Here is a 55737-nt window from a genome sequence, read left to right on the forward strand (position 1 = left end):
CGCCGCAAGCATCCGGCTCTTACTGAGTGACGCACCTCTCGCGCGAGTCTGCGTCATTCGTAGGGGCACGCCGTCGCAAGAATGACCAAGCGATCAGCCTCGAAAGACGGTGCAAGAGCCGGGGAACTGCCCGCGCGTGTGGTCGTTAGCTTTGTAGCTCGGCGCGCCCCGGCAGGCCTGATCACCCTAGACCGGAGCCTAGAGGCTCCCACGCCGATGAAAGGCCTCGCCCACAGGCGGGGCCTTTCCTGTGGCTTCGAATCCTTGCGCGCGAAGGCGCGATTCCATGCGCGGCGAACTACTCGCCGCGCTGCGCATTGATGGCCATTGTTCTCGCCAGGGAAGCACAGTGCCCCGCTATTACTTCAATACCCGGGAAGGCGAGAGGTTCATCCCCCCATGGAGACGGCCTGGAGGTCAAGGATCTGGATGCCGACGAATATGAGGCCATGCTCACGGCAGCCGAGATCGCCCGCGACCGGCTGCCGAAGGGCGAGGCCCGTGACGTCTCGGTCGAGGTGAGGAACGAGCACCACCAGCCGGTGCTGACCGTCAGAATCTCGATGGAGGTCGAGCGGGTGGGTCCGCCGCCAGAGCCATCACGCGTAACCCGCTGAGGCTTGGCGTGGACCCGGAAGGCTCATGTCCGTTCTCGGCGGCTCCGTGCCGGGCGCGACCTGGTGGCCAGCGGTCCAGACACGAGCCGTCTTGGGCCCGTCGACCCGGGGCCGGGGCGGACCTCGACGCCGAACGTGGTGAGACCGGTCACACCTTGGTGTCGGCTACGGCGGCGCCGCGCTGCCCTGGGCTCCGGGCCGGGCCCGTGGTCGTGTCGCGGGAGGTTTGGCGCTCCAGTTCGGCGTTCAGCTCGGCCCCGAGCAGCACCGCAAAGGCCGTCAGGTAGGACCAGGTCAGGAGCAGCATGATGGTCCCGAGAAGGCCCAGAGTCTGGTTGTACGTGTGGAAGTGGGCGACGTAGAACGAGAACCCGGTCGAGCCGACGAGCCACAGGGCCGTCGCGACGATCGCGCCCGGGCTCACCCAGCGCCACTTGGCGGCGCGCCGGCACGGCGCGAAGCGGTAGAGCATCCCGAGCGCAACGATGCACAATCCGGCCAGCGCCGGCCAGCGCGCGAAAGTTGCCACGGTTTGCAGCGTGGAATTGAGCGACAGCCGGTCCAGAACCAGCGGGAGCACGGCCAAGAGGGCAAACGCCAGCAGCAGGAACATTCCCGCTGCCCCCGCGACGACCAGCGCGTGCCACCCCCGCCGGAGAGCGCTGCGGGTCTCGTCCTCGCGGTACGCGACATTGAGGGCAGCGATCAGGCCAGAGGCTCCCGACCAGGCGCCCCACAGTGCCGCGAGGATCGCGCCGCCGAGTCCGGCACCGAGCTGTGCCCGCGAGGTGAGCGCGATTGCCTGCATCTGATCGGCCAGGAAGGTGGTCGCGTTTGGGGGAACGAGGCCGCCCAGCATCTCGATCGGGCGATGCACCGCCTCGGGATCGGCGAGCAGGCCGAAGAGCGCCACCGGGACCGAGATGCCCGGGATGCCGGCGAAGATCGCGCAGAAGGCCACGCCCGCCGCTCGCAGCCGCATGCCGTCGCGGCGCAGGGCATGGGCCAGCCGGGTCAGGACGGCGAGCCAGCCCCGGTCGGTGATGTCGCCTGGGCGATCGGCTTCGCTGGCGGTCTCCGCCCGGGGCTTGGCCCTCGCTTCGGCCCCCCTCTCGTCCATCTCGGGTGGGCCTTCGCGAGCGTGCTTGCGGATGGCGTCCTTCCTCGATCCACCGCCGTCAGGTTAATCGCGTGTTGCCTGTCTTTGCGGACGATGTCGTCCCTGGTGTGCGTTCCGTCTCCACGACAGTACTCGTACTGCCGCTGCCTCCAGCGCCGGTCACGCCGGGGCGGCGCAGCCCCAGGCGGGCCGTGATGGTCGGCTCGACGGCGCCCAGGCGCCCCCCGAACCAAGCCGCCGCAGCGCCGAGGATCAGGCCGAGGGCGGCCAGCAGGGCCGCCCTGGACACGGCCCGTGCCGCAGCATCGGCCGCCTGGGTGGCCTGCTGCCGGGCCCGGTCGGCCGCCTGGCGATACTGCTGCTCGTATTGCTGCACCTGCGTGCGGGCCTGCTCGACCGGGATGTTCTGGGCCCGTGCCACGGCCTGGGCGGCGCGCTCACGCGCGTCTGCGGCCTGCTGCTCGTTGCCCGTCACGAGGGCCCGCACCGCGGCAACCGCCGCATCCCGCAGGGCGGCCGGATCGTTGCCGCTTGCCCCGCGGAGCGACTGCTCGATCGAGGAGAACGGGTCCGCGGCCCCGGCGAGGTTGGGGGCCGCCACCTGGGCCGCGGTCTGCGCCGTCGCGCCGACCGTCTGGGCGACGTTGCCCAGGGCGCTCGTCACGGTGCGGTAGGTACCGCCGAGAAGACCGCCCACCGTAGTGGTGAGGAGATAGAAGACCACGAGCGTGGTCAGGGCCCAGGCCGTGAGGCCATGCCAGCCGGCGGTGGACTCCTTCGGTTTGCCGGTGAGCCGCCCCGCGGCATAGCCGCACGCCAACGAGGCCAGGATGCCGGAGAGCATGAACCAGATCCCGGCGCCCATCGAGAATGACGTCGCAGACGGGTTACCGCCCGCCCCCGCGGCCGGATTGAGGGTCGCGGCCCCGAAGCCGATGCCGAGCAGGTTGAGGATGAGCTGGGTCACGAGCGCGACGACGACGCCGGCGAGCACCGCGGCCCAGGACACCCGGTTGAGCAGGATGGTGCGGGCATCCTCGGCCGGGGTGACGGGGCTCATGTGCGGCGCGTCGTGATCCCCGCGGTTGCGCGGGGTGTCGGGGTGATGGGTGTGGGTCATGGAAATGCTCCTGGGGCCCGGCCTAACCCCGGTGTGGGCAAAAGGTTCAGCAAAATATCCGATGGTTGATCCCAAAGTACATGTCTGCCGGAACCCGCGGAGTCCGTGCCCGTTTAGTCAATCCTTACTCGCGAGCACTGATGAGCAACCCGACACCGCAAAGGTTTCACCCGGGCGATCTTTCTGATCCGAGGGAGCCGCTGACGAGCCCCTCCGAGCCTCCTCCGGCACGGGAGGCGGAGTTCGCCACTCCGCCGTCCTAGTCGCCTCCCGTGCGGCCGAACCAGATGCTCCTGAGCGCGGCCGGCGCGACGAGCGTCAGGAAGCCGTTCGCGATGATCAGGAGCGGTGATGGACTACGGCGAGTATCCGGCGGTGTGCCTGCGACCACCTCGTGCGACACCGCAACCACGAAGAAGAAGGCGCTGAACAGCACGAGCAGTGATCCGGTCGTGATGTTCATCCACCCGGGCACGATGTTCGAGCCGTTTCCCGGCGCCGATGCCACTCGTGAGCGACCCGAGACCCGTGTGGCCCGGGCCGCCGGGCTAGCGCCGGATCGGATCGCTGATTCAGCGCCGGGGACTGCTCCAAAAAGCGGGCACACCACGAGGAACCACACACGTTTTGGACCGTTTTCTTGCTGCGATGCAGCAAAGTTGTTCGCTATCGCGAGATCCTCTTCCCAACGCCTGCACCGCCGCTGTCCAACGTTCTCCCGGTCCTGAATTCCCATCTCGTCGGATCGATTTTCTTCCGCCTGCTGCCGCGAGCCCAGGATCGGGGAGGCAGCGTCATCATGCCTTCAGTACTGCGTCCTACTCCAAACCTTACGAGGACACATGACGACCATCAGACAATTGATCCAGGCCGGTCCAGCCAAGGCCAATGAGCTCCTTGCCAAGCTCGCCGACACCTCGGATGGCGCGGTCAAGACACGCGAACGACTTCTCGGGGACCTCAAGACGGAGCTGGACCTTCTGGCCAAGCTCGAAGAGGAGCACTTGTTCCCGGTCCTCCGGAAGCACAAGGAAACGAAGGAGCTCGTGTCCGCGGCGCTCAATGACAACAGGCAGATCCGGAAGCTGGTCGCGGAACTCGAGCAAACCCCGAAGGACAGTGAGGACTTTGCAGCAAAGGTAGCCGAGCTCAGGAAGGTCTTCCAGCAGAGCGTGCATGACGAGAGGAACGAGCTGCTGCCGGCAGTTCTGAAGGCCCTCAGCGATGACGAGGCACAGGCGATCGTCGAGAACATCAAGGCCGGGAAGGCCGAGATCGAGGACGCCAAGCGATCGGAACTCGAACAGCGTCGCGCCGAGGTGAGAGACGAGCGCGAACAGGCCGCACAGGCTCTCGCCGATCAGGAGGAGGCCGCCGCGCGCGAGCAGAGGACCCGCGAGGTCGCCCGTCAGACCGCCGATGTGGTCTCGCGGAACGGTGCGATCGCGGTTGAGAACTCTCGCAAGATGGTCGAGAGCGCCGCGGACGGCATGCAGCGTCTCGCGACCGCCCCGCTGAGCACCGGTTCCACCTTCTGGGATTCCATGTTCAGTCTGTGGATGGCTCCGCTTGGTCGTACCGTGGCCCGGCCCGCAAATGGCGAGCTGTCCACCGAGCGGGAGGAAGTGATCCCGCTCGCGGAAGAGACCTTGCTTGTGGGCAAGCGCACGGTCGAGAGCGGCACGACGAGTGTCCGCCGCTATCTCGTCGAGACTCCTGTGGAGCAACAGGTGGTCCTGTATGATGAGAAGGTAATCGTCGAGCGGCGCAGGCCGGTGACCGACGCCAAGACCGGAGAGACCCTTACGGAGCTCACGGTCGAGATGACCGAGACCTCGGAGGTGCCGGTCGTCGGCAAGGGCGTGAAGGTGAGGGAAGAGGTCGTCGTCCGCCGGGAGCGCACGCGCCGCGTCGAGACCGTGCGCGACACCGTCCGTCGCGACGAGATCGAGATCAAGCACTCCGGCGAGAAGCGGCGTGCCCTCGCGTCCAGCCGGAAGTAGGACGCTGGAGTTCGACGCGGTTCGGACGGGACCACGCCGCGTGAGATCAGCCAAGTCCAGTCTGACGCTTCGGCTCATGACCGGGGTGTTTCACGAAGACCCCGGCTACGTCTGAGGACCCGGATCTCGCGACATGACCGGGGCCGGTGTTGCACGACACCATAGACGATGTTTATCCCGGATTGGGCCGGAGCCTGGTTACCTGCCCGAGCAGATCAAAGACTGCTCGGGCGGGTCTCCCCTTTCATGTGTGATACCGGTGTGCCGGATGGATCACATGGAGGGCCGGTCGGGCGGGATGCACCTTAAGGCAAGGCTTAACGGCGAGCTTCCCAAGGGCCGCATGAGCGTGCGGCAGTACCGACCGCACCAGGAGGAGCCGGCTCTGGGCTCGCCCGTTGATTCGATACCCGGCCCACTTCTACCCCCGCATGGCCGGGACCTTGTAGCACTCCTCTTCGGGGCGCTTTTTCTTGACCCTGTCAGGGATCTTGCTCACTTCGGCTCGATCGTTGGAATACCCGTCAAGCGCACCCGGCGGCGGAATCACGGGCGTGGTGGCGGGATCCGGGACAGGCCGACGAACCGCCATCTCGGGTGCGATGTTCACGGGCGAGCGGATGATGCCGACCGCGCCTGCCACGACCGGGCTCACGACGGCACAGGGCCCGGCAGACACCCGAGGCGCGCCAAGCGGACTCGTCCGGGCCCGCGGAGACCGAGCGGCTTCGGTCCTACCAGAAACTGATGATCCTCTCCCGTCGGGTCCGCGGGGCGGAACCCGGTGTGTTCATCCTCATTGATTCCTTCAGTCGGAGGAGAGAAACGATGGGCATCGACAAGGATCGCGTGGAAGGCTCCGCCAAGAACATGGGCGGGAAGCTCAAGGAGGGGCTTGGGAAAGCGACAGGTGACTCGAAGACCGAGGCGGAGGGCAAGGCCGACCAAGCTAAGGGCAAGGTCCAGAACGCCGTCGGTGGCATCAAGGACACCCTGAAGGGCAAGTAACGCCTGGCCGGAAGGCTGCGGCCCAGAACTTCACACCGCGGCACGAGCGATTGCATCATGGCTGGCAAGTCGGCGCGCCTGCCGTGCGCGTTCCAGATCGCGTCCGTTCCGTGTGGCGCCGGGGTTAGTCGCGCGTGTAGGTCTTGGGCAGGAGCTCCGCGAAAGTGCGGCGGATCCTGCCGTAGCACTCGCAGGCCGCTCCCTCGAGAGCGGCGCGGTCCGTCACGGTGATGACCCCTCGGGCCTGCCGGATCAGTCCCGCGACCTGGAGCTTGTGGGCGATGAGGCTCAGCGTCGAGCGCTGCACGCCCAGCAACTCGGCCAGGAATTCATGCGTGAGCGGCAAGGCATCGCCGTCGAGTCGGGCGTGCATGCTGAGGATCCAGCGGCAGCAGCGGGCCTCGGCACCATGAACCGCATTGCAGGCCACGCTCTGGAGGACCTGGGTCATCAGGGCTTCGTTGTAGTGCAGGAACAGACGCCGGATCTTGGGGCGGGTCGCGATCGCCTCGTGCATGCGGTCGATGTCGATCCGGGAGGCCGTGCCGGTGACCTGCACGAGGTAGCGCCCGAGCGAGCGGCGGGTGATCACCGCACTCACGAGGCCCATCAGGCCCTCGCGCCCGCCCACGGCCATCTCCGCGGAGCTGCCGTCCTCCATGAGCGTGACGAGCGAGATGACGGTGTCGTGCGGGAGGTAGGCGTGGCGAAGGGTGTCGCCCGTCTCGTAGAGAACCTGGCCCCGGTGCAGGGCTACGATCTCGAGGTGCGGCTCGAGGTGGGCGAAGTCGTCCGGGTTCAGGGCCGCGAGGAACCGGTTGGCCCGATGGTCCGCCGCCTTCGGGGTCTCGGGCATTACGGAATTGCGCTCCCTGGAGGCCGGGCGTTGGCGCGGGCCGCGGGAGTGGCTGGAGCATCAGCCTGGGTGTGGAGACCTGGCGCCTCGTGCCGCTCGCAACCGGAGCACCACCCGATGCACGTGAGGCCCCGGGAAGAGGCTGCCCGTTCGGACTCGCGGGTCATTCGCATGAAGACTGGTTCGTTCTCTCCAACGGGATGATCGGCATCGCTCGGTTCACGTCCTTCCTGGAGGTTTCGTCGCTGGACCCTTGATCGCCAGGGGCGATCGCTTCATGGGTCCGCTTGCGGGCACGGCAGGCGTCCGGCAGACGGTGCACCGGGTTACGCTGCGGCACTGGACAGACAGGCGACCCGAGTATCGGCTGGACCCCGGACCTTCCGTCTGGAAGCCGACACATCCGGCGCAAGAGCGATCTTGCGGAATTGCATGCTGCCGCGGGCCGGGTTCGAGGCCGGCGGCATGACGATGCTAGGAGGCCATTCGAGCCAAGCAGGAGGTGGGGCACGGCACCGGGGCTACGCCCCGGGCTGGCCGCGGTGCTGGCGCTACCCGAAGCCGTCGCCCTGGCTCGCGCGGACCAGGCGCAGCACCGCGTCACGGTCTCCTGCCTGCAAGGCCTGCAACGGCATCCGCCCTTTGAGCACGGTGTTGGGCGCCAGCAGGAAGTCGAGCGTGGCCCACGGACCCTCAGAGGCGAGGCCGCACGACCTCAGCGAGGCCGGAAACCACATCACCCACCTGAAACTGGCAGGCGGGGTAACGCCAGTCGCTGCCCTCCGGAATGGCGAGCAGGGTGCCGGCGCGCCGCTGCTCGTCGATGGCCTCGCGCGTGATCCCGAGCCGCCGCGCGGCCTTCTCATACGATAGGGCGCCTCCGGCCCGGCGCAGGAGCTCTTTGCGATGTTCCGCATTCCGGGCCAGCAGGGGCGCGAGCGGATCAAGATCAAAAACGGCCGACACAACAACCTCGGAGCGGCTCAGGCGGACAGCCTATCCGCTTGTCATCGTAACTGAAGAGGGCGCTTGGATCCGGGTAGGCATGCAGAGTGCTGTCAATTCCAGGGACAGCGCTGAGATCCGCCTTGACTCGTAGCCTGCCTGTTCCTCTTTTGTTCGCATGGGTGTAGAAACGGTGGGAGAGGCTTGTTCACTCGGCTGGCGGGTGCGCCTGCGCTGCTCCTTCGGGCCGCGCGATGCGATGAAGCGCATCCGGGAATGCGACTTCCGGTGCGGGCTCGACCTCCAGACGCTCGTCTGCACGCGCGGTGCCGCGATGCCGCTGTCTCTGCTGCCCGATCGCCTCAAATGCCCGCGGTGCGGCTCGCGCCGGGTCTCGCTGATCTACGAGCCGCCGTCCGAAAGGGCCCGCGCGATGGGATGAGGCGCTAGCCACCTGCGTAAGTGCGATCCCCTATGGAGGTGGCCAGGCAGGCTCACGCGGCTCAGCGATATCGCTCGGTAGGCTATCTTGCAGACAGGTTTCCGGCCACCTCCGACAACCTTAATCCCAAGCGCTGACCATAGCCTGCTCCGGACCCTCCAAGTCGGTAATGTTGTGGATGTCCTCCTGGGCTGCAATGAACTTCTCGGCTTCCAACGCAGCCATGCAGCCCATCCCTGCTGCTGTTACAGCCTGCCGGTAAACCTTGTCTCGGACATCACCCGCGGCAAAGACCCCGGGTACGTTTGTCGCCGTCGAGTCGGGCTTGGTGACGATGTAGCCGTCTGCATCCATCTGGACATGCCCCGCGAAGACTGACGTCGCCGGGGCATGGCCGATTGCGACGAAAACCCCATCGCAAGGAAGAATCGATTCATTCCCTGTCCTTACGTTCGTCGTGAGGACTTCAGTGACCCTTTTCGGATTCTGCTCGCCGCGAATCTCACTGACCACCGTGTCCCACAGGACGTCGATTCTCGGATTGCGGAAGAGCCGGTCTTGCATGACCTTCTCGGCGCGGAACTTCTCCCGCCGGTGGACGACGGTGACCTTCGCGGCATGGTTCGTAAGGTAGAGTGCATCTTCGACGGCCGTGTTGCCGCCCCCGATCACGACGACGCTTTTCCCCTTGAAAAATGCCCCATCGCAAACAGCGCACCCACTGACTCCGTACCCGAGGTATGCAGTTTCCGAAGGTATTCCCAGCCATTTCGCCTGAGCACCGGTCGCAATGATGACGGTATCGGCAACGAAGGAGTCACCTCCGTCCGATTTGCAAACAAAGGGCCTTTGGGAGAAATCGACCTCGGAGATTACGTCAAAGAACATGCGCGCGCCCGCGTGCTCGGCCTGCGCCTGCATTTTCTCCATCAAGTTGGGGCCCAATATCGACACCTCGCCAGGCCAGTTCTCGACATCGGTCGTGATCATGAGCTGGCCTCCGGGCTGAATCCCTTGGACAACGATCGGGGCAAGATTCGCGCGGGCCGCATAGACGGCTGCGGTGTAGCCAGCGGGTCCAGCACCAATGATGAGGGTCTTTGTTTGATGTGTCTTCGGCATGGAAGGGACCCCAGAGAGTAAGAGTTCGTGCTCAGGCAGCAATCAGAGTATCTCTCCGGGTGGGAGACCTGGCAGTAACCCCTTGATTCAAAACACACAGTATCCCCGGCAGGGGCGCATTCGACACGCCGTATCCCATGAAGGCCTGCTCGGAGGGGAGGCCGAGCCACCGCGCCTGCGCGCCGGTCGCGATGATGACCGTGTCCGCCAGATAGGTGTCACCTCCATCCGTCCGGCACACGAAGGGACGTTTCGAGAAATCGACCTCGGAGACGAGATCGAAGACCATGCGGGCTCCGGCATGCTCGGCCTGCGCCTGCATCTTGTCCATCAGATCCGGACCGAGAATCGATGTCTCACCCGGCCAGTTCTCGACATCGGTCGTGATCATGAGCTGACCACCCGGCTGCATCCCCTGGATCACGACCGGCTCGAGATTGGCCCGCGCCGCATAGACCGCAGCCGTATAGCCAGCAGGACCGGCCCCGATGATCAGCGTCTTCGTTCTATGGGTATTCGCCATGCTCGATCCATTGGAGGTCATTGCATCGGGATCCCGGTCCGGGAGTGCCGTTCCGGTTCGGGCTATCAGATCTCTGCCCTTGGAGCCGGCATCGGCAGCCCTAAGGAATGGCGATGCAGCGCAAGCCGTTCGGTGACGAACCGGGCCAAGGCCGGAGTCGTATCTAAGGGTTCGTAAGCCTGGCCTTCAAGCCGGCCCCGAAAAACATGCACAATTCCGCGCTCCGCGAGGGCTGCGTTGAAGGCGCTCAGCTTGGGATGCCTGCCGCTCGGCTCGAAGACCAGGATCGGTACGCCCGAGGCGGTGGCTTCGCCGGCCATGTTGAAGGAGTCCGCCGTCACGACCACAGCCTCGGCGAGAGCGAGCATCCCGACATAGGGATTGTCGCCCGAGCCGTCCCAAAGGAATGCGCCGTGCTCGGCCGCCAGCCCGACGAGCGCTTCCCGAAGGGCAACGGGCGTGCGTCGCGACACCGAGATCATGAGGCCGGCGCCCGATCGCGCAAGTTCCGCGAGATCTCTCGCGAAGCATGCGATATCCGTCGGGGTAAACCGGTGATGATGGCTGTCACCTCCCACCAGGACCGCCACCCGAGGAGTTGCGACGGCTGCGAGCCTCGGATCCGGATGCGCCCGCGCGGCGGCGAGCCGCGCTGCACTGACCCGGTGAGGCGGGGTCAAAGTCACGAGGACGTTGTCGCCGCGAAGCCTGTCGTGCGCGGGAACCCAGATTGCATCCGCGGTTCGCGAGCCGGTCCGTGGATCCTTCAGGAACACCGTGAAGGTCCGGCCCCTGGAAAGCCGTTTCACCGCCCGGAGATAGGGGACGGAGCGCCGTCCCGACGCGAACAGGAGATCGGGATAGGGAGGCGCGATAGGGCTGCCCTGCCGGCCGGGGGCCTCCGCGGGATCGATCGGTCCCCAGGGCATCAGCCAGGCAAATGACTTGCGGGGTTGCACGCGCCGGGTTTCGGCTGGCAGCCCGAGCGCCTCCGCGACCGCGAGACAGGGCAGTTCGTCGCCGGCTTTCCCATCGGTCAGCACCCAGGTCGTGAACGGTGACCGAGCCGGTGCGGCACGAGACTCGCTCAATGGTTCACACCCGATGCGCCGAGTCCGGCGGCTTGTAAGCATTGGGGCTGCAGTCTACTCAACTCGGGCATTCGTCGGAGGGGCTGTGCGCGCGCGTCTTGATTCCATAGACTGGGCCATCCTGAAAGAGCTTCAGGCGGACGGGAGCATCACGAATGTGGAGCTGGCCCGTCGGGTCGGGTTGTCGGCGCCCCCTTGTCTTCGGCGTGTGCGGGCTCTCGAAAGCGCCGGAATCATCAAATCCTACAGAGCGGTCCTGGACCCGAACGCGCTCGGATACGAGATCGTCTGCTTCGCGATGGTCCAGCTGGCGACGCAAGGCAAGGCCGAGCTCGCGTCCTTCAAGGACGAGATCCGGCGGTGGCCCGCCGTTCGAGAGTGCTGGACGCTCTCCGGGGACATCGACTTCATTCTCAAATGCGTCGCTGCCAATCTCGGCGACTTCCAGACCCTCGTCGCCGACCTGACGGCGCTCCCGAACGTGCGCAATGTGCGCACGGCTCTGACCCTCGATCTCGTCAAGGATGAGCCCCTCGTCCCGATCGAGGACGCGGAATTGCGGGAGAATACGGAGTAGGCGATTGTTGGGCTGGGGAGCGGGGCGGCACCGGATCACCGGTTCCCGCCCTTGATTGCCCGAGAATGATCCCGGCGGGAAACCGGTTTCGACCGCTCGTCGCGCGCTTCAGCTGAAGCTGACGCCGACCACCTCGTAGGACTTGCCGCCGCCCGGTGTCGAGACCTCGACCGTATCGCCAATGGTCTTGCCCAGGAGAGCTCGGGCGATGGGAGAGGCCACCGATACCCGGCCGGAGCGGACGTCGGATTCCGGCTCTCCGACGATCTGGTAGACCTTCTCCTCGTCGGTGTCCTCGTCGACGAGCTTCACCGTCGCGCCGAACTTGATCCGGTCGCCGGAGAGCTTGGCGATGTCGATGACCTCCGCGCGAGCGAGCAGGCTCTCGAGCTCGAGGATGCGGCCTTCGTTGAGGGCCTGCGACTCCTTGGCAGCGTGGTACTCAGCATTTTCGGACAGGTCGCCGTGCGAGCGGGCTTCCGAGATCGCCTGGATGATCCGCGGGCGTTCTACCTGCTGACGCTGCTTGAGCTCCTCCTCAAGTGCCGCGTAGCCCTTGACCGTCAGAGGAACCTTTTCCAATCGAACCTCCAAAAACATTACATGGGCGCCGTTTCCGGCGCCCTTGGCGTGATGACGAAAACTTCGATGAAGCTTCGCAGTTCCGGCTGAGCCGGGCCGCTCAGGAGAAGTAGTCCTGAAGGGCCCGGACCTCGAGATCATCGCTGGAATAGGCTCGGATGCCCTCCGCAGCGGCGACCGCTCCGGCAAGAGTGGTATAGTAGGGCACCTTATGCAAGAGGGCGGCCTGCCGGAGCGATTTCGAGTCCGAGAAGGCTCCCGCGCCCTCGGTCGTGTTGAAGACGAGCTGGATATCGCCGTTCTTGATGGCGTCCACCACGTGCGGGCGTCCTTCTAGCACCTTATTCACGCGGGTCGCCGCGACTCCGTTTTCCGCCAGGAAGCGTTGCGTTCCGCCGGTGGCCACGACGTTGAACCCGAATTCCACGAGAGTCTTCACGGGAGCCAGGATGCGCGGCTTGTCGCTGTCGCGGACCGACACGAAGACGGTCCCGGTCTTGGGGACCATGGTCCCGGAGCCGAGCTGGCTCTTCGCGAAGGCGACCCCGAACCCCCTGTCCAGGCCCATGACTTCCCCGGTCGAACGCATTTCCGGGCCGAGGAGTACGTCCACGCCCGGGAAGCGCGCGAACGGAAACACGGCTTCCTTGACGCCGATATGGGAGAGTGTCTTCGGAGCAAGCCCGAAAGAGGCGAGGCTCTCCCCGGCCATCACGCGGGCTGCGATCTTGGCGAGCGGCTCGCCGATTACCTTGGCGACGAACGGCACCGTGCGCGAGGCGCGCGGGTTCACTTCGAGCACGTAGATCTCGCCGTCCTTGATGGCGTATTGCACGTTCATCAATCCGCCGACCTCGAGCGCCAGCGCGAGCGCTGCGGTCTGCCGCTCCAGCTCGTTGATGATCTCCGGAGGTAGCGACCGCGGCGGAAGCGAGCATGCACTGTCGCCGGAATGGATTCCGGCCTCTTCGATATGCTCCATGACGCCCGCGATGTAGACGTCCTTGCCGTCACTCAGACAGTCAACATCGACTTCGATCGCATCGGACAGATACCGGTCGAACAGGAGTGGATTCTGTCCGAGCACTGTGTTGATCTGACCCGTCTTGTCGTTTGGGTAGCGCGCCTTCACGTCGGAGGGGATCAGGCTCGGAAGCGTGCCGAGCAGGTAATCCTCGAACTGCGCCTCATCACGGATGATCGCCATCGCGCGTCCGCCGAGCACATAGGACGGGCGCACGACGAACGGGAGGCCGAGGCTCGCCGCAACGAGCCGGCTCTGCTCGACGGAATAGGCGATCCCGTTCTTCGGCTGCTTCAGCTTCAGCCTGTCGAGCAGGCGCTTGAAGCGGTCGCGGTCCTCCGCGAGATCAATCGCATCGGGCGAGGTGCCCAGAATCGGGACGTTCGCGGCTTCGAGCGCATGCGCGAGCTTCAACGGCGTCTGGCCGCCGAATTGCACGATGACGCCCAGCAATGTGCCGCATGAACGCTCCGTTTCGATGATCGCGAGCACATCCTCGGCGGTCAGCGGTTCGAAATATAGGCGATCCGACGTGTCGTAATCCGTCGAGACCGTCTCCGGATTGCAATTGACCATGATGGTTTCGAACCCTGCATCCTTCAGGGCGAAACAGGCATGACAGCAGCAATAGTCGAACTCGATGCCCTGGCCGATTCGGTTCGGGCCGCCGCCCAGGATCACGACCTTGCGCCGGTCGGACGGATCTGCTTCGTCGGCCGACTGCCCGGCAAAGAGGGGCGCATAGGTCGAGTACATGTAGGCGGTCGGCGATGCGAACTCGGCGGCGCAGGTGTCGATCCGCTTGAAGACCGGACGAACGCCTAACGCCACTCGGCGGCGGCGCACCTCGTCCTCGTCAAGTCCGGCGAGAACCGCGAGCCGCGCATCCGAGAAGCCCATGCTCTTGAGCTGGCGGAATGCGCCGGCCGTCGGAGGAAGGCCATGAGACCGGACCCGTTGCTCCATGTCGATGATGGACTGGAGCTGCTCGAGGAACCAATGGTCTATGTGGCAGGAGGCATAGATGTCGTCGTGGCTCACGCCGAGCCGCAACGCTTGGCCGACCTTGAGCAGGCGATCCGGGGTCGGCGTACCGATGGCGGCTTTGATGGCGTTGCGATCATCCCCCTTGCCGAGTCCCTCGATCTCGATGTCGTCGAGACCTGTCAGGCCGGTCTCGAGAGACCGAAGCGCTTTCTGCAGCGACTCGGGGAAGGTGCGTCCGATCGCCATCACTTCGCCGACCGATTTCATGGCCGTCGTGAGCGTCGGCTCCGCGCCCGGGAATTTCTCGAAGGCGAAGCGCGGGATCTTCGTAACGATGTAATCGATCGTGGGCTCGAAGGAGGCCGGCGTCGCGCCGCCCGTGATGTCGTTCGCGATCTCGTCGAGCGTGTACCCGACGGCGAGCTTCGCCGCGACCTTCGCGATCGGGAAGCCGGTGGCTTTCGAGGCCAGAGCCGACGAGCGTGACACGCGCGGATTCATCTCGATCACGATCATGCGCCCGTTCTGGGGATTGATCGCGAACTGCACGTTGGAGCCGCCGGTCTCGACGCCGATCTCGCGGAGAACCGCGATCGAGGCGTCACGCATCACCTGGTATTCCTTGTCGGTGAGCGTGAGCGCCGGAGCGACCGTGATGCTGTCGCCCGTATGCACGCCCATCGGATCGACGTTCTCGATGGAGCAGATGATGATACAGTTGTCCGCCTTGTCGCGGACGACCTCCATCTCGTACTCCTTCCAGCCGATGACGCTCTCTTCGATCAGCACCTCGTTCGTCGGGGAGGCATCGAGGCCGCGCTCGACGATGTCGAGGAATTCCTCGCGGTTGTAGGCGATCCCTCCGCCGGTTCCGCCCAGCGTGAAGGAAGGCCGGATGATCGCAGGCAGCCCCACCTCGGCGAGGGCTTGAAGAGCTTCGCCGAGCGCGTGTTCCTGGTAGCGCTTGCGCCGGTCGTTCTCGCCTGCTGCCCATTTGCGTTCGAAGCCGGCGAGCAGCCGCTTCCTGTCGCCCGGGTGCTCGTCGAGGGCCTCGATCCTGGCCATCTCGCTGAAATAGAGTTGGCGGTCCGCCTTCTTGAGAGCCGACGCGTTGGCGAGGCGGGATTTCGGCGTATCGAGGCCGATCTTCGTCATCGCCTCCCGGAAGAGCTGCCGGTCCTCCGCCTTGTCGATCGCCTCGGCCGTGGCGCCGATCATCTCGACGCCGAACCGATCGAGCACGCCCATCTTCTTCAGGCTCAATGCGCAGTTGAGCGCGGTCTGGCCGCCCATGGTCGGGAGGAGGGCGTCTGGTCTCTCCTTCTCAATGATCTTGGCGACGATCTCGGGTGTGATCGGCTCGATATAGGTCGCATCGGCGAGATCCGGATCTGTCATGATCGTCGCCGGGTTCGAGTTCACGAGGACGATCCGGTAGCCCTCCTCACGCAGCGCCTTGCAGGCCTGGGTGCCGGAATAGTCGAACTCACAGGCCTGCCCGATGATGATCGGTCCTGCACCGATGATCAGGATCGAGGAGATGTCGGTTCTTTTCGGCATGGGCGACCCGGGCGTGGCCAGCCCCTGAGCCGCGAGCACGGCCGCGCAGGAGATCTGGCATCTTGGAGAGTTGGGTGAATTCCCGAGGCTCTTACACGCCTCGAACCCCTAAAGGAAGGGGCTGGTCCGGGCGAGCATCATGCCGGGCGTAGGGGTTGGCAGAGTGCTGGAAGACAGGTGACCCGCCGCGATCGCCGGTTTAACAAGCGGCCGTGTTCCCGCTCGTCAATGCACCCAGAGCCCTCGCCCGCCAGTTCGCCGCCTTCTTCGGAGTCGGCCTCGTCGCGGCCATTGTCCACTACGGTCTGCTGATCGGCTTGGTCGAGCTGGCGGGCCTGTCCGCAGTGCCGGCCACCCTGGCGGGTTATCTCGGGGGAGGGGTCGTATCCTATGCGCTCAACCGGCGCCATACCTACGCGAGCACCCGGCCGCATCGGGAAGCCGGGTGGCGCTTCGCGGTCGTCGCGGCGATCGGGTTTGTGCTGACCGGGATCGTCATGCAGATCCTCGTGGAGCGCCTCGGGATTTTCTACCTGTTGGCCCAGATCGTCACGACCGGGATCGTTCTCGTCTGGAGTTTTCTCGCGCACCGGATCTGGACCTTCGGATCGCGCTGACGATCCCGGAGCTTTCGCGGGCCAGTCCTCATCCGATCCGAATCGGAAGCCGGATCATCCGCCTGCTCAGGCGGGTCGGGCCATGAAGGTCATGCGCGCTTGGTTGTGTCCCAGATTGGGCCTGCGCCGCTCGGCCGAGAAGCCCATGCTGGTGAGGAGCTCGATCATCTCGCTCTCCTCGTATTGTGCGAGCCCGAGTTCACCCCTGATCTTGCGGTAGTCCGAGAAGATCGTGCGCACTAGGCCAAGCCCCGCCTGCACCGCGAAGCCCCCCTTCCAGGCGAAGGACAGGAGGGCCTTCGCATCCGTGAGGGGGCTGACGTCCGGCGGGATCACATCCGCGAGAACGAGCCGCCCCTCGGGCTTCAGCTTCGCGCGCCAGGTTTGCAGGAGATGGCGCAACTCCTCGAGCGTCAGATACTGGACGAGAGAGTTCACCACGATCAGATCGAGCGATTGATCGGACAGGTCCTCGACATCCTCGGGCGCGATCACCGAGATCCGAGGTTCGTTCCTAAATCGCTGCTCGAGGCGCTCCCGCACGAGCGGAGCGGCATCGCAAAGGTAGAGATAAGCGCAGCGTGCTGCGATTCGCTGCGCCGACAGAGCCTCGCCGCAGCCATGATCGAGCACCACCGCGTCCGGTGAGGGAACGATCGCGGCGATGTCGTTGGCGATCAGCCAATAATGCAGCAGCTTGTGCCGATCGCTCACATAGATCGGCGTGTCGCGGTTCCAGTATTCGCGCCAGTCCATGGCTGCGACCATGCCGCAGGAGCGTTAAGCCTTCCTCAGCGGCTGGTCCACAGCTTCACGAGCGGACCCTGGGCTCCATCGACGGGGTCCATCGCGGGCAGCGGGACCGCCGTGATCCGGGTCCGGGCCGCCGCAAGCGCATTGGGATCCTCCCGGAGGAGGTCGTAGTCCCGGCCGTCTGCATAGGCGCCGACCACGAGCAGATCGTCGCTGGCGTTGATCAGTGCGTGCCCGACGCCCGCCGGGATCACGACCACGTCACCCGTGGAGAGACCGAAGGTCTCCCCGCCTTCGCCCCCGAAGCGCACCGTTGCCGAGCCGCACGCGATGCCGAGTACCTCATGGGCGGTCGAGTGATAATGATGAAAATCGTAAATTCCGTTCCGCCAGGCGCCGGTCCAGCCATTCCTGGCAAAGGTGGTCTCGAAGGTTTTGGCCGGGTCATCGGCCGACGGCGGGATTGCCCCCTGGCGGACGATCAGGGGAAGCATCGAGTTCGGTATCCCGCTATTTTCCTGGAACACGAACGTATGCGTCCCGAGCGGCACGTTGTAGCCCCGAGAATCGCCGTAGCCCTTCGCCTGCGCCATCTCCAACTCCCTCTCTCGATGATGAGCCGAGGGGAAACGCCCGAATGGCGGGAAGGATGCGGATCTGACCTCAAATGCCCGGCTCTTCCTCGGTCGTGGCGAGAAAGAGCGGTGCCAAAGCCCGGGTGTACCGGCTGGGCTCAGACGCCCAGCATCAGCGCAGCAACGGCGCGATCGATCGAGATGTAAAAGACCAGGAAGGCTGCCGCGCCGGCGATCGCGAATTCCGCGGCTTCATGCCGAAGCAGGCGCGCTTGGCGGAGCAGATCACGGCCGAAGATCACCATCAGCCAGGAAACCGTCAGCACGACGGGCATCGCGAACAGGAACGACCATGTGCTCTCGACTGGGCCCGAGGCGCTCGGGTCGATCAGCGGGCGGATGTTACGGACCCAAGGTGCGTAGAGCGCGGCATAGAGCGATGTCATCCAGGAGAGCGAAACAGCGACGCCAAGATGGAACGTGAACAGACGATGCAAACGCAAGAAGCCATCCGCCTCGGAACGAACAGGCATGGCCAGACCCCCAAATCGAGCAACGATGATTTTTTGTTTTAGTAAAGCGATCGTTAACGTGATTTGGGGCTCTCGCGCAACCAGAGACTTACCCGTCGGCTTCGGCTCGCATTCAGGCTGGTGCCTTGGCCTTTTCCCTGTCCATCAGCTCCACGAATCGCTCGAAGAGGTAGTGGCTGTCCTGCGGCCCGGGTGAAGCTTCCGGATGATATTGGACGGAAAAGGCTGGACGATCCGTGAGCGCGATCCCGCAATTGGAGCCATCGAACAGAGAGACATGGGTCTCGACCGCCGTGTGGGGCAGGCTTACCGGATCCAGGGCAAATCCATGATTCATCGAGGTGATCTCGACCTTGCCCGTCGTCTTGTCCTTCACGGGATGGTTCGCACCGTGATGACCCTGATGCATCTTCATGGTGCGGCCGCCCACGGCGAGCCCGAGCATTTGATGCCCGAGGCAGATCCCGAATGTCGGCATTCCTCGATCGAGGAGCGAGCGGATGACCGGGACGGCATATTCTCCGGTTGCAGCCGGATCGCCGGGGCCGTTCGACAGGAAGATTCCATCCGGCTTGAGCGCCATGATCTCGTCGGCCGAGGCGGTCGCCGGGACGACGGTCACTTTGCAGCCGGCATTGGCGAGCAGCCTGAGAATGTTGCGCTTCACGCCATAATCGATCGCGACGACGTGACGGCGTGCTTCGTTCCTGTGGCCAAATCCACGCGACCGTTCCCACGTGGTCTCGTCCCAGTCGTAGCGCTGCACGCTGGTCACGAGCGGGACGAGGTCGAGGCCGTTCATGGACGGCAGCGCCGCGGCCTTCAGCTTGAGAGCTTCGATGTCGAACAGGCCGTTCGGGTCATGGGCAATGACCGCATTCGGCATGCCTTGCTCCCGGATCCGGGCGGTCAGCGCCCGGGTATCGAGTCCGCTGATGCCGACGATGCTGCGGGCCTTCAGCCAGGCATCGAGAGAACGGGATGCGCGCCAGTTCGATGGGTTGGTTACGGCTGCCGCGAGCACGACGCCCCGCACTCCCGACGAAGAGGCGGCATTGACGGCCTCTGTGTCCTCCTCGTTCGTGCCGACATTGCCGATATGCGGAAACGTGAAGGTGACGATCTGTCCGGCATAGGAGGGGTCCGTCAGGATCTCCTGATAGCCCGTCATGGACGTATTGAAGCACACTTCGCCCGAAGCCTCACCGACTGCGCCGATCCCGAAGCCTTCGAGCACCGTTCCATCCTGAAGCACGAGGAGCGCAGTCGCGCGCGGCTCTGTCCACCCGTGGGTTGGCTGTGTGTCTTGCGGCATTGTGGTGATCTCATTAAGTGCGCCTCGGTAGAGGCGGGCGCGAGCGAGCCGCCAATGCGGCCGTCCGAGTCTCGTCCGACTTAATCATCGCCTCGAAACCCGTCAACAACGGGTGGTCAGGGCATGGATGGCCCAGGTTCATCGACGCTCGTCGGTGGGGCGGGACATCATCGGCCTGAATCCGTCTCGGGCGGATCGGTGCATCCAGGAGAACATCATGCGCGAGCGGTTTACGACCGAAATGAAAGAGGCCCTGAAGGCCGGCGACAAGCGCAGGCTCGGAACCATTCGCCTGATCCAGGCTGCGCTGAAGGATAAGGACATCGAAGCGCGCGGCGCCGGCCGCGAGAAGGCCACCGAGGACGAGATCCTGGTGCTGCTTCAAAAGATGATCAAGCAGCGGCAGGAATCCATCGCGATCTACGAGCAGGCAGGCCGCAACGAACTCGCCCAGCAGGAGCGCGAGGAGGCGGAGGTGATCGCTTCCTTCCTCCCGCAGCAGATGGACGAGAGCGAGACCCGGGCCGCCATCGAGGCTGCCATCGCCGAGACCGGCGCCGCGTCCATGAAGGACATGGGGAAGGTGGTCGGCAGTCTGCGCGCCCGCTATGCGGGCCGTATGGATTTCGCGAAGGCGAGTGCCATCGTGAAGGACCTGCTTCCCAAGGGATGAGCAACTGACGGTGGAGCCTGGGCTGGCAGGACTCCCATCGGCAACGCTTCCGCTCTAGTCTATCGGCCTCGAAGCCGTTCACCCGCTCCTGAAAGCTCTACGGACGTTACGCGTGCGATATCCGCCCTCGGTGCTGGAAGAGATCCGCGCTCGCCTGCCCGTCTCGAGCATCGTCGGACGGCGGGTCAAGCTCAGGAAGGCGGGGCGCGAGTGGAAGGGGCTGTCGCCCTTCAATTCAGAGAAAACACCGTCCTTCTTCGTCAACGACCAGAAGCAGTTCTATCACTGCTTCTCCTCGGGCAAGCACGGCGACATCTTCACCTTCCTGATGGAGACGGAAGGCCTGTCGTTTCCGGAGGCCGTGGAGCGCCTCGCCGGCGAGGCGGGTGTCCCGCTGCCCCAGCCTGATCGCGACGACCGTGCGGCAGAGCAGAAGCGTCGCGGGTTCGATGAGATCATGGAGCTGGCCGCTTCCTTCTTCGAAGGGGCTCTCAAAAGCTCGGCGGGAAGAGCTGCACGCGATTATCTCGCTTCGCGCGGATTGTCCGCGGAAATCCAGGCGCGGTTCCGGATCGGCTATGCTCCGGGCGACCGGTTCGCTCTCCGGGACCATCTCGCCGGAAAAGGAGTTTCGGCCGAGGCGATGGTCGAGCTTGGGCTCCTTGTCGGAGGTGAGGATGTCAGCGTCCCGTTCGACCGTTTTCGCGACCGCGTCATGTTTCCGATCTGCGACATGCGCGGCCGCGTCGTCGCTTTCGGGGGGCGTGCGCTCTCGGCGGACGTGCCCGCCAAATACCTCAACTCACCGGAAACCCCGCTCTTCTCGAAGGGGCGGCTCCTCTACAATGCTCACGTGGCACGAAAGGCGAGCCACGAGCGCGGCACCGTGATCGTGGTGGAGGGATATGTCGACGTCATCTCGCTCGCCGCAGCGGGATTCCCCCATGCGGTCGCGCCGCTCGGGACGGCGCTCACCGAGGACCAGCTTGCCCTGCTCTGGCGCATGGCGGACGAGCCGATCCTTTGCTTCGACGGGGACCGGGCCGGCCGGCGTGCGGCCTACCGGGCCGTCGATGTGGCTCTGCCGGGGCTCAGCGCCGGAAAATCACTTCGGTTCGCGCTTCTCCCAGAGGGACAGGATCCGGACGACATCGCCCGCTCGGGCGGACCTGCGGCTGTCGAGCGGGTGCTCGCCGCCGCAAGGCCGCTCGTCGACATGCTCTGGGCGCGGGAAGTGGAGGCGGGGCCGCTCGATACCCCGGAGCGTCGGGCGGCGCTCGCCCGACGCCTCCTCGAGGCGCTCGGGGCCATCAAGGACGAGACGCTCCGCCGGTATTACCGCGAGGACATCGACGCTCGGCTCGCAGCCCTGGGGCCGGCTCGCAGTTTCCCGGGCCGTCAGCCCGGGAGACGTTTCGGAGCCGCCAATCCGGGGCGCGCCGTCAGTGCTGGCTCAGCCGTGCGCCTGACGGTGAGTCCCGGCCTGCTGCAGAGCGCTCTTTTCGCCGGCCCGGACAGCACCACGCCCCGCGAGGCGATGATTCTTTCGGCCCTGCTCGCTCACCCGGAGCATCTCCTGGCGCAGGCCGAAACGCTTTCGGAACTCGATCTTTCCGGACCGGAGGCGAACGCTCTCAGGCGCTTCCTTCTGGATCTCGCAGGGGAGGGGAGCGCCCTGCCTCCGGAGGTCGTCAAGGGGCGGCTCGAACGGGCCGGTCTCGCGAGAACGGCCGAGCACCTGGCCGCGCGCGTCCGCCCCGGCGACCACTGGATGCTCGATCCCGGCGCGGACCCGATGCGACTTGAAGACGCATTGCGTCAGGCAATCACCTTGCATCGCCGCGGACGCACGTTACATAGCGAACTCCGGGCCGCCGAGCGCGCCCTCGCGGACGATGACAGTGAAGCCAACCTGGCCTGGTTGCGCGAGGTGCGCAGTCAGCTTTCGTCGTTGGAGGGGGCGGAGGCAGACCTGGACGACGGCCCGGCTAGCCGGGACCATTAAGATCGGACGACCGGAGGCCCGTCGTGGCGTCGGTAGGGGAGTGCGCGCAGGAGCGCGGGGGATCACATCATAACGGTTAGTCAAGCGACTCACTGTTTACTGGTATATCACCGGGTGGCCGAGGCTATCGACCTCGTCGCCTGTTTCGCCGCGGAATGGCTCCTCGAAGGGCCGGCGAGCGCGTGGAGCTGAACTGGGTATGGCAACAAAGGCAACCGAACGGGACGAAACCGAGACGGCTCAGGAGCCGCAAAGCGACGGACCGCTCCTTGATCTGACGGATGCCGCCGTCAGGCGGATGATCAAACTCGCGAAAAAGCGTGGCTATGTCACCTATGATGAACTGAACGAGGTCCTGCCCTCCGAGGAATTCACCTCGGAGCAGATCGAGGACGTGCTCGGCCAGCTCAGCGAGATGGGGATCAATGTCGTCGAGTCGGAAGAGGCCGACGATAACCAGGCGGCTCCGGCCGAGGCTGCGAGCGAGGAGGAGGAGCCGGAGAGCGGCGACCTCGTCGAGGCGACCACGACCACCCGTGCCGTCGCCGTGCGCGAGACCACCAAGGAGCCGACTGACCGGACGGACGACCCGGTTCGGATGTATCTTCGCGAAATGGGCTCGGTCGAGCTCCTGTCCCGCGAAGGCGAGATTGCCATCGCCAAGCGCATCGAGGCCGGTCGCGAAGCCATGATCGCCGGGCTTTGCGAGAGCCCGCTGACGTTCCAGGCCATCATCATCTGGCGCGACGAGCTCGTCGAAGGGCGGGTTCTTCTGCGCGACATCATCGATCTCGAAGCCACCTATGCGGGCCCTGACAGCAGGACGGCGCCTCAGGAGGAGGATGGCGCTGAGGGTGAGACGGCCGAGGCTGATGCCCCCGTCCCATCCGAAGGCGAGATGGACGACGACGATCTCGAGAACAACGTCTCGCTCTCGGCCATGGAATCCGAGCTCAAGCCGCGCGTGCTCGAGACCTTCGATCGTATCGCCGACAACTACAAGAAGCTACGTCGGCTGCAGGTCGAGCATGTCGAGCAGCGCATGCAGAACAAGCAGCTCACGCCAGCCCAGGAGCGCAAATACAAGAAGCTGAAGGACGAGATCGTCGCCGACGTGAAGTCCCTCTCGCTCAACAACAACCGCATCGAGGCCCTGGTCGAGCAGCTCTACGACATCAACAAGCGGCTGATCTCCTATGAGGGCCGCTTGATGCGTCATGCCGAGCAGCATGGCGTCGCCCGTGACGAGTTCCTCAAGCACTATCAGGGCTGGGAACTCGATCCGAAATGGGTGCTGCGGGTCTCGAAGCTCGGCGGGCGCGGCTGGAAGGATTTCGTCGCCAAGGGCAAGGACACGATCCACGACCTGCGCGAGCAGATCCACAACCTGGCTTCCGAGACCGGGCTCGAGATCGGCGAGTTCCGCCGCATCGTTCAGATGGTCCAGAAGGGCGAGCGCGAGGCGCGTCAGGCCAAGAAGGAAATGATCGAGGCCAATCTGCGCCTTGTGATCTCCATTGCGAAGAAATATACGAACCGCGGCCTGCAGTTCCTGGATCTCATCCAAGAGGGCAATATCGGCCTCATGAAGGCGGTCGATAAGTTCGAGTACCGACGCGGCTACAAGTTCTCGACCTATGCGACCTGGTGGATCCGGCAGGCGATCACCCGCTCGATCGCCGACCAGGCCCGGACGATCCGCATCCCGGTCCATATGATCGAGACGATCAACAAGATCGTGCGCACCTCGCGGCAGATGCTGCACGAGATCGGACGTGAGCCGACTCCCGAGGAGCTTGCCGAGAAGCTCGCCATGCCTCTCGAGAAGGTCCGCAAGGTCCTGAAGATCGCAAAGGAGCCGATCTCCCTCGAAACGCCGATCGGCGACGAGGAGGATTCGCATCTCGGCGACTTCATCGAGGACAAGAACGCCGTGCTCCCGATTGACGCGGCGATCCAGTCCAACCTGCGCGAGACGACGACGCGCGTGCTCGCCTCGCTGACGCCGCGCGAGGAGCGCGTTCTGCGCATGCGCTTCGGCATCGGAATGAACACGGACCACACCCTCGAAGAGGTCGGTCAGCAGTTCTCGGTGACTCGCGAGCGCATCCGCCAGATCGAGGCGAAGGCGCTGCGCAAGCTGAAGCACCCCTCGCGGAGCCGCAAGCTGCGGAGCTTCCTCGACAACTGATCCGGAGCGGCTTCCGGCAGTGAAAGTATAAAAGGCCGGGGCGGCGACGCCTCGGCCTTTTGCTATTGGACTTCGAGCAAGCTCTGTTCCGTGCGGCGCTTATGCGCAGCGCCGCATGCCGTTGGGATGGTCTTCCGGATGGGCAGGCTCGGGCACCTTCTGATTGCCGCATTCGCGCGTCTTCAGGGGAATGACCGGTGCGGGAAGATCCTGAGGCGGTGTGAGCAGCACATCCAGCCATTCCTGATCGATCGCGCGCACCTCATGGGCTGCGCGAACCGTCAGGTCCGCTTCGTCGGTCAGCGCCACTGCCCAATCGAACGGAAAGAAAAGTCCCGTGCTCCACGTCTGCATTCTGGCCTCCGATTGGGCGGGGTTGCGATATCCGCCCCCTCGCGACGCACCGCCTACCGGGTCCGTCGACGTCGGGAATAGAGCACCGTCCCACGCGGGACTCATTGACCTAACGCAAATGGCAGCCAATCCCGGCCAGCGATCTTCAGCGCCAGGCGTAGTTGAAGCTCACGCTGATCCGGTTGGTCTCGGCCTCATTGATCGGGACTTCGTGACGGAGCCAGCTCTCCCACAGAATGACGGTACCGGGGCTCGGGGCGAGATAGACGAAGGGCCGGCTCTCGGGCTTGGCCTTGGCGCGCCGGGGCGGGGCCGCCATCATGAAACCGAGGCGCGGGTCCTCGAGCTTCAGGGCGCCGGCCCCATCGGGCACGGTTACGTAATAGGTCCCGCTCACCACCGAGTGGGGGTGGATATGGGACGTGTGGATGCCGCCCGGCGGCAGGATATTGATCCAGAGCGAGTCGAGCACGAGCTTGCGCCCGCCGAGATCGAAATCGACCTCTTTCGCGAATGCAGCGACGTGGCTGTCCAGGGCCTTTGCGAGGTCCGCGAAGACCGGAATGCGCCAGGGCAGATCGTCGAGCGAGGCATAGGACGTGTAGCCCGGATAACCATTCTTCGCGCACCAGCGCTGCCCGGCCGTGTCGTCCTCGGCAATCGAGAGGCAGGCTGTCTCGAGTTCGTGCAGGAGGCGCTCACCCTTCGCTCCGGTGATTTCCGCGCGGTAGACTTTGGTGACGAAGAGGCTGTCGATCGTTGCCATGGCGCGCCGCTCTATCGCTCGCGAAGGAGCTTTGTCAAAGACCTAACGTGAATTTTCAGGTAGGCCACAGGAGATGATCTTGCGTCCGCCTTGCTGCGCGATGCGTTGAAGTGAGGATTTGTTGTGTCCGCCGGGCAGTGCCCGCTTACGATCGAGGCCGTGTGAAAGCGCGTCTGCGCGCCGATTGTTCGAGACGATGGCGTCGCGGTGGTTTGAATGCGCTCTGGCAACTGGCTTTGATCAGGCGGCCATCGCCTGCATGAGCCGTTTGACACCGAAATTGGTGAGCATCCGCTTCATGTTGGAGGCGAGAGCCTGCAAGCTCGTTTCGGTTCGGACCTTGTCGAGGGTCTTGGTCAGGAAGTAGGTGCTGCCTATCCAGGCTTTGAGGGTAGCGAACGGATGCTCGACGGTCTGGCGGCGGATGGTGATCGCCTCGGGCCTGTGATCGAGCCAGTCGACCGAGCCCGACCGGGCAAACGCACGAGCACCGGCGACCTCAGAATCGCTCAGGTCGTCGCACCTGCGACGGCCAGCGAGAGATCGGCCTCTTGATGCCAGTAGTGGGCCCCACGGGCACGTCGAACGCCACCAACCTGGAGCGGGCGATCTCGTATGACGCACCGACCTCGGTGATCGCCATCCGGTAATCCAGACCAAGAGGCGCGCCGAGCGTAGCCGTCACCCCTGGGGCCAAAGCGCGGCTGCGAAGATCGCTGCGCTCCAGCCCGATCGATGATCCTCTCGCCGACGCCCATCATCTCGACATAGAGGGGCGCGGAGGCCGACGGCGACAGCGGGATGAGGGTTGTCGGGTTGCCGTCCCAGAAGCCGAGGTAGCGCTGCACGACGCCGCGGCTTTTGTGCTCGGGAGAGCCGTGATAGCCCCGGCAGTACCACTTCTCCTGCAAGCTCTTCGGCATCTGATAGATGTTGTGGATCTCGTTGATCGTGACGCCCTGGTTGGCGAGATGGAGGACCTGGTTGTTCATGTGGGCGTAAAGGTCACGTTGAGCGCGCAGGACTTCCTGAATCCTGTCGTTGCCCCAGCGCGGCCAATGGTGCGAAGCGAACATGACGTCCGCCTCCACGCCGAAGCGGTAAAGCGCCTTGCCGATGTATTTGGACCAGCGCAGCGGGTCGCGCACCTGAGCGCCGCGCATCGTGTAGATGTTGTGCAGCGACGCGATGACGTTCTCCGCCATCCAGAGCGCCTTCATGTCGGGGATGTACGTGTTCATCTCCCGGGGTGCCTCGGTGTTCGGCGTGTTCTGGAAAATCATCCTGACGCCGTCGACCTCGAATTCGTCGATGTCCTTCTCGACAGAGCGGGTTGGCGCGAACAGCCCCGTCGCCCCGGCCGAGACGGCCTGACCGAGCCCCTGGCCGACGTAACCGTGCGGACTGGCGGGAAGCAGAAGGCCATACTGGTAGAACAGCCGCCGGTTCATGGCGTTGCCGGCGTAGACGTTCTCGGAAACCGTGAACTCCACCGGCCGCCCGTAGCCGAACCAATCCTTCGGCTCTTGCGGCCGAACTTGGCTGAATACAATAACGCTGTCTCCGATCACGACGCCCTCGCCCACCATGCGAGGACAGGAATCATTTTCGATCTAGATTTTCGGCTTGAGCATGGATCTACTTGGTGGTTCAGCTTCGGTGAAAGCCAAGAGCGAAGGGAGTAGAACGTGAACAACCCTCAAAAGGTGAAGCGTCGCGTCGGCATCATTGGTGTTGGCCTGATGGGACATGGTATCGCCCGAAACGTCCAGCGAGCTGGTTGGCCCATTGCTTTTCTCAACCACCCCGGCAATCAGCCGGTCAATGATCTGCTTGGGAGTGGCGCGGTTTCGTTCGACACCTGTTCCGAGCTTGCAGCCAGTTGCGAAGTTATCATTACTTGCGTCACTGGCACCCCACAGGTGGAGGACGTCCTCTTTCGAGAAGATGGCGTTCTGAAAGGGCTGCGTCCCGGGTCCGTGGTCATCGACTGCTCAACTGCAATCCCGGAATCCACTAAAAGGATAGCGGCAGCCGTTGCTGCTACGGGAGCCCGCTTTCTGGACGCGCCGATGACTCGAACGCCGAAGGAGGCCGCAGAAGGGCGCCTCAACCTCATCGTCGGCGGCGACAGGGATCTGTTCGACGCGCTCCTGCCTCTGATGCGCAGTTATGCTGAAAACGTCACCTATGCCGGCAATGTCGGCGCAGGTCATACACTCAAGCTCTTGCACAATTATGTGTCACTTGGTTTCTCGGCTGTCCTCGCAGAAGCCGCGGCCTGTTCGGCAAGAGCAGGTGTCGACCCCGAAGTGCTAGTCGAAGTTCTCGGGAAGGGCGGAGGCGCCGGCGTCGTGTTCGAGCGTCTCAAACCGTTCATCCTCGCCCAGGATGCTTCCAGCTTCCGCTTCAGCATCGCCAACGCTCGCAAGGACATAGGATACTATGTCGAGATGACCCGTGATGTGGCTGCCGCAAACGGTGCTGCCACAGCTATATTCCAGACTTATGATCAAGCGTGCAACAAGGGACATGAGCAAGCAGCGGTCCCGGAGCTGATCACCGTGCTCTCAGAGAAAAAGTGATCGCCGTCGGCTCGTGGCTGCGTTTCGATAACATCCTCAATCTGACAGGCTTTTCCTCCGAACATACAGATCAACAGACTTCCCGCCCAAGCCTGTCAGCTACCCGGATCGCTTCCGAGCCGTCTAGACCTTCGCGCCGATCTCCTCACCCGTGAACCGCCCGTGGGGTGAGAAGGCGCTCAGGGATTATATCGGCTCGAACCGGTCCGCATGACGGGAATACGATGCCTGTTCCCTCATCGAGGACGGGGCGCATGTGAAGGAACTCCTGATCGACCAGGGCACCTCCGACATCTTCCTGGAGAACCAGCTTAAGCCCGATCTACTGGAACAGGCCTATGCCGATGCGGGCATTCCCCTGACCCTTCGCCCCCAGGAGGGCTACGACCACTCCTACTTCTTCATCGAGGATCATCCGCGCTGGCACGGGAAGCGGCTCAGCACATCGTAAATGCCGGTGAACGAGAAAGACGCCCCCACATGCGAAGTCTCTCAGCATGTGAGGCGCGTTGAGTCGAACTCTGAACGTCTCGTTTGGCACGTTGCGGAAGTTGAACGAACGTCCGTAATCACGAGGTGAGCAGACCTTCTGGCTCAGGTACTTGGGACTGAGGTGGTCTGTTTGCTGGGCTAGGGGTTGGCGAGCGTAGCGGCAAGCCCCACGACAGCTTGCTGTCGTATCAAGCCAAAGGACGCGGGCATCCTGGTCGGGAAGCTGATCACGAATCGAGCTTTGCTGACTCTCATGAATATCTTCACTTGCGAGAGGATTCGAACGAGCGTGTGCAGATCCGCAGCAAGGGCGCGGTCAAGGAGCTCGTGATCCAGCTCTGATCGTCAGTAATGTGGCGGGGGCAATGGTCCTTTCGAGGGCATCTCCGAAGCCGTTAAGATCGCCGATTGGCCCTTGCGATTATCCGGGCGTGACTTACGCGGCTTAGGGCAAAGTCACTTTCAATGCCGCTGCACACTCATCGAACCTTGAAGACCAGTTTCCCGCGGAAGTGCCTGGACTCGCTCACCCGGTGAGCTTCCGCGGCCTGATCCAGGTCATAGACCTTGATTTCCGGTGGGCGGACTGCGCCCGCTTCAATCAGGTCGGCCACCCTGCTCATCCGCTCCGTTGAGCGTGTCACCGGCGGCTTGAGAGCCCGAACGCCTTGCCGTTTCGGTGTCGGTGCCGGACCACCGATGAAGGCTGCTCGTCCGCCTGGGCAGAGAACCAACAAGGTGCGCTCTGCGACCTCACCGCCGACCGTGTCGAGTGCGGCGTCGCAATCCCTGACCGCCTGGGTGAAATCAACCGTGTTGTAATCGACCACGTCGTCGGCTCCGAGCGCGCGGACATAATCGTGGTTGGCGGTGCTGGCCGTGGCGATCACCCGCGCACCGACATGCTTGGCGAACTGCACCGCGACGCCGGCCACGCCGCCTGCTCCGCCCTGGATCAGGATGGTCTCGCCCGGCTGCAATTGCAGCGTCTCTTCGAGTGCGCTCACGGCGGTGAGCCCGGTGAGGGCCAGGGCGGCAGCTTCGACATGGGACAGGCCGGCCGGCTTGCGTCCGACAATCTTCGCGTTGAGCGCAATCTTCTCGGCGTAGCCACCCTCCTGGCCCGGCATCGACACGGCGAACACCTCGTCGCCCGGGCGGAAGGCCGTCACCGCCGCGCCGACCGCCACAACGGTGCCGGAAACATCGCGGCCGAGGATGTGCGGCAACACGAGGCCGGCATAGCCACCGCGTCGCTGCTTCCAGTCAGCCGCATTCACGCTCGCGGCGGCGATATCGATCAGGACCTCGTCCTCTGCAGGCACCGGGTCCGGCACATCCCCGTAGGTCAGAACCTCGGGCCCGCCGAAGCGTTCGATGTAAACCGCCTTCATGGCCTTCTCCGACCAGAAATCGGCGGAGCTCGATCGGCCCACGCCACCGCGTCAGCGGATAGCCGAAGGTGGGCAGCAATGCGACTGCCTTGGGGCAACATCCTGCACGGCGAAAGGCACTGACCGGTGTACACGAGGGCACAGGAGGTTTGCACCAGTCGGAGGTGCCTCCCATTTAGCCGGCCGCACCGCCCCGCGCGTTCCAGGTTTGCAATGCCGGCATTCGGTAGCGCTGGGCGCGCTTTCAGGCTACTCGCATCGGCTTGGAACTGGACATGCCTGTCCTGGTTTGTCCTCAGGGCTTTGGCCCGGAGACGGTGCATGATCTGCTGTCGAACCATCGCTTTCACCAGCATGCTGGTGATCGGGATCGCGTCTCCCGGCTTGAGCGGGGCGAGCGCCCAGCAAGACGCGAGCCAATCGTGCGCCGGACAGCTCACGGAGCAACTCAGGCGCTACAGCGAGGAATGTCTCTCCGATTTGATGGAATACGTCGCGTCTCAGCCCGAGATCGGAGCGAGGATCTCCAGCGAGAGCGAAAAATATTACATCCTGCTCGTGAAGGACGCCAAAGGCTTCCGAGCCGAGGCGGTCAGCAAATCCAATTTCCCGATGATGAAGGAAGAGACCGCTGACGCCCTCAAACGGCTCGGATGGGCGCCGCCCGAAAACGAGAACGACAACTGGAAGAGGCCGATCGAGGCCGATCGCGCACAGGCCGGAACGGCCGCGCAGGTTCTGGCGGAGTCGCTTGAGGCTTATGGCCTGAAGAAGGGCGAAGCCATCTCGCTCACAGCCGGGCGAGCCCTCTCGAACTGACCGGCGCCGCAGCCGGTGGCTCCGTTCCGTTCGGCTTCGCCTGGGTTGCTCCCACCGAGCGCATTGAGTGCACCCTCAGGCAGCTTGGCCAACGTCTCAGTGAGGCATGAAGCTGAAGATGGTCGAACTTCCGCACTTGCGAAGTGAGCGGACCTTCAGACCTACATTCACGCTGCCTTGGGTCGGTCGTTAACCTGAAGCCTTCTGTTGCCGTTCCGCGACGGGTGGCCGGCATGACGTCTAGGCCGCTCCAAGCTGACCGTTGCGCCTCCTGAACGGAATGACGTTGCCGCCGATCTCGACCGCCTTGCGCAGGCGCGACAGCTCGATGACCGCGCGGGCGCGGTACAGCCGCCACATCGGGCTGATCACCGGCTGGCCGGAGATGGCCGGATCGGACGTCCACCGGTACTGCCATTCCAGGGCGGTGAAGTCGTCGCCGTAGGCGTGCATCACGGTCTCATCCGGGTCGAGGCCGGCATCGGCGCAGAGGGCCTTCGCCTTTGCCTCGATCTCGGTGTCCATGACGCGGGCTGTCGCCCGTGCCCTTGCGTGTAACATCGATCAATCCGCAGTCGGCTTGATTGGGGGGAGAGGCTCACTGCGCCGCTCCAGGCAGCGTGTCAGCTCTTGGATGACCCAGCGCCTGGCTTGGCGTTTCGAGGATCGCGTCATGATGCCCTCCTGCGATTGGTCTCGAGGATTGCTCGAAACAGCCGATCCTGCCGTGACCAACGGCACACGGCCTTGTGTGACGGGCTCACAGCCATCCCGCGGTGAAGTCGCCAAGGGGTGCCTTCCGGTCCTCCCTGACTTGAGCGTCATCGAACCTAGGGAGACAGCGACGCTCTAGGTTAGCTGCTCACGGCGATCACTCGGACGAGGCGAACCCATCGGCAATGAAGAAAGGCGGTTCGCTAACCATTTCCGAAGAGCTTGAGCCGAGAATAGCCCGGGTATTGATTTCGTGACGAAAGGAACTCGCGATGGCAAAGAACACGATCTGCCTCTGGTACGATAAGGACGCCGAGGCTGCCGCCCGCTTCTATTCCGAGACCTTTCCCGACAGCGCTGTGCTCGCTGTGCACCGTGCGCCCAGCGACTACCCAGCCGGCAAGGAGGGCGACGTATTGACCGTCGAATTCACGGTTGCGGGTGTTGCCTGCCTCGGCCTCAACGGCGGTTCCGCGTTCAAGCATAACGAAGCCTTCTCGTTTCAGATCGCCACCGACGATCAGGACGAGACCGACCGCTACTGGGATGCCATCGTCAGCAACGGCGGCCAGGAGAGCGCGTGTGGCTGGTGCAAGGACAAGTGGGGCGTGTCCTGGCAAATCACGCCACGCGTGCTGACGGAGGCGCTGGCGGCAGGCGGCGATGAAGCCAAACGTGCGTTTGAGGCAATGATGCACATGAGGAAGCTTGACGTCGCCGCGATCGAGGCGGCGCGGCGCGGTTGATGCTCCACTTCGGATGGCGGCAAAATTGCCGCCAGCAGTCGTCCGCTCCTGGTTCAGAGCTGAAGTTGATCGAACTTCCGCAATCGCGAGATGAGCGGCCCTTCACGATGTCCGCCCAGCATCGTACTTTGGCCCTTCTCGGACGAGACGCGTTGGTCAGCTATTCGGCGTCAAGCGGATGTTGAGAGGAATTCCCGCAAGGCGGACTTTGATTCGTAGCAGTCGTTGGACCAGACCAGCCCGAACGAGCCGCAACGGGCAGGGACCCGACTTTCATATGGTGATGCCGAAACGTCCCCCAAGGAGGATCGCATCGTGAGGAGTGCTCTCGGCCAGAAGAGGGCCGACTCTGCTTCGAGAGTTATCATGGCATCGCCGCAAACCATCTACCGGGCATTCCTCGATCCGGAGGCCTTGGTCTCGTGGCTTCCGCCAGAGGGCATGAAGGGCCACATTGACGTGTTCGACCCGCGAGAGGGCGGGACCTATCGGATGAGTCTCACCCATGAGGGATCGGACCACTCAACGCCCGGCAAGACCTCGGAACACTCTGATGTCGTCCGGGGGCGGTTCGTGGAACTGGTCCCGGACGAGCGGATCGTGCAACTGGTCGAATTCGACTCCGATGATCCTGCATTCGCAGGTGCGATGACGATGACATGGACGCTAGCTGCCGTTCCCGGAGGTACCAACGTCACGATCCTTTGCGAGAACGTGCCCGAAGGGATACGGCAGGAAGATCACGATGCGGGCTTAAGGTCGACGCTGGAGAATCTTGCAGCCTTCATCGAATAACAGCCGGGGCGCAGTGTTGCGGCGTCCCGGAGCATCAGGTGTTAATCGGCGCGGGTCGCGGGCGTCAGTCGTTGATCCTCTAACCTTCGATGGTGTTCGGCGGGGTCACACCCGCGGGCCGTTTTCACAAGCACTTGATCGGAGTGGTGAACAAGCACGGCGAGATGCTCGCCGCTGGGTCCGTAGCACCCGAAAAGCCGTTTCTTTACGATCTTCTCGTTGGTGCCGGTCCAGCCTGCCATAATCTTCACCCCAAGGCCGCTCCACCGTCCGAAACCCGATGTTCGTTATGTGACACGCCCTGCTCGTCTATTCCCGCAGGTAGAACACGATCTTGAGATCCGAATCGGGCACGAAATTTTTCGCCTTCCAACTCATTCCGTCGCCGACGGCCTCCAGCCCGTCAGGAACGCAGAAGCTGAACAGGGAGCCAGGCACGTTGGATATTATCAGGCGGAAGTCGCCGATGGGGCCGTTCCAGTTCCTGGCAGTCGTGAGGATGTAGCCGACGGTGAACGGCTCCAGCGAGATGCCTTTCGCCCGGAGTTCGGCAAGTTTTTGCCGGGTCACCGTGCCGAGGCAATACGAGGCAGCGCCTTCCGCCCTCGTAATGATAATGATAGTTATTGCCGGCGCCGAAAAACGGCTTGTAGGAAATCTCGACCACCGTCTCACCCGTCGCGAAAGTCTGCGTCCATTCATAGACCGCCTGATATTCCCATCTCGGAACCAGCCAATGGTCAGAATCGTCTTCCTGCACCAGCTTTTCACGCTTCAGCGTGCGGATCGTGGCTTCGGGCAGTTGCGCAAGCTTTGTGAACGTTTCGGTATCCGCGGCGAAAAGCGGAATGCCCATCTCAAGCAGTTTGCCGGTGATGTTGGTGCCGTTGAACCAGGCATATTCATGAAGCATGGGTCTCACGGACTTGCCGTTTACGGAGACCTCGAACGCCATGTAATTTCGCAGATCGGCCTCTTGCTCCGGCCGCCAACTCCTGTCGATGACATTATCAGGCCCGTCGGCCAACGACACCTTCGCCATGGGGAACCCGATCGTCCGTTCGATGGGGGCGGGCGCGTAGGACTCGAAGACGTAGCGGACGTGGAGGGCATTCCATCCGATCTCCAGTTCCTCGCTGACGATGGAAATGTCCTTCTCAGGCTTGAAGACAACGCCACCGGCTGGGAATTCGGAAACCGCGCCGTTTGCGAGCGCAGCCGACGTCACTCCGAGGGCGGCCAGAAATGAAGCGATCACGATAAGGATACCAGGCATCGGCATTTGTCGTCTTCCTTCTTCTGGGCAAAATCATCAGCCTAGTTGCATCCTTCCTTCCTGTTTTCTGTGGTCGTGTAAGGATGCAAAGCCCGTTCAATCGCGATCAGGGGCGCCCAGCGGAAAGAGATGCCGATACGGCCGTGCCTCGTCCACTGCCCGTGCAAATGACGGTCGCGCCAGCAATCGCCTGCGGTAAGCCTGCACACCGGCAAAGGCATCACTGACTGGATGCACCCAATCGGCATAGAAGAGAGAGGGGGCCGCCGCACAATCCGCGAGGCTGAAAGCTTCGCCCGTCGCCCATTCTCGGTCGTCCATGATCCTATTGAGCCAGGCATAGGATCTATCGAGCATCTCCCGGGCTTCGACCACGCCCTGCGGATCGCGCGCCTCCGGGGTTCGCAGGCTATTGGACACAATCCTCTGCACGGGCGTCATGACATAATTGTCAAAGAAGCGGTCCATCATTCGGACATTAAGAGCGGTTCGGGCGTCTTCAGGAACGAGGCGCACCGGTCCCGGGTGGCGCAGATCCAGGTGCTCGATGATGATGCTTGTCTCAACGATCGTGCGGCCGTCGTCTACTAGAACCGGAAAGCGTCTGATGGGCCAGAGCGCTTCCCATTCTGCGTTGGCCTGCTCGCTGTCGAGAATCCGGTACTCGAACGGGGTGCCATTCTCGTAAAGTGCGATCAGCGCCTTCTGACAGTAGGACGAGAAGGGGTGGGCATAGAGCGTCAACGTCATCGTTACCTCGCGCACGAAGCATCCGATTGCATTATGCAACCGGTTGATTGGTAACTCGACCGATCCCACTTTGCAAGCAGTCTCTGTTAAGGGTCTCGCCATGGCCGATGCGCACCGCTCCGGGTGCCCGATCAACCTGACTCTGGAAGTTCTGGGCGATCGATGGAGCCTGATCGTCATCCGGGACATCATGTTTGGGAATCGGCGCCATTTCCGCGAGTTGCTGAACCGCTCGGAGGAAGGGATCGCATCCAATATCCTGGCCGCTCGGCTCAAGCGATTGATGGCGGCCGGACTGCTTACAAGAGGTGACGATCCCAGCCATCAGCAGAAGGCGATTTACAACCTGACCGAGCCTGCCATTCAGCTCGTGCCCCTGCTCGTGCAGATGGGAGCCTGGGGGCGGCGCCATAGACCAGTTTCGGAGGAGCTGTCGATCCGCGCGCAATTGCTCGAGGAGGGCGGTCCATCGCTGTGGGATGCGTTCATGGCGGAGCTCCGTGCGCTGCATCTCGGCGCGCCTGCTCCGAAGCGCTCGGTGCTGCATGACCTTCAGGCCGCATACGAGAAGGTCGCTGCGCACAGGAAGACTGCTCGCTAAAGTTCGTCATCTGAAGCAGCCATTCCACACAGCCTCCCGCAAAATGACACACATGAATCGGGAAGGTCTGTTGATGGCACAGAGATGACGCTAGCTGAACTTCCGCAATCGTGAGGTCAGGAGACCTTCAGACCGATCAGCTCGACTATTGAGGTCGACCGAGGCTGCGTGAGAACGCGAAATTACGACCTGATCCCGAAACATTTTTTCGATTTTCAGTGGAATCTGCGCTGGGTCGGCTCCAAACGTTCCAGCGGCGCAATTCGTCTGGATTATTCTTCTCCGCTGACTTGGAGACCATGAGTTTTCACACAGCCTCACCATGAGCCGACATCGATGGAGCTCCGGCTCGCCCACCACCGCGCAGAGCTCCCGAAAGCCGAAGAAGGGGAGCAAGGCGAAGAACAGGAGCACCGTCGTCGTGAGAATCCCGAACGGGTGCCGCCCCCGACCTCGGACAAGCTCTCGGCCAGCGTCTTGCCGCGGAAATGGCCAACGACGAGGCCTTCGAGGATCTCACAGGCGGCCAGCAAAACCGAATAGACCGCGGCCTTGAAGGCCATCGCATAGATCAGCGGCTCCCACTCGTAGCGCTCGCCGACCTTCAATTCCTCGGCCACGAACAGGATCTTCGCGAGCACGAGCGCATTCACGACCGCGAAGCTCTACCGGTAGGAGAGGCCGCTCTCCGCCAGGACCAGCGACTTGTGCAGAGCCGAGATGGCCAGCAGGCCCCAGAAATAGAGAAAGATGACCCCGAAGCGCTTGAGGCCGGAGACGGCCTTGTCCCGGCGGGTGAGAGGCGCTGCATCGGACATCGGGCCTCACCTTCGTTTGGAGCGCGCCACGCGGAGCCGTCCCCTCGCGGGGAGAGCGCGCGCAGAATGGGCCGGAGACCGGGCCTCCGGCTCCACATCCCTTCGCCTCAGGAAGGCCACGCTCCGACATGTCCTCCCGAGGATTCCGTGTCAGGTCCGATGCTTCAGGGCCAGGCCCATGCTGATCCAGCCGATCCCGGCAAAGACCAAGTCGACGCCGAGAAAGATGCCGAGCACGAACAGGCTCGAGACCGGCCATTTCGCGAGAATCATGCCGCCCACGAGCAGGGTGATGACGCCCGATAGCGCGACCCAGACCCAGGGCGTTCCCTCGGTCATCTGCATGGCCAGGAAGAGGCGCAGGCAGCCTGAGACGATCAGGGCCACGCCGAGCATCAGAGTCAGCACGCTCGCGGCCAAGAGCGGGTTCTGGAAGGTCACCACGCCCGCGATGACATAGAGAACGCCGAGCAGAGCCCACAGGAAGAACTTGCCCCAGCTCTTCACGCCAAAGGCATTGACGATCTCGGCAATCCCGCTGATCAGCATCATGGCACCGACGACCGCCACCGACGCGACGGTCGCCATCACCACGCTGCCGAGGGCGATGAGGCCGGCGATCAGGAAGACGATGCCGAGCGCAACAATCCAGCCCCATTTGACACGCAGCAGCTCAAGCCCTTGGTCCACACGCCCTGGAACCGGCGTGCCGATATTAGCGGTGTTGGACATGAGAAAACCTCCTCGAAAACCGTTTGTCCAATGGGTCTGACGGCCCGTCTTCCTCACAATGTTCACATCTCACGCAGTACAGCCGACGCACTTCATACCAATGCCAGGCTCACTTCATTGTGCGGACCGAGCCAAGGATTCGCGATTACCCCGGGACCACGCAGCAACTCACTGCGCCAGCACTTGGGCACTGCTCGCCTTTTCGACTGGCGGTGGATTCCACCTTCCGGTCAGGACCTCCGCTTTCGGCGCGTAAAGGCGCATCGTCAGATTGAAGGGCGCTTTCGGTGCCGGGAGCCAATTGGCTTCCATCGCCTTGCCGGGGCTTTCGTTCTGAATGAACAGGTCGAGGGATCCGTCGCGATTGTACTGGAACGGCATCCAGCTGCTCACCGCAAAGCGGTCGAGGCTGTTCGCGACCTGAAAACCCTCCGGATCGTAGAGGGTCACCGACCAGAAGGCCTCTACGGGAGGCATGCTGCCCTTGTCGAAGTGGAGGGTGTATCGGTTGGCTCCATCGAGGGGCAGGCCTGTCGAGTCTGCGAGATTCAGCGGATACACCGCATCCTCCGGCAAATTGGCGCCAAGCCCGACCTGTGCGACGATCGCGCGCTTCAAGTAGTAGTTCCCGTAGACGCCCATCGTGTCCGTGTTCATCGACCAACCGTTCACGACACGGGCAAGGGTGGGAACCTTCCACGCCATCAGGCGCTGGCCTTCTGCCGCCGCCGGTTCGAGGCCGCGTTTGATAGCGCCATCCAGCTTGCCGAAATCGAAGCTCTTGCCCGGCTCGATGCCGATCCGCCTCATTCGCGCGATGATGGGCTGGTCGGTGTCGTGGGGCGGGTTCACTTTCAGGAGTTCCGCCGCATAGGTGAAGAACTGCTCAGAGGACATCGTGTCCACCTGCTTCTTCGGCGGCGTCTTCATGTCGACCGTCGGGTCCGCCTTGAACGGAGCCGGCTCGGGATCCTTGCCCCATTGCCACACCGGCGTGACCTTGTACCCGGCCTGGATCTTGTGAACTGCGTCGTAGTCGGAAGGGCCGTCGGTTTTCGTGCGCCCGATGATCCAGACATAAGGCGTGGGCGCCTCGATGGTCTGGCCTTCCCGCGGGAGCTTGAAGTCCTCGATCAGGCGCTGCCTCAGGTCGGGCCGCCAGCCCGGGGCGACCATGACGAAGTGTCCGGGCTGCGTCCCTGTGGTTCGCCAGCCGGGAGAGGCGAACACGTCGGTCCACATGTCGAGCATCGGCAGCAGATAGTAGCGTCCTGCGGTATCCGGAACCGACACCACGACGGGCTCGCTCGTCAGGTCGAGAAAGGCCGACGAGTACAATGTATCGAAGTTCGGCCGGACGACCGCCCTGTCATCGGCTTTCGGGTATGCGGCTATATTGGCCATGGTGTTCATCGGGCCGCCGAGCCCTTTGCCGGCTTCGACATTCGTGATCTGCCGACGCGTAACGTCCATAGTGACGAGCGGGTACAGATACACATAGGCATCGACCGCGATGTCGTGCGCCTGCTGCTCGCTGATCGGTTCCGCTTGCAGTGACGTCGTTCGCAGCAACCGGCTCCATCGCGCTCATCGCGAGCAGCATGGGAACGGAAGCAAGATGCAGGGCCGTCTTGCGGATCCTCGGCGATGTAACGTTCATGATAGCCTCCATTCCCTTTGGACGCCTCGATTCCGAGCGCGTTCTCGCGGCCACGCTTCTCCTCGGCTCCGGCCGTGACCTGATGCCGATTACCGGCAGCGGGTAATCACTTGCCCGTAAACGCCGACGACCTGCACGCAGCCGGCTGCCGGATAGGCGTAGGCACCGCCCGCGGCCGCCCCGGCCAGCCCCGGGGCGCCGTAGGCGAAGGCCCGATAGGTGGTCCGCCGGGCGACTCCGGCATAGCTCAGGGGCGTCAGGGGACGTCCGATGATCGCCTCGGCGCGGGTCATGAACCCGTGCCCCGGGACGACCGGATCACCGCTCCAGATCAGGATGAGGAGGGCCGCTGTGGTCGCGGCAAGACCCGTGACGACGCGTTTCGGTGTCATGGCTTCGATCCTCCTGCTGGAATGCCGGGAGGCACCTCGTCGATGTCCCCGAGGGCGTCGAGCGCCACCTGCTTCACGCCGTCGGGCGCCGTGAACGCGAAGGCGTCTGGACCAGACTTCACGTCCGTGCGCAGCTCCTTGATGTGCAGCGTGTATTGGGGCGCCTGCGCGACGGTCTTGCTGGTGATGACATATTTGCGCGGGACCGGGCGCTCGCCGGTCTCGACCCAGAGCTGCCAGTCGGTCTCGGGATTGCGGAAGGCGAGATGCTCGCACTCGACCCCGTCGACGACGCCGCGGCCGATATGCTTGGCGTCCAGCACCTCCTCGGTGAGTCGCTCGTAGGCATTCGCGGCCAGCAGATCGGCGCCGGGCAACTCGACGAAGTGCACCGTCCGCAGCCGGTGGACCACCTCGTCGGGCGATCCCGGCACATCGAGCCGGGCGAACGCCTTGCCGTGGCGGTTGTGCACGGTCATGGTCTTGCCGTCGAAGACGAGTTCCAGATCCGCGTAACCGCCCGTCCGGGTGGCCCGCAGGCCAGCCTGGCGGTCGAGGAGCACGTCGCCGGAGGCGGTGAACTGGATCTTCTGCAAGTCCGGCGTGATGACCTCGATATCGGTGTCATAGGTCGCTGACAGTGTCTTCTGTCTCGCCATGAAGTCGGTCATGGCCTTCAGGACCTTGCGTGCGTCGCCATCATCCGCCTTCGCCACCATGGTCGTGACGGACAGGAGCACCGCGGCAATGACGCCGACGCCGATGCCCCGGACGGCCTGCGCTCTCGTCGGAAGGTGCTGCGTCATGGATGGCCTCTGTCGCCATGAGCCGCCGTCGACGGCGGCAATCTCTGCTCGGGAGCTGGGGGCTTGAACACCGCCCCGGACGCGACAACGGCACGAGCATCGACCTGACGCTAGCAAGGGACTGCAGTCGCGGCCTGTAGCATCCTGTATCCTACGGTGTGGCTGCCGTGCTCAGCGGTATGATCAGCCTGTCCGAGCGGTGCCCCGCTCCCGTGCGGGGATCCGGAGCAGACTCAAAACCACGTTCGGAGCCGACGATGGCAGTCAACGGCCGCGGTGGCAGACAGGCAACAAGCAGCGCGTCACGACATGTGCGCCTCGGGGGCGACGAGGTGAAACTCATGGCCCTGGATGCCCTGGCATTCGCATTGGGAGCGATCACGCCGCTGGCCATCGTCATCTGGCTCGTGCTTCTGCACTGAGGGGGTATTCCGGGTGACGGTCCGCACCCCGGATCTCGACGGGAACCTGGCATTCCGCGCGGCTCCGGTCGTAACGGGCGATGAGCTGCCCTTCCCGGTGGAGACTGCCCGTCTGCATCGCGCCGGATTCGGATCGGCGTTAACGCGAGATCGGCTCCAGGGCCCTTTCGGCGGCCGTTCTGTCCGGCACCGGGAAGCCGGCCTTGCGTGCCCCCTCGGCGAGATGCACCGCATCCTCTGACCGGAAGTTGCGCTTGGCGAGTTCCTCGTCCCAGTGGTCGAAGATGGTCGGGCGCATCCGCAGAAATTGCTCCCGCGCCTCGTCCGCCTCACGCGTCATGCCGAGCTGGGCGTAAATGATCGCGGCGATGAAATGATAGAGGGGGAACTTCTCCAAGCTGACCTGATGGATCAGGGTTTCGGCGCGCCGGTAGTCGCGCTTCATGTAGGCGTGAACGGCCAGCATTCCGTTGTAGTAATCGGAGTGCCCCGGGTTGCGGGCCAGTGCCTGCTCCAGGAGCGTCGCTCCCCGGTCCCAGGCGCCGATCTGGCCCAACCGGCTCGCGAAGTCGGCGAGCAGTTCCGTATCGTTCGGATTGAGCGCCACGGCCTGCTCGCCGATCCGGAGCGCCTCCGCGGGTTGTCCCGTGAAGAAGAGCGCCAGCATCAGCGCCTGAAGCGCCCGCACGTTCTCCGGATCGAGCCGGATCGCCCGGCGCGCGGCATCGATGGCGCGCTGCGTTGCGCCCGGAGAGCCGGGCCTCGGGTTGAATCCGAAGCGGTCCTCGTCGAGATAGAGGACGGAAAGCATCGCCCAAGCGGTGGCGTAGCTCGGGTAACGGCCGACCGCTCGCTCCAGGCAGATCCGGGTGGCGGCATGTTTTTCTGCCGAGAGAGCAGTCCGGTAGCCGTAGAACTGAAGCGTACAGGCATAGGCCTCGAGATCGTCCGGCGCTGTCGTCGCCTGAACGCGCTTCTCGTCAGCCCGGAAGATGATCCCGTAGGGCTGCCCCACGGCGGTCGCGACCTTCTCGGCGATGTCGTCCTGGATCGCGAAGAAGTCACGGATACGCAGATCTTCGTCATAGTCTTGCGACCAGAGCACGACCCCGGTCTCCGTCTCGAGCAGTCGACCCGTGACCCGTAAGTGGTTCGCTGCGGCCCGAATGCTCCCCTCCAGCACGTATCGGGCGCCGAGTTCGCGGCGGATCCGAGCGAGATCGGCTTCGGGTGGGATGGTCCGCGACGTCTCCCGTCCGAGGACGGTGATCTCCTTGAAGCGAGCAAGCTGGCTCAGAACCTCCTCGGTCAGGCCATCGGCATAGATTCTGGCCTCCGGGAGCTCGCCCAGATTCGCGAAGGGCATGACGACGAGCGTCGGCTCCTCCGGTGGCAATGTCGCCGATGCCGGGGACGGAGACTGCAAAACGTCTTGTGTCGTGCGCCACAGGACGAGGCCGACGAGAGTGGCGAGCAGGACGACCGTCCCTGCGCTAAGCCAGGCCCACCGCCGCGGGGCCAGCGACATGACGGAGTTCTCCGCGGGCGGCGCGCCGGGCGCTGGAGGATCTTCCGCCTGCGGGATATGGCTCGCGAAGTGCGGGACGTAGCCGCCCTTCGGGATGGAAATCACGACCGGATCGGCCTGGCCGGCGACCAGGTAGTAGTGCTCCAGGGCCCGGCGCAGCCGCCCGGCCTCGATGCGCACGACCGGATCGCTCTGGGCATCGAAGCTCGCGTCCCGCCCGAAGACCTCGGTGCCGATCGCGTAAGCCTTGATGCGCCCCGCGCGCCCGGCCAGCGTCTCCTCGATGACATAGCGCAGGAACCGCCGCGCCCGTGGGGGAACATCAAGGTCGGGGCTGGCGACGAGGCGCTCGAGCTGGGCGCGCACCTCCTCGGCCGAAGGCTGCGCCTGCGGCAGCTCACCGACAGCGCTACCACTGCCGAGCATGGACCGGCCCCTTTCCGGTGGCGTCGCGGGACGCCGTTTCGCCTGTAACCTACGGTAATTTACTCCCTGGGCCGCACGCTACGGAGCGATGCTGGCGTTTGTGGGACGGCGCCCCCGCGCCGCCCAGCCAGGTGCCTCAGGTGCCTCATGGATCGAGCCGTCATGGCTGCCATCGCCCGCTTTCCGGATCGCGGGCACGCCATCGCGGAACTCGCCCGGACGGACGAGGACTTCCGGGGCCTCTGTGCCGATCTCGCCGACGCCAAGGCGGCTCTCGTGCGCTGGGAGCGCGCGCCATCGCCCGTGAAGGAGGCGCGCTGTGCCGAATACCGTGACCTCGTGCGGGATCTCGCCGCCGAACTCGAGGCCACGCTGGATCGCCACCTCTAGGAGGTCCGCATCGCGTGCGGGCGGTTCGCAAGCAGGAGGATCGACAATGACCCGTGTCGTTTTGCTCGCCGCCCTCGGGGGCTTGGTGCTTGCCGGGCCGGGCTGGGCGCAGGTTCAGGATCCCGGGCTGGCGCTGCACGGCGGCGAGATCGTGATCCCGTCAGAAAACACCCTCGAGCGGGAGGCGGTGACGCAGCCCCGGAACGAGTTCTCGACGGACGACGCCATCGCCGACCGGCAGATGGAGGAGCAGGACCGGGTGATCGACCGCGAGGTCCTGCGCGGCATCTGCGCGGACTGCTGAGGGACCGTCCCCTCCTGTCCTGGTTACCGATGGCACGTGCTCTGCCGATCGCACGGTGCTCGCGCAGGATGCGGGCGGCAAGCCGCAAATGCCCCTCGGATCTGGGCATAGCTGATGAAAGGGTGAAGCGGATGAAGGCATCCTTGGCGGCTATGGCGCTTGTTGGCGCGGTTGCTGTGGCACTCATTGCGATCGCTCTGGCGGGGTGTCAGTCGACCGTGGGGACGGTAAGCGGCGCCCCGAACGGCATGCTCACGAAGGCCGGCTTCGTGGCCAAACGCGCCAGCACGCCGGAGCAGGTCGCGGTGCTCAATGGCCTGCCGCCGAACACGTTCGTGCGGCAGACCGCAAACGGGAAAGCAACCTATCTCTACGCCGATCCGGTAGCGTGCGGCTGCGTGCATGTCGGAGGCGAGAGCGCCTTCCAGAGCGTCAAGGGCATGCAGAACATCGTCTATGACATGAACCGCCTGGAGTTCGGCGGCGGGCTCGATCCGAACAACATCGGCGATCTCAGCGACTGGCAGCCGTTCTGATGTCCGACGTGGTCTGGAGCACGCCGAGGTGAACGGGGCAGGGGAGGTTAACGGGTCACAATATCAGCGAGTGGTGAACGCCAGAAAGGCTGTCGCAACCAAGGCCCCGCCCTTCGCCCTATTCGATCTAGCCTCGAGAACCGCCTTGTGTTCACATCGGGCGGTGCCCACCTTGGCGGGATGAGCGCTCCCTCGGCCATTGCGACACCCGCTGACCCGTCCCTCTCAGGTGTGGAGAATTCTTCCCCTGCGCTCCCCGCCGGCATCGACCGGCTCCGGAATTGGCTGATCGAGGAGGGTTCCCGGGACGATGATGCCGACGAGATGCTCACTCAGTTTGCCGAGCATCTGAACGACCTCGGCCTGCCGGTCGATCGCATTGCAACGGCCATCGAAGCCTTGCATTCCGAATATGCCGGCGTTGGCCGCTTCTGGACGCGTGACGAGGGATCGACGATCCGGCTCCTGCCCCATGGCGCGCGGCGTGAGGCAGTGTATCAGCGCAGCCCCTTCGCGCATGTGAACCGAACCGGCGAATGGCTTCTCCTCGACCTCGCCGAGACCTCCGATGACCTGTTCCCGATCGTTCCCGACCTCAAGCGGGCCGGTTACCGTCATTACCTGACCGTGCCGGTCCGGTTTGCGTCTGGCGCCGGGAATGGAATCTCCTTCGCGACACGATCCCCGGATGGGTTCGGCCCGCAGGCGCTTCACGTACTGAGAGCAGTGATCCCGACCTTTGCAGCCGTGACCGAACTGAGGGCACTGAGAAAACGCCTCGACAACGTCTTGCGGATCTATGTCGGCGACGAGCCGCACCGTGCGATCCTCTCCGGCGCGATCGTGCGCGGTCAGGTCACCCGGATCCGCTCGGCGATCTTGTTCGCCGATATGCGCGACTACACGAAGATCTCGGCCAAGCTCAGCCCGGAGGGGACCGTCGAGCTCCTGAACTCATTGTTCGACTGCCTCGTCCCGCCAATCGAGGAGGAGGGCGGAGAGGTCCTGAAATACCTCGGGGACGGCCTCCTCGCGATTTTCAGGGATCGCGGTGACGACACGGGCGGCGCGGCCCAATCTGCTTTGACGGCAGCAATCGGAGCGCTCACGCGGATCGTGGCCGCGAACAACGAAGGGCGCTTCCCGGCGCCAGTCAGAGTGGGGATCGCACTCCATCACGGAGAGGCGGCTTACGGGAATGTCGGCTCGGGACAGCGGCTGGATTTCACGGTCATCGGACGCGACGTCAATCTCGCGAGCCGGATGGCCGAACTCAACAGGGAACTCGGCGAACCGCTCCTGATGTCGCGCGGCTTCGTGGATCATCTGTGGGGCAATCCCGAGCGCCTTGGTCCGTATCTGCTCGACGGTTTCGAGGAGCCGGTCGAGATCTACCGGCCATGAGCCGGTGATCGATAAACTTGTTTCGGTCCTTCGAACGCTTCGTTGCAGCCTTCCATGAGAGAAGACGGGTGCCGAAACCCGTCCGGAGCCTGCTGCATCATGGACCTTCTTCGTCGCTTCCGTGAGAATGATCGCGGTGCCGTCGCCATCGTGTTCGCGGTTGCTCTCATCCCCATCATGGGCCTGAGTGGCGCCGCCATCGACTACACGCGCGCAACCCAAGCGAAGAGCAAGCTCCAGGCTGCCACGGATTCGGCGGCGCTCGCAGCACTCACCATCAAGGCTTCGACGCTCAGCCAGCGCGAGCTCGCGGCAAGGACCGTGTTCGAGGCCAATCGTCCGGACGACGTGATGCCTTCCGTGACCTATGCAGTCGGCCAGAAGGAAGCGGTCGTCACGGCGACGGGCGAAGTCTCGACCTCGATGCTCAAGGTCCTGCGGATCAACGACATCGGCCTGCGCGCGCGAGCGAAGGCCGTGCGGGTTTACGATGGACCGCCACCCTGCATCCTGACGCTCAGTCCAAGCGCGACCGCGGCAATCGATATGACGGGTAATACTACCTTTCAGGGCAAAGGCTGCGTCCTTCATTCCAATTCGAGCGCCAGCGGCGCCATTACGATCGGCGGATCGGCAACCGTGCAAGCCGATGGTTATTGCGCAGTCGGAACAGTGACAGCGGGCTTCACGCTCACCCCGCCGCCCGAGAATGGCTGCGACGTCATGGAGGATCCGTACAAGGGCCTTTCTTATTCCGGCAGCACGACCTGCGATCCGAAATTGAGAAACGTCTCCGTTCAGCCACAAGACTCGAAGAACCTTTGGCCCGGCGTCTATTGCGGCGGGCTCGATCTGAAGGGCAAGGTCACGTTCGCGAAGGGCGTCTATGTCATCAAGGATGGAGACCTCAAGATCGGATCGCAGTCGGATGTGACCGGCGACGAGGTAACGTTCTATTTCGTCGGCACATCGACTTTCGACATTGCGGGCGGCGCTCGTCTGGAGTTGTCCGCGTCGACCGAGAAGGAGCCGTTCGGTGGATTGCTCTTCGTCCAGGATCCGAACGCACCGCTGAACACCACCAAGCTGAACGGGAACAGCGGCACGATTCTGAAGGGCGCCATTTACATGCCGAAGAGTCACGTCGAGGTCACCGGGAATGGAAGTTTCGGCGTGTCGAGTCCCTTCATGCCGATCATTGCCAACACGGTCAAAATGTCGGGATCGTCGGTCCAGGAAACAAAAGAGACGAGCGTCAATCTTCCGAAGCCGTTGCCCAGAAGCGCGAGTGGTGCAAGATTGGCGGAGTAGGCGGAATGCGGGAGAAGACTCGTGCGCTAAGCGCATGGAGTATGACTCCCAGGATCAGCACCACCACCCTCGCGCGCCCTACACCTCTTCCCTGGCGAGAGAGGTCGGCTGCACAGCAGCCGCGTGAGGGGGGAACTCTGCGCTATCCTGTTGTTAAATTCGGAATTTTCCTTACAATTGCGCGATGCTGCCACCCTCACCCTTCCCTTGTGGGAGAGGTCGCTCCAATTTGGCAGAACGAACCCAAAAGTGATGTGTTTGCAGCGCCATATCTACGTTTTCCCCTTGTGGGATAGGTCGCCCCGAAGGGACGGGTGAGAGGTGAGCCACTGTGCCCTGAATCGAGCGCGCCCTTCAGAAATCTTGCCCCGACAAGCCTGCCGTGCCACGAATTTCGCCAGAGGCCAAAGTGGCATAGAGAGCCTGACGAATGGGATGGGTTCTGCTCGGCGCTGTCGTCCTGGTGATCCTCTATCCGGTCGTGGTCTATGGCAGGCTGGTATCCCTGCAGCAGCAGATGATCCGCGCCTTTGCGGACATTGACGCACAACTCAAGCAGCGGCGCGATCTCGTTCCGGCCCTCGTCGAATCCATGAAGCACTACGCCGCTCATGAACGCAGGACTTTAGACGCCGTGATGGCCGCGCGGGATGCCGCGGCGACGGCGCATGGACCGACTCATCAGGTAGCCGCCGAGTCCCAACTCACCGGCGCGCTCGGCCACCTGTTCGCGCTTTCGGAATCCTATCCGAATCTAAAGGCCAGCGAGCCCTTTCTGGTTCTTCAGGAGAGGATGGCGGCCGTCGAAGATGACCTCGCAGCAGCACGGAAGCTCTTCAACAGCACCGTATCGGAGTTCAACGCCGCAATCCGGTCGTTCCCTGCCGTGCTCTTTGCCGGTTCTCTTGGTTTCATCCCGCGCGAATTCTTCGACATCGGCGAAGGGCAAAGGAGTGCGCTCGATGTCCCGCCCCGGGTCGAGTTCTAGCCCTGTGCTCCGCCTCGAGCTGTCAATTCGCTGACCGCGATCCACAGCGGGACATCAGCCAAAATACGCCATGGTCCTTCGCATCCGGCGCCGCACGATGCGGTGCCCGACCAAGCGGAGAGACACCATGCGCAAGATCGCAATCGTAACGGCGGCTCTGGTATCGGCCGGAATCTGGACCACCGCACAAGCCGGGAGCCTCGGACGGCCCTGCACATGGGCCCCGGAATCAACCTGGCTGTCGCTGTCAGACCTGAAGTCCAAGGCGGAGTCCCTCGGCTACAAGGTCGAAAAGGCGAAGCTGAAGGCCTCCTGCGGGGAGATCTACGCCCATGACGGCAATGGAGTTCGCACCGAGCTGTTCCTCGATCCGACCTCGGGCGCGGTCGTCGCAAAGCAGTAGGGGCCCGGCATGTCGATGGGCAATCATGCGATCGGAGCCGGCGGCATTGCGCCGCCGGCCACGAGCGGCGACGAAACAACCACAACACTCCGAATGGTCCGCGTGTGGGATCCGTTCGTCCGCATCTTCCACTGGAGCCTGGTCAGCCTGTTCATCGTTGCCTTCGCGACAGGCGATGAAATCGAGTGGCTGCATCTCACGGCCGGCTATGCGATCGCGTCTCTCGTCGCCTTCCGCATCCTCTGGGGCTTCATGGGTTCGCGTCACGCGCGCTTCGCCGATTTCGTCCGTGGACCGCGCGAGGTGCTCGACTACATGCGCGAGGCCGCCCGGCTGCGCGCTCCACGCACTCTCGAACACAACCCGGCCGGTGGCGCGATGGTCCTGGCGCTGCTCATGCTGCTGACCGGGATCTCCGCGACAGGGATCATGATGACGACGGACGCGTTCTGGGGTGCGCAATGGGTCGAGGATGCTCACGAGGCGCTCGTCTACCTGGCCTTGGGCCTGATCGGGCTGCATGTCGCCGGCGTCATCTTCTCCAGCATCGAGCACGGTGAGAACCTCGTGAAGGCGATGGTCACCGGCCGCAAGCGGGCTGCATAGATCCTCTTTGATCGGCTCTCGACGCTCCGGCGGTACTGTCGCGAGACAGGCACCGCCGGAGCGGTTGCATGTGCTGGCCATATTTGAAGAGACTGCCAGCCTTGGGCCGTCCTCTGCGGGCTGGCGGTCTTTTGCCGAGTCGTAGTAACGGATCTCCAACGGAAGAGTTGGCGATGCTGTCACGATGACTCAGGAGCTGTTTCAGAGGCTCGGGCTTGCGCTCGCGATCGGACTCCTGGTCGGCCTGGAACGCGGCTGGAAGTCGCGCGAAGAGCACGAGGGCGAACGGGCTGCGGGGCTGCGCACCTACGCGCTCTCCGGGCTTCTGGGCGGTGTCAGTGCGGCCTTGGCGTCGCTGACCAGTCCGATCGTCCTGGCAGCTTCGCTCGTGGCGTTCACGGCAGCCTTCGCGGTGTTCCGGTGGCTCGAGGCGGTCGACGAACGGGATTTCAGCGCGACGGGCATCGTCGCCGCGATCCTGACTTTCTTGCTCGGCGCCTATTCGGTGCTCGGCGAGATGCGTGTTGCCGTTGCCGCCGCGGTCGCGACCACCCTTCTCCTTGCGCTGAAGCAGCCGCTGCACCGGTGGGTCAACCGTCTCTCCTGGGAGGAGATCAGAGCGACCCTGACACTACTGGCCATGACCTTTCTGCTACTGCCGGTGCTGCCGGATCGTGCGGTCGATCCATGGGGAGCCCTCAATCCGGCCGAAGTCTGGGTCCTGGCCATCGTGCTCGCTGCGGTCTCGTTTGCGGGCTATGTCGCGGTTCGCGTTCTGGGCGAGCATAGAGGGGTCGCAGCGGCCGGGCTGGCCGGCGGTCTTGCATCCTCCACGGCGACGACGGTCACTTTTGCAAGGCTCGCGCGCGAGCAGAAGGATGCGGAGGCTCTCCTGGCGGGAGGCATTCTCCTGGCCGGCGCCGTGATGCTCGCGCGGATCCTGGTGATCGTGACAGTTCTGAATCCGGATCTGGTGCAGCGCTTGGCCTATCCTCTCGGTGCGGCCGGCGCCGTGTTCGCCGTTGGCGGGGTCTATCTCGTGACGCCGTGGAACCGGATTGGGCCACAGAGTCCGAACCTTGCCCTGACGAACCCGTTCGAGCTCGGTACGGTGTTTAAGATCGCCGGGGTGATCGCCGTAATCGTGCTGCTCGCGAATCTCGTGACCCGCACGGCGGGGGAGGGCGGTCTTCTCGCCCTTGCTGCGGCCTCCGGCGTGGCGGATGTCGATGCCATCACGCTGTCGCTTGCGAGACTCGGACTACATGAAATCGACCCGCGAACGGCGACGCTCGGGATCGGAATTGCTGCTGCCACCAACACTGTCGCGAAATCCGTCATGTGCGGAGTGTTCGGGACCGCGCGGCTCGCGACGATCGTCGGCACCGTGAGCGTTCTCGCCCTCGCCATCGGGGCCATAGTGATGATGACCATGGGATTCTGAGAGGACCATCGAGACGCTCCTATGATCTCCATCAGGCGCGAAGCCGCCATTGCCCTGGCTGACGGACACCCGCCTCTGCCTGTGCTATCTGCCTCTCGGACAGGAAGGAGGAAATCATGAAGCAACGCGTTCTCGTGACTGCAGGAGCCTCCGGCATCGGGCGCGAAATCGTTCGAGCCTTCGCGGACAACGGCGCGACCGTATTCGTGTGTGACATCGACGAGGAGGGCCTCGGCCGCTTGGCCCAGGAGATCCCGGGCCTCGTCACGACGGTTTGCGACATGGCGGACCGCCAGGATATCGGGCGCATGGTCGCTCGTAGCGTCGAGGCAATGGGAGGCCTGGACGTTCTCGTCAACAATGCCGGCATTGCCGGCCCGACCGTGCCCGTCGAGGCAATCGACCCGGACGACTGGGACAAGGTCGTGAGCGTCAACCTGACCGGTACGTTCGACGTCACGCGTCTCGCGATCCCTCATCTCAAGAAGTCCCCGGCCGGGGTGATCATCGTCATGTCCTCCGCCGCCGGCCGGTTCGGCTACCCCAACCGCGCATCCTATGCGGCCACGAAATGGGGCCTGATCGGGTTCACGAAGACGCTTGCCATGGAACTCGGCGAGCACGGCATCCGCGCGAATGCGATCCTGCCGGGCACCGTCGAGGGGCCGAGGATCCAAAGAGTTTTCGAGGGACGGGCCCAGGCGACCGGGCGTCCGGTCGAAGAGATCAAGCAGGTCTCGATGGCCAACCAGTCCCTCAAGGCGCTTGTGGATCCGCGCGACATTGCGGCTCTCGCCGTTTTCCTGGCATCGGATAGCGCCAAAACCATATCGGGCCAGGCACTGCCCATAGATGGAGATATCCAGAGGCTCTCCTGAGCTGACTCGAGGAGTACGCGGCGCTGCTGTCCATGATCGGATTGCGGACGGCAGCGCCTGCATTCCTCCGTGATCACGCCGCAATTGGTAGCGCGTGTCGACGGTCTCTTGCGCGTGTGACGAGCTTCGTCAGTTCGCGCAACCAGAGCACCGAACTTGCGACGGCGAGGCAGGCGAGCCAGTCGCTCGCGCCCAAGCTCACCGTGGAGAACGCTTTCTGCAAAAAGGGAGTGTAGATCACGGCAACATGCAGGAGAAGCGATAGCAGGACGCCTCCCCAGAGCCAGGCATTGTGGAGGAGTCCACTGAAGGCGCTGCGCTCGTCCGAGCGCGCATTGAAGACGTTGAACAGCTGGAACAGCATCAGCGTCGTGAACGCCATCGTCTGGCCATACCGCAAGGAGCCGGTGCCTTCGACCAGACCGCCGGGCAGCGACGCGTCGAGGACGAACAGGGTTCCGGCCGTCATCACGACACCCACGAACAGGATGCCGGTCCACATGCGCCGGGTGATCACGTCCTCGCCGCGCGGGCGCGGCGGCCTGTCCATGAGCCCGGGATCCGCAGGATCGAGCCCGAGTGCAAGGGCGGGCGCGCCGTCCGTCACGAGGTTGATCCAGAGGATCTGCGTGGCCAGGAGCGGCAGGACGACGCCACTGCCTCCCTCCGGCGTCAGGCCGATCACCCCGGCCAGCAGAACCCCGAAGAACATCGTCATGACTTCGCCGATGTTGGACGAGAGCAGGTAGCGGAGGAACTTGCGGATATTCGAGAAGATCGCACGTCCCTCGCCGACCGCGGCCACGATCGTCGCGAAGTTGTCGTTTGCCAGGACCATGTCGGCCGCTTCCTTGGAAACGTCCGTTCCCGTGATCCCCATCGCGATGCCGATATCCGCCGTCTTCAGGGCCGGCGCGTCGTTGACGCCATCGCCGGTCATGGCAACGGTTGCGCCCTTGCGCTGCAGGGCCTGGACGATCCGCAGCTTGTGCTCGGGGTTCACTCGCGCGTAGACCGACACTTCGCGAACGGTTCGGTCGAGCATGTCCTCGGGCATATTCGCCAGGTCCGCCCCTGTAACCGCCCGCTTGTCGGCGGCAATCCCGAGTTCCGCGGCGATGACGGCCGCCGTCCTAGGGTGATCACCCGTGATCATGATCGGCCGGATGCCGGCTCCCTTGGCCTGCGCCACTGCAGCTTTCGCTTCGTCTCGCGGCGGGTCGATCATGCCGATCAGCCCGAGGAACACGAGATTCTGCTCGACCCGTTCGTCGAAATTCTCATGCCCGAAGACATCCTTCGGCAATGAGCGGAAGGCGACACCGAGCGTTCGCAAGGCCTCTTCGGCCAAGTCGTCGTTGACTTTCAAAATGGCGGCTCGGCGCTCGGCCGTGAGAGTCCTCGCCTCCTCTCCGACGAGCTCATGCGAGCAGCGCCCCAGCAGGATGTCCGGTGCGCCCTTCGCGAGAGCGATCCGCCGCTCCTGCCGCTCGGCATCTTCGTGAACCGTGCTCATCAGCTTGCGTTCGGACGAGAACGGAATTTCCGCGATGCGCTCGAAGCGAGCCTCGAGCGCATCGGCTTCGAGTCCGGCCTTGCGGGCCGCGACGATCAGGGCGCCTTCCGTGGGATCGCCCTGAACCGTCCAGCGCCCGTCGTGCTCCTGCAGGACCGCGTTGTTGGCTCGGTCCGCTGCGGCGAGCGCACGCACGAACTCCGAACGCAGCGGGTCCCCGATCGCCCCGCCCCCGTTCGGCACGACCTCGCCGACCGGGGCGTAGCCCGTGCCGCCGAACATCACGCTGCCGCTCGCGGTGACGACACGGCGCACCGTCATCTCGTTCTTCGTGAGGGTTCCCGTCTTGTCGGAGGCGATGACGTCCGCCGAGCCGAGCGTCTCCACCGCGGCGAGATGGCGAATGATAGCCTTGCGCTTGGCCATGCGCTGCACGCCGAGCGCCAGCACCGCCGTCACAACGGCCGGCAAGCCCTCCGGCACCGCGGCCACCGCCAGCGCGACGCCGAGGATGAGCACATCGAAAATGGCCGAGAAGCCGTGCACGTCCTCCACGATGAGGATCGTCGCGATCATCACGACGGCAATGACGATGACGGCGATCCCGAGCTGCTTGCCGACCCGGTCGAGCGCCTTCTGGAGCGGCGTTGTCTCGTCCGGGGCCTGCTCGAGCATCCCGGCGATACGTCCCATCTCGGTCTGCATGCCGGTGGCCGTGACGACGGCGCGACCGCGCCCGTAGCTTGCCGAGGTGCCGCTGAAGATCATGTTGCCGCGATCGCCGAGCCCGACCTCCTCCTCGATCGCCGCAATACCCTTCGATACAGGCAGGCTTTCGCCGGTGAGTGCGGCTTCCGCCATCTGCAGTGCCGTGGAGTGGATCAGCCGCCCGTCGGCGGGAGCGGTGTCGCCCTCCTCGATGAGAATGATGTCGCCGGGCACGATTTCGGTCGCGGCGATGCTCTCCTGCGCGCCGTCGCGAACGACGGTCGCGAACGCGGCCGCCATCTGGCGAAGCGCCGCGACGGCCTGCTCCGCGCGCGCCTGCTGGATGAAGCCCATGACGGCGTTGAGGAGCACGACCGCCAGGATCGCGATAGCTTCGTAGGGCAGGTCGGCATCGCGCTCGTAGAGCCACAACCCGGCGGAGACCAGAGCCGCGATGATCAGGAGAATGACGAGCACATCCCGGAACTGGTCGAGAAACTTCCTCCAGGCCGGGATGGGCTTTTCCGGAGTGAGCTCGTTTCTCCCGTATCGCTCAAGACGCGACCGTGCTTCCGTGCGGCTGAGGCCGCGCTCCGCATCGGTGCCGAGGGCCGTCAAGACGGAGTTGACCTCTTGTCGGTAGGGAGGCGTTGGGGATGTCGACGCGGGAGCAGTCACGTTCGATCTGCCAATTGACCTGTCACGGCCTGAAGAGACCGGTTTCGAAGAAGCGCTCCAAGGCATCCACTTCTGGCTGCAGATCGATTCCCCGCTCCTGCAGCCAGGAGTCGTTCAAGTGCGTGCTTCGATAACGTTCTCCCGAGTCACACAGGAGCGTTACCACCGACCCTTGCTCTCCCCGCTCGACCATATCGCTGACGATCTGAGCGAGAGCCCATATGTTGGTGCCGGTCGATCCTCCGCACGACCGTCCGATGCGCTGTGAAAGGACACGCGCCGCCGCGAGGCTCGCCGCATCCCGCACTGCGTAGGCGCGGTCGATCAGCTCCGGCACGAATGAAGGCTCGCATCGAGGGCGTCCGATCCCCTCGATCACGGAGGGCGGTTCGGACGAGGTGCAGATGCGCCGGTCGGCGAAGTGGCGGTGAAACACGGACGATTCCGGATCGGCGAGGCACAGGCGGGTCGGCAGGCGGCGATAGCGGATGTAGCGCCCCAGCGTGGCGGATGTGCCACCGGTGCCGGCGCCGACCACGATCCAGGCCGGGACGGGATGTTCCTCAAAGGCCATCTGACTGAAGATCGACTCGGCGATGTTGTTGTTGCCCCGCCAGTCGGTCGCGCGCTCGGCATACGTGAATTGATCCATGTAATGTCCGTCGAGTTCATCGGCGAGGCGCGCGCTCTCGGCATACATCTCGGAAGCGCTGTCGACGAAGTGACATTCGCCCCCGTAGAAGGTGATCGCTGCGATTTTCTCGGCGGAGGTCGAGCGCGGCATGACGGCAATGAAACGCAGGCCGAGCATTCGGGCAAAGTAGGCTTCCGAAACGGCCGTCGAGCCGCTCGATGCCTCGATGATCGTAGTGTCCGGCCCGATCCACCCGTTGCATAATCCGTAGAGAAACAAGGAGCGTGCGAGTCGATGTTTCAGGCTGCCCGTGGGATGAGTGGATTCGTCCTTGATATAGAGAGCGATCCCTGGGGCGCCCGGGAATGGTATGCGCAGCAGATGGGTATCCGAGGAGCGGTTGAAGTCAGCCTCGATGATCTTGATCGCGGTAGACACCCAGGACCGGCGTTCTGTCGCGGGCTGCATTCGGATACTCCTCTCGAGAGCCGGAGCTGATGGGAACCAGTCTTATAGATCCAGGAAATGATCCTCCTGAAGTGGGTGCGGATCAAAGCGCTCTGGCGGAGGTTGTCGCCCCGGGACCAACTCGGACTGCCGAGCCGGTCGCTGCCGGGTGGTCATAGGGTCAAAAAAGCGCCCAGATGCTGAAGACACGTAAACCGGCCCTAGCTTGGAGATCGCTGGAAGTATGGTGTTACCGTTGCGACGACTCGCTCATCGGCAGATCTGCGGCGGCAACCGCGGGTTAGTGCCGTGACTAGAAGGGACAAGGAAAGGCTGGCGCGCAGGTTCGACCGCCTGGAGCGCGGACTGCCCCCTTCCGTTGCCCGGTTTCTTCAATGGCTCAGGGAACCATCGTCCCGCGGATTCCGGATCCCGCTGGGGATCCTCCTGGTCATCGGTGGGTTCGCCGGCTTCCTTCCCATCCTCGGCTTCTGGATGTTGCCGCTCGGCCTGCTCCTGCTGGCTCTGGATGTCCCGATCATGAGGCGCCCGACCCGGCAGGCCTTGGTCTGGGCCGACCGCCGCTGGGCGCAGTGGAGGCGGCGCTGGAATGGTAGGAGGGGAGTGTCGGGTCGGTAGGTCGGGGCCACGGCTCCCGCGCGTGCTCGGGAGGAGAGACTCTGCGTGAAGTCATCCAGCCTATCACGCCACCATTTTCGCTTTACGAGCCGGAAGGGAAGCAATGCGTGATTGCGTCACGCTGCCGGTTCGCGTGTGGATAATGGATGCTACGAGCCTTGCGCATCCTCTCGTTCGAGGGAGTCGGCTGCCGCCCGCCACTTGTTCAGGAGATGCTCGAAGAGAATGGTCGCGAGCTCTTCTCCGCTCCTGCGCCGCAATGCATCGACCATTTTCTCGTGCTCGCGCATGGCCTGTCCCCAGCGATCGCTAGCGAGCACGTTCGCCGAGTAGCGCAGCTGACGCATGCGTGCGGTAAAGGTCCTGTAGGTTGCCTGCAGGGCATCATTCCCGGACGCGGCGACGAGCTTCTCGTGAATGGCCTGATTGAGTCGGAAATACTCCGGCAATTCGCGGCGCATGTAGTGGCCGTACATGTCGTAGTGCAGCTGTTCGATCTCCGCGACCTCGTCGTCGGTGATCCGCGCGCATGCGAG

Annotated in this window: 58 protein-coding genes and 3 pseudogenes (1 of these 61 running past the window's edge); 27 read left to right on the plus strand and 34 right to left on the minus strand. The window is 64.0% G+C overall.

Features of this window, described 5'->3' with window-relative positions; all coding sequences use genetic code 11:
* The first annotated feature begins 320 nt into the window (after window positions 1-320).
* A complete protein-coding gene (locus BN1233_RS46650) occupies window positions 321-617 on the plus strand; it encodes a DUF6894 family protein (RefSeq protein WP_147707017.1) in 297 nt (98 codons plus the stop codon).
* A gap of 148 nt (window positions 618-765) precedes the next feature.
* Here BN1233_RS46650 and BN1233_RS06555 read toward each other — a convergent pair whose 3' ends face one another.
* The 3 genes from BN1233_RS06555 to BN1233_RS06565 all read right to left on the minus strand — a co-directional run bounded on the left by BN1233_RS06555 (window position 766) and on the right by BN1233_RS06565 (window position 3365).
* Window positions 766-1737 (minus strand): YihY/virulence factor BrkB family protein, encoded by a 972-nt coding sequence (locus tag BN1233_RS06555; RefSeq protein WP_048709455.1) that lies wholly within the window; start codon window positions 1735-1737, stop codon window positions 766-768.
* Window positions 1738-1795: 58 nt separating this feature from the next.
* Window positions 1796-2857 (minus strand): hypothetical protein, encoded by a 1062-nt coding sequence (locus tag BN1233_RS06560; protein WP_063776719.1) that lies wholly within the window; start codon window positions 2855-2857, stop codon window positions 1796-1798.
* A 259-nt stretch (window positions 2858-3116) separates the two neighbouring features.
* Complete coding sequence (locus BN1233_RS06565; RefSeq protein ID WP_147707019.1) at window positions 3117-3365, minus strand: hypothetical protein; 249 nt, start codon at window positions 3363-3365, stop codon at window positions 3117-3119.
* 334 nt (window positions 3366-3699) lie between these two features.
* Between BN1233_RS06565 and BN1233_RS06570 the strand changes: the two genes are divergently transcribed.
* Window positions 3700-4860, plus strand: a complete 1161-nt coding sequence (locus BN1233_RS06570) for a DUF2382 domain-containing protein (RefSeq protein WP_046862732.1) — start codon at window positions 3700-3702, stop codon at window positions 4858-4860.
* 421 nt (window positions 4861-5281) lie between these two features.
* On the opposite strand, the gene BN1233_RS06575 is transcribed toward BN1233_RS06570, so the two are convergent.
* Entirely contained in the window at window positions 5282-5503 is a 222-nt protein-coding gene (locus BN1233_RS06575; RefSeq protein WP_046862733.1) for a hypothetical protein, read from the minus strand.
* A 191-nt stretch (window positions 5504-5694) separates the two neighbouring features.
* Here BN1233_RS06575 and BN1233_RS06580 point away from each other — a divergent pair, with 191 nt between their 5' ends.
* Window positions 5695-5868 carry a CsbD family protein gene (locus BN1233_RS06580; RefSeq protein WP_046863148.1) on the plus strand — a complete coding sequence of 58 codons (174 nt, stop codon included), beginning with the start codon at window positions 5695-5697 and terminating at the stop codon, window positions 5866-5868.
* Between the two features lie 124 nt (window positions 5869-5992).
* Here BN1233_RS06580 and BN1233_RS06585 read toward each other — a convergent pair whose 3' ends face one another.
* Both BN1233_RS06585 and BN1233_RS50955 read right to left on the minus strand, forming a co-directional pair.
* A complete protein-coding gene (locus BN1233_RS06585; protein WP_046862734.1) occupies window positions 5993-6724 on the minus strand; it encodes a Crp/Fnr family transcriptional regulator in 732 nt (243 codons plus the stop codon).
* A gap of 693 nt (window positions 6725-7417) precedes the next feature.
* Window positions 7418-7690 (minus strand): hypothetical protein, encoded by a 273-nt coding sequence (locus tag BN1233_RS50955; protein WP_147707021.1) that lies wholly within the window; start codon window positions 7688-7690, stop codon window positions 7418-7420.
* 172 nt (window positions 7691-7862) lie between these two features.
* Here BN1233_RS50955 and BN1233_RS06600 point away from each other — a divergent pair, with 172 nt between their 5' ends.
* Window positions 7863-8111 carry a hypothetical protein gene (locus BN1233_RS06600; protein ID WP_244470952.1) on the plus strand — a complete coding sequence of 83 codons (249 nt, stop codon included), beginning with the start codon at window positions 7863-7865 and terminating at the stop codon, window positions 8109-8111.
* A gap of 120 nt (window positions 8112-8231) precedes the next feature.
* Here the strand turns inward: BN1233_RS06600 and trxB are convergent, their stop codons facing one another.
* The 3 genes and pseudogenes from trxB to BN1233_RS06615 all read right to left on the minus strand — a co-directional run bounded on the left by trxB (window position 8232) and on the right by BN1233_RS06615 (window position 10847).
* Window positions 8232-9233 (minus strand): thioredoxin-disulfide reductase, encoded by a 1002-nt coding sequence (gene trxB / locus BN1233_RS06605; protein ID WP_046862736.1) that lies wholly within the window; start codon window positions 9231-9233, stop codon window positions 8232-8234.
* A 121-nt stretch (window positions 9234-9354) separates the two neighbouring features.
* Window positions 9355-9756 (minus strand): annotated as a pseudogene (locus BN1233_RS06610) (NAD(P)/FAD-dependent oxidoreductase); the annotation flags it as partial.
* 65 nt (window positions 9757-9821) lie between these two features.
* Window positions 9822-10847 (minus strand): mitochondrial fission ELM1 family protein, encoded by a 1026-nt coding sequence (locus BN1233_RS06615; protein WP_052763715.1) that lies wholly within the window; start codon window positions 10845-10847, stop codon window positions 9822-9824.
* A gap of 85 nt (window positions 10848-10932) precedes the next feature.
* Between BN1233_RS06615 and BN1233_RS06620 the strand changes: the two genes are divergently transcribed.
* Window positions 10933-11424 (plus strand): Lrp/AsnC family transcriptional regulator, encoded by a 492-nt coding sequence (locus BN1233_RS06620; RefSeq protein WP_046862737.1) that lies wholly within the window; start codon window positions 10933-10935, stop codon window positions 11422-11424.
* 108 nt (window positions 11425-11532) lie between these two features.
* Here BN1233_RS06620 and greA read toward each other — a convergent pair whose 3' ends face one another.
* Both greA and carB read right to left on the minus strand, forming a co-directional pair.
* Window positions 11533-12006, minus strand: coding sequence for a transcription elongation factor GreA (greA, locus tag BN1233_RS06625; RefSeq protein WP_187144253.1), 474 nt, complete (start codon window positions 12004-12006; stop codon window positions 11533-11535).
* A 100-nt stretch (window positions 12007-12106) separates the two neighbouring features.
* Complete coding sequence (carB, locus tag BN1233_RS06630; RefSeq protein ID WP_046862739.1) at window positions 12107-15577, minus strand: carbamoyl-phosphate synthase large subunit; 3471 nt, start codon at window positions 15575-15577, stop codon at window positions 12107-12109.
* Between the two features lie 212 nt (window positions 15578-15789).
* Here carB and BN1233_RS06635 point away from each other — a divergent pair, with 212 nt between their 5' ends.
* Window positions 15790-16194, plus strand: a complete 405-nt coding sequence (locus tag BN1233_RS06635) for a GtrA family protein (protein WP_046862740.1) — start codon at window positions 15790-15792, stop codon at window positions 16192-16194.
* Between the two features lie 66 nt (window positions 16195-16260).
* Here the strand turns inward: BN1233_RS06635 and BN1233_RS06640 are convergent, their stop codons facing one another.
* The 4 genes from BN1233_RS06640 to carA form a co-directional block, all read right to left on the minus strand.
* The gene (locus tag BN1233_RS06640; RefSeq protein ID WP_046863152.1) at window positions 16261-16950 is read right to left on the minus strand and encodes a class I SAM-dependent methyltransferase; all 690 of its coding nucleotides are present in this window, start codon (window positions 16948-16950) and stop codon (window positions 16261-16263) included.
* A 35-nt stretch (window positions 16951-16985) separates the two neighbouring features.
* Complete coding sequence (locus tag BN1233_RS06645; protein WP_046862741.1) at window positions 16986-17540, minus strand: cupin domain-containing protein; 555 nt, start codon at window positions 17538-17540, stop codon at window positions 16986-16988.
* A 140-nt stretch (window positions 17541-17680) separates the two neighbouring features.
* Window positions 17681-18055 carry a hypothetical protein gene (locus tag BN1233_RS06650; protein WP_046862742.1) on the minus strand — a complete coding sequence of 125 codons (375 nt, stop codon included), beginning with the start codon at window positions 18053-18055 and terminating at the stop codon, window positions 17681-17683.
* Between the two features lie 112 nt (window positions 18056-18167).
* Entirely contained in the window at window positions 18168-19370 is a 1203-nt protein-coding gene (gene carA / locus BN1233_RS06655) for a glutamine-hydrolyzing carbamoyl-phosphate synthase small subunit (RefSeq protein ID WP_046862743.1), read from the minus strand.
* Window positions 19371-19584: 214 nt separating this feature from the next.
* Between carA and BN1233_RS06660 the strand changes: the two genes are divergently transcribed.
* From BN1233_RS06660 to rpoD, 3 genes are all read left to right on the plus strand, one after another.
* Window positions 19585-20043 (plus strand): GatB/YqeY domain-containing protein, encoded by a 459-nt coding sequence (locus tag BN1233_RS06660; RefSeq protein ID WP_046863153.1) that lies wholly within the window; start codon window positions 19585-19587, stop codon window positions 20041-20043.
* 112 nt (window positions 20044-20155) lie between these two features.
* Window positions 20156-22048 (plus strand): DNA primase, encoded by a 1893-nt coding sequence (gene dnaG / locus BN1233_RS06665; protein ID WP_046862744.1) that lies wholly within the window; start codon window positions 20156-20158, stop codon window positions 22046-22048.
* Window positions 22049-22247: 199 nt separating this feature from the next.
* Window positions 22248-24239, plus strand: a complete 1992-nt coding sequence (gene rpoD / locus BN1233_RS06670; RefSeq protein WP_046862745.1) for an RNA polymerase sigma factor RpoD — start codon at window positions 22248-22250, stop codon at window positions 24237-24239.
* A gap of 99 nt (window positions 24240-24338) precedes the next feature.
* Here the strand turns inward: rpoD and BN1233_RS06675 are convergent, their stop codons facing one another.
* The 4 genes and pseudogenes from BN1233_RS06675 to BN1233_RS06685 form a co-directional block, all read right to left on the minus strand.
* A complete protein-coding gene (locus tag BN1233_RS06675; RefSeq protein WP_046862746.1) occupies window positions 24339-24593 on the minus strand; it encodes a hypothetical protein in 255 nt (84 codons plus the stop codon).
* A gap of 145 nt (window positions 24594-24738) precedes the next feature.
* Window positions 24739-25359: a TIGR02466 family protein gene (locus tag BN1233_RS06680; RefSeq protein WP_046862747.1), complete on the minus strand. Its 621-nt coding sequence runs from the start codon at window positions 25357-25359 to the stop codon at window positions 24739-24741.
* A 240-nt stretch (window positions 25360-25599) separates the two neighbouring features.
* A pseudogene (locus BN1233_RS49525) lies at window positions 25600-25812 on the minus strand (IS5/IS1182 family transposase); the annotation flags it as partial.
* A 56-nt stretch (window positions 25813-25868) separates the two neighbouring features.
* Complete coding sequence (locus BN1233_RS06685) at window positions 25869-26930, minus strand: alkyl sulfatase dimerization domain-containing protein (RefSeq protein WP_244470953.1); 1062 nt, start codon at window positions 26928-26930, stop codon at window positions 25869-25871.
* A gap of 117 nt (window positions 26931-27047) precedes the next feature.
* On the opposite strand from BN1233_RS06685, the gene BN1233_RS06690 reads away from it, so the two are divergent.
* A complete protein-coding gene (locus tag BN1233_RS06690; RefSeq protein WP_244470954.1) occupies window positions 27048-27944 on the plus strand; it encodes an NAD(P)-dependent oxidoreductase in 897 nt (298 codons plus the stop codon).
* Window positions 27945-28200: 256 nt separating this feature from the next.
* Window positions 28201-28395 carry an alpha/beta hydrolase family protein gene (locus BN1233_RS50960; protein WP_052763716.1) on the plus strand — a complete coding sequence of 65 codons (195 nt, stop codon included), beginning with the start codon at window positions 28201-28203 and terminating at the stop codon, window positions 28393-28395.
* Between the two features lie 520 nt (window positions 28396-28915).
* Here the strand turns inward: BN1233_RS50960 and BN1233_RS06700 are convergent.
* Window positions 28916-29830, minus strand: coding sequence for an NADP-dependent oxidoreductase (locus BN1233_RS06700; protein WP_046862748.1), 915 nt, complete (start codon window positions 29828-29830; stop codon window positions 28916-28918).
* Between the two features lie 321 nt (window positions 29831-30151).
* Here BN1233_RS06700 and BN1233_RS06705 point away from each other — a divergent pair, with 321 nt between their 5' ends.
* Complete coding sequence (locus BN1233_RS06705; RefSeq protein WP_046862749.1) at window positions 30152-30649, plus strand: TY-Chap domain-containing protein; 498 nt, start codon at window positions 30152-30154, stop codon at window positions 30647-30649.
* A gap of 240 nt (window positions 30650-30889) precedes the next feature.
* Here BN1233_RS06705 and BN1233_RS06710 read toward each other — a convergent pair whose 3' ends face one another.
* Window positions 30890-31174 (minus strand): hypothetical protein, encoded by a 285-nt coding sequence (locus BN1233_RS06710; RefSeq protein WP_046862750.1) that lies wholly within the window; start codon window positions 31172-31174, stop codon window positions 30890-30892.
* Between the two features lie 461 nt (window positions 31175-31635).
* On the opposite strand from BN1233_RS06710, the gene BN1233_RS06715 reads away from it, so the two are divergent.
* Window positions 31636-32109 (plus strand): VOC family protein, encoded by a 474-nt coding sequence (locus BN1233_RS06715; RefSeq protein WP_046862751.1) that lies wholly within the window; start codon window positions 31636-31638, stop codon window positions 32107-32109.
* A gap of 366 nt (window positions 32110-32475) precedes the next feature.
* On the plus strand, window positions 32476-32904 hold the full coding sequence (locus BN1233_RS06720) for an SRPBCC family protein (protein ID WP_082145228.1): 429 nt from the start codon (window positions 32476-32478) through the stop codon (window positions 32902-32904).
* Between the two features lie 309 nt (window positions 32905-33213).
* Here BN1233_RS06720 and BN1233_RS50965 read toward each other — a convergent pair whose 3' ends face one another.
* From BN1233_RS50965 to BN1233_RS06735, 3 genes and pseudogenes are all read right to left on the minus strand, one after another.
* Window positions 33214-33606 (minus strand): DUF4424 family protein, encoded by a 393-nt coding sequence (locus BN1233_RS50965; RefSeq protein ID WP_425311697.1) that lies wholly within the window; start codon window positions 33604-33606, stop codon window positions 33214-33216.
* Window positions 33536-34186, minus strand: a pseudogene (locus tag BN1233_RS06730) (DUF4424 family protein); the annotation flags it as partial. The pseudogene BN1233_RS06730 and the gene BN1233_RS50965, both read right to left, overlap by 71 nt.
* 90 nt (window positions 34187-34276) lie before the next feature.
* Window positions 34277-34930, minus strand: a complete 654-nt coding sequence (locus tag BN1233_RS06735) for a glutathione S-transferase family protein (protein ID WP_046862755.1) — start codon at window positions 34928-34930, stop codon at window positions 34277-34279.
* Window positions 34931-35030: 100 nt separating this feature from the next.
* Here BN1233_RS06735 and BN1233_RS06740 point away from each other — a divergent pair, with 100 nt between their 5' ends.
* Window positions 35031-35531: a winged helix-turn-helix transcriptional regulator gene (locus BN1233_RS06740; RefSeq protein ID WP_046862756.1), complete on the plus strand. Its 501-nt coding sequence runs from the start codon at window positions 35031-35033 to the stop codon at window positions 35529-35531.
* Window positions 35532-35848: 317 nt separating this feature from the next.
* Here BN1233_RS06740 and BN1233_RS06745 read toward each other — a convergent pair whose 3' ends face one another.
* The 6 genes from BN1233_RS06745 to BN1233_RS06770 form a co-directional block, all read right to left on the minus strand.
* The gene (locus BN1233_RS06745) at window positions 35849-36184 is read right to left on the minus strand and encodes a hypothetical protein (RefSeq protein WP_046862757.1); all 336 of its coding nucleotides are present in this window, start codon (window positions 36182-36184) and stop codon (window positions 35849-35851) included.
* Between the two features lie 12 nt (window positions 36185-36196).
* On the minus strand, window positions 36197-36349 hold the full coding sequence (locus BN1233_RS46660; protein WP_154678253.1) for a hypothetical protein: 153 nt from the start codon (window positions 36347-36349) through the stop codon (window positions 36197-36199).
* Between the two features lie 150 nt (window positions 36350-36499).
* Window positions 36500-37081, minus strand: coding sequence for an HdeD family acid-resistance protein (locus BN1233_RS06750; RefSeq protein WP_046862758.1), 582 nt, complete (start codon window positions 37079-37081; stop codon window positions 36500-36502).
* A gap of 168 nt (window positions 37082-37249) precedes the next feature.
* Window positions 37250-38653 carry a DUF1254 domain-containing protein gene (locus tag BN1233_RS06755; protein ID WP_046862759.1) on the minus strand — a complete coding sequence of 468 codons (1404 nt, stop codon included), beginning with the start codon at window positions 38651-38653 and terminating at the stop codon, window positions 37250-37252.
* Window positions 38654-38830: 177 nt separating this feature from the next.
* Window positions 38831-39133, minus strand: a complete 303-nt coding sequence (locus tag BN1233_RS06765; RefSeq protein ID WP_052763717.1) for a hypothetical protein — start codon at window positions 39131-39133, stop codon at window positions 38831-38833.
* A complete protein-coding gene (locus BN1233_RS06770) occupies window positions 39130-39939 on the minus strand; it encodes a DUF2092 domain-containing protein (RefSeq protein ID WP_046862761.1) in 810 nt (269 codons plus the stop codon). The genes BN1233_RS06765 and BN1233_RS06770 overlap by 4 nt, the downstream gene beginning before the upstream one ends.
* A 257-nt stretch (window positions 39940-40196) precedes the next feature.
* On the opposite strand from BN1233_RS06770, the gene BN1233_RS46665 reads away from it, so the two are divergent.
* Window positions 40197-40361 carry a hypothetical protein gene (locus tag BN1233_RS46665; protein WP_154678254.1) on the plus strand — a complete coding sequence of 55 codons (165 nt, stop codon included), beginning with the start codon at window positions 40197-40199 and terminating at the stop codon, window positions 40359-40361.
* A gap of 139 nt (window positions 40362-40500) precedes the next feature.
* Here the strand turns inward: BN1233_RS46665 and BN1233_RS06775 are convergent, their stop codons facing one another.
* Entirely contained in the window at window positions 40501-42315 is a 1815-nt protein-coding gene (locus tag BN1233_RS06775; protein ID WP_046862762.1) for a tetratricopeptide repeat protein, read from the minus strand.
* Between the two features lie 162 nt (window positions 42316-42477).
* Here BN1233_RS06775 and BN1233_RS06780 point away from each other — a divergent pair, with 162 nt between their 5' ends.
* From BN1233_RS06780 to BN1233_RS06825, 10 genes are all read left to right on the plus strand, one after another.
* Complete coding sequence (locus BN1233_RS06780) at window positions 42478-42705, plus strand: hypothetical protein (RefSeq protein WP_244470955.1); 228 nt, start codon at window positions 42478-42480, stop codon at window positions 42703-42705.
* A gap of 46 nt (window positions 42706-42751) precedes the next feature.
* Window positions 42752-43009 carry a hypothetical protein gene (locus BN1233_RS06785; protein WP_046862764.1) on the plus strand — a complete coding sequence of 86 codons (258 nt, stop codon included), beginning with the start codon at window positions 42752-42754 and terminating at the stop codon, window positions 43007-43009.
* A 131-nt stretch (window positions 43010-43140) separates the two neighbouring features.
* Window positions 43141-43545: a hypothetical protein gene (locus tag BN1233_RS42640; protein WP_048709460.1), complete on the plus strand. Its 405-nt coding sequence runs from the start codon at window positions 43141-43143 to the stop codon at window positions 43543-43545.
* 180 nt (window positions 43546-43725) lie between these two features.
* Entirely contained in the window at window positions 43726-44949 is a 1224-nt protein-coding gene (locus BN1233_RS06795) for an adenylate/guanylate cyclase domain-containing protein (RefSeq protein ID WP_082145296.1), read from the plus strand.
* A 99-nt stretch (window positions 44950-45048) separates the two neighbouring features.
* Entirely contained in the window at window positions 45049-46260 is a 1212-nt protein-coding gene (locus tag BN1233_RS06800) for a TadE/TadG family type IV pilus assembly protein (RefSeq protein WP_046862765.1), read from the plus strand.
* Between the two features lie 430 nt (window positions 46261-46690).
* Window positions 46691-47248 carry a LemA family protein gene (locus BN1233_RS06805; RefSeq protein ID WP_046862766.1) on the plus strand — a complete coding sequence of 186 codons (558 nt, stop codon included), beginning with the start codon at window positions 46691-46693 and terminating at the stop codon, window positions 47246-47248.
* Window positions 47249-47375: 127 nt separating this feature from the next.
* Entirely contained in the window at window positions 47376-47651 is a 276-nt protein-coding gene (locus BN1233_RS06810; RefSeq protein WP_046863159.1) for a PepSY domain-containing protein, read from the plus strand.
* A 9-nt stretch (window positions 47652-47660) separates the two neighbouring features.
* On the plus strand, window positions 47661-48257 hold the full coding sequence (locus BN1233_RS06815) for a cytochrome b/b6 domain-containing protein (RefSeq protein WP_046862767.1): 597 nt from the start codon (window positions 47661-47663) through the stop codon (window positions 48255-48257).
* 184 nt (window positions 48258-48441) lie between these two features.
* Complete coding sequence (locus tag BN1233_RS06820) at window positions 48442-49701, plus strand: MgtC/SapB family protein (protein WP_046862768.1); 1260 nt, start codon at window positions 48442-48444, stop codon at window positions 49699-49701.
* A 116-nt stretch (window positions 49702-49817) separates the two neighbouring features.
* Window positions 49818-50579, plus strand: coding sequence for an SDR family oxidoreductase (locus BN1233_RS06825; protein ID WP_046862769.1), 762 nt, complete (start codon window positions 49818-49820; stop codon window positions 50577-50579).
* Window positions 50580-50652: 73 nt separating this feature from the next.
* On the opposite strand, the gene BN1233_RS06830 is transcribed toward BN1233_RS06825, so the two are convergent.
* Both BN1233_RS06830 and BN1233_RS06835 read right to left on the minus strand, forming a co-directional pair.
* Entirely contained in the window at window positions 50653-53481 is a 2829-nt protein-coding gene (locus BN1233_RS06830; RefSeq protein WP_046862770.1) for a cation-translocating P-type ATPase, read from the minus strand.
* A 22-nt stretch (window positions 53482-53503) separates the two neighbouring features.
* Complete coding sequence (locus tag BN1233_RS06835; RefSeq protein WP_046862771.1) at window positions 53504-54583, minus strand: PLP-dependent cysteine synthase family protein; 1080 nt, start codon at window positions 54581-54583, stop codon at window positions 53504-53506.
* Window positions 54584-54871: 288 nt separating this feature from the next.
* On the opposite strand from BN1233_RS06835, the gene BN1233_RS06840 reads away from it, so the two are divergent.
* On the plus strand, window positions 54872-55201 hold the full coding sequence (locus tag BN1233_RS06840) for a hypothetical protein (RefSeq protein WP_046862772.1): 330 nt from the start codon (window positions 54872-54874) through the stop codon (window positions 55199-55201).
* Window positions 55202-55350: 149 nt separating this feature from the next.
* Here BN1233_RS06840 and BN1233_RS06845 read toward each other — a convergent pair whose 3' ends face one another.
* Window positions 55351-55737: the 3' portion of a GntR family transcriptional regulator gene (locus BN1233_RS06845; protein ID WP_046862773.1), read on the minus strand. The gene runs 342 nt beyond the window's last position; the window shows 387 of its 729 coding nt (coding positions 343-729); its start codon lies off the right edge, out of view — the gene reads right to left on this strand; its stop codon occupies window positions 55351-55353.

This window comes from Microvirga massiliensis (assembly GCF_001006805.1).
In the GTDB taxonomy this organism is placed as follows: Bacteria; Pseudomonadota; Alphaproteobacteria; order Rhizobiales; family Beijerinckiaceae; genus Microvirga; species Microvirga massiliensis.

Excerpts from the sequence above, each read along its gene's own strand:
- BN1233_RS46650 (WP_147707017.1), top strand. The coding sequence starts at position 321 with ATGGCCATTGTTCTCGCCAGGGAAGCACAGTGCCCCGCTATTACTTCA.
- BN1233_RS06555 (WP_048709455.1), bottom strand. The coding sequence starts at position 1,737 with ATGGACGAGAGGGGGGCCGAAGCGAGGGCCAAGCCCCGGGCGGAGACC.
- BN1233_RS06560 (WP_063776719.1), bottom strand. The coding sequence starts at position 2,857 with ATGACCCACACCCATCACCCCGACACCCCGCGCAACCGCGGGGATCAC.
- BN1233_RS06570 (WP_046862732.1), top strand. The coding sequence starts at position 3,700 with ATGACGACCATCAGACAATTGATCCAGGCCGGTCCAGCCAAGGCCAAT.
- BN1233_RS06585 (WP_046862734.1), bottom strand. The coding sequence starts at position 6,724 with ATGCCCGAGACCCCGAAGGCGGCGGACCATCGGGCCAACCGGTTCCTC.
- trxB (WP_046862736.1), bottom strand. The coding sequence starts at position 9,233 with ATGCCGAAGACACATCAAACAAAGACCCTCATCATTGGTGCTGGACCC.
- carB (WP_046862739.1), bottom strand. The coding sequence starts at position 15,577 with ATGCCGAAAAGAACCGACATCTCCTCGATCCTGATCATCGGTGCAGGA.
- BN1233_RS06640 (WP_046863152.1), bottom strand. The coding sequence starts at position 16,950 with ATGGACTGGCGCGAATACTGGAACCGCGACACGCCGATCTATGTGAGC.
- BN1233_RS06645 (WP_046862741.1), bottom strand. The coding sequence starts at position 17,540 with ATGGCGCAGGCGAAGGGCTACGGCGATTCTCGGGGCTACAACGTGCCG.
- BN1233_RS06650 (WP_046862742.1), bottom strand. The coding sequence starts at position 18,055 with ATGCCTGTTCGTTCCGAGGCGGATGGCTTCTTGCGTTTGCATCGTCTG.
- carA (WP_046862743.1), bottom strand. The coding sequence starts at position 19,370 with ATGCCGCAAGACACACAGCCAACCCACGGGTGGACAGAGCCGCGCGCG.
- rpoD (WP_046862745.1), top strand. The coding sequence starts at position 22,248 with ATGGCAACAAAGGCAACCGAACGGGACGAAACCGAGACGGCTCAGGAG.
- BN1233_RS06675 (WP_046862746.1), bottom strand. The coding sequence starts at position 24,593 with ATGCAGACGTGGAGCACGGGACTTTTCTTTCCGTTCGATTGGGCAGTG.
- BN1233_RS06680 (WP_046862747.1), bottom strand. The coding sequence starts at position 25,359 with ATGGCAACGATCGACAGCCTCTTCGTCACCAAAGTCTACCGCGCGGAA.
- BN1233_RS06700 (WP_046862748.1), bottom strand. The coding sequence starts at position 29,830 with ATGAAGGCGGTTTACATCGAACGCTTCGGCGGGCCCGAGGTTCTGACC.
- BN1233_RS06705 (WP_046862749.1), top strand. The coding sequence starts at position 30,152 with ATGATCTGCTGTCGAACCATCGCTTTCACCAGCATGCTGGTGATCGGG.
- BN1233_RS06710 (WP_046862750.1), bottom strand. The coding sequence starts at position 31,174 with ATGGACACCGAGATCGAGGCAAAGGCGAAGGCCCTCTGCGCCGATGCC.
- BN1233_RS06715 (WP_046862751.1), top strand. The coding sequence starts at position 31,636 with ATGGCAAAGAACACGATCTGCCTCTGGTACGATAAGGACGCCGAGGCT.
- BN1233_RS06720 (WP_082145228.1), top strand. The coding sequence starts at position 32,476 with ATGGCATCGCCGCAAACCATCTACCGGGCATTCCTCGATCCGGAGGCC.
- BN1233_RS50965 (WP_425311697.1), bottom strand. The coding sequence starts at position 33,606 with ATGAATGGACGCAGACTTTCGCGACGGGTGAGACGGTGGTCGAGATTT.
- BN1233_RS06735 (WP_046862755.1), bottom strand. The coding sequence starts at position 34,930 with ATGACGTTGACGCTCTATGCCCACCCCTTCTCGTCCTACTGTCAGAAG.
- BN1233_RS06740 (WP_046862756.1), top strand. The coding sequence starts at position 35,031 with ATGGCCGATGCGCACCGCTCCGGGTGCCCGATCAACCTGACTCTGGAA.
- BN1233_RS46660 (WP_154678253.1), bottom strand. The coding sequence starts at position 36,349 with ATGTCCGATGCAGCGCCTCTCACCCGCCGGGACAAGGCCGTCTCCGGC.
- BN1233_RS06750 (WP_046862758.1), bottom strand. The coding sequence starts at position 37,081 with ATGTCCAACACCGCTAATATCGGCACGCCGGTTCCAGGGCGTGTGGAC.
- BN1233_RS06765 (WP_052763717.1), bottom strand. The coding sequence starts at position 39,133 with ATGACACCGAAACGCGTCGTCACGGGTCTTGCCGCGACCACAGCGGCC.
- BN1233_RS06770 (WP_046862761.1), bottom strand. The coding sequence starts at position 39,939 with ATGACGCAGCACCTTCCGACGAGAGCGCAGGCCGTCCGGGGCATCGGC.
- BN1233_RS46665 (WP_154678254.1), top strand. The coding sequence starts at position 40,197 with ATGGCAGTCAACGGCCGCGGTGGCAGACAGGCAACAAGCAGCGCGTCA.
- BN1233_RS06775 (WP_046862762.1), bottom strand. The coding sequence starts at position 42,315 with ATGCTCGGCAGTGGTAGCGCTGTCGGTGAGCTGCCGCAGGCGCAGCCT.
- BN1233_RS06780 (WP_244470955.1), top strand. The coding sequence starts at position 42,478 with ATGGCTGCCATCGCCCGCTTTCCGGATCGCGGGCACGCCATCGCGGAA.
- BN1233_RS06785 (WP_046862764.1), top strand. The coding sequence starts at position 42,752 with ATGACCCGTGTCGTTTTGCTCGCCGCCCTCGGGGGCTTGGTGCTTGCC.
- BN1233_RS42640 (WP_048709460.1), top strand. The coding sequence starts at position 43,141 with ATGAAGGCATCCTTGGCGGCTATGGCGCTTGTTGGCGCGGTTGCTGTG.
- BN1233_RS06795 (WP_082145296.1), top strand. The coding sequence starts at position 43,726 with ATGAGCGCTCCCTCGGCCATTGCGACACCCGCTGACCCGTCCCTCTCA.
- BN1233_RS06800 (WP_046862765.1), top strand. The coding sequence starts at position 45,049 with ATGGACCTTCTTCGTCGCTTCCGTGAGAATGATCGCGGTGCCGTCGCC.
- BN1233_RS06805 (WP_046862766.1), top strand. The coding sequence starts at position 46,691 with ATGGGATGGGTTCTGCTCGGCGCTGTCGTCCTGGTGATCCTCTATCCG.
- BN1233_RS06810 (WP_046863159.1), top strand. The coding sequence starts at position 47,376 with ATGCGCAAGATCGCAATCGTAACGGCGGCTCTGGTATCGGCCGGAATC.
- BN1233_RS06815 (WP_046862767.1), top strand. The coding sequence starts at position 47,661 with ATGTCGATGGGCAATCATGCGATCGGAGCCGGCGGCATTGCGCCGCCG.
- BN1233_RS06820 (WP_046862768.1), top strand. The coding sequence starts at position 48,442 with ATGACTCAGGAGCTGTTTCAGAGGCTCGGGCTTGCGCTCGCGATCGGA.
- BN1233_RS06825 (WP_046862769.1), top strand. The coding sequence starts at position 49,818 with ATGAAGCAACGCGTTCTCGTGACTGCAGGAGCCTCCGGCATCGGGCGC.
- BN1233_RS06835 (WP_046862771.1), bottom strand. The coding sequence starts at position 54,583 with ATGCAGCCCGCGACAGAACGCCGGTCCTGGGTGTCTACCGCGATCAAG.